Origin of the sequence: Pedobacter kyungheensis (assembly GCF_000812965.1) — a bacterium.
In the GTDB taxonomy this organism is placed as follows: domain Bacteria; phylum Bacteroidota; class Bacteroidia; order Sphingobacteriales; family Sphingobacteriaceae; genus Pedobacter; species Pedobacter kyungheensis.
Genome location: NZ_JSYN01000009.1, coordinates 1 through 57,671 on the forward strand (window position 1 = coordinate 1; position 57,671 = coordinate 57,671).

Sequence of the window (57,671 nt, forward strand, 5' to 3'; positions counted from 1 at the left end):
TCGTCATTGCGAGAAGGCTTTTTCAGCCGACGAAGCCTGCCTGCAGCAGACAGGCAATCTTATAGCGTTATGTCTTGCATCGCCGTACCCCCAAATGAATAAAATCCATCCGCAATAACTTCATTGCAACATTTAGCGGTATCTTCGTAGGCAATTTAAATCAAAGCGAATTATGGGGCAAACCTTATTACAACTGCAAAACGGCGAACTTCAGGGGGCGGTATCATTAAAACTATCCGAAAACCTAAGCCATTTTCCTTTAGAAATATTCGACCTTGCCGATACGCTGGAAGTGCTCGATCTTTCTTTTAACAGGTTATCTGCCCTGCCGCCCGATTTTGGCCGCTTAAAGAAATTGCGCATTTTCTTTTGCTCAGAAAATCACTTTAAAGTATTGCCTGAAGTACTGGCCGATTGCCCGCTGCTGGATATTGTAGGTTTTAAATCGAATCAGATCGAAACTGTGCCGGCAAAAGCTTTGAACCCTAACCTACGCTGGTTGATTTTAACCAACAATAACATTGCCACCTTGCCCGATGAGATAGGCCAGTGCCCACGCATGGAGAAACTGATGCTGGCCGGCAACCGGTTGGCAGAATTACCCGAAACGCTTAGCCAGTGTAAAAACCTGGGTTTATTGCGTATTGCGGCAAATAAGCTGCACGAGTTACCTCAATGGATTACGACTATGCCAAAACTGGCCTGGATTGCCTTTTCTGGTAATAACTTTAGCAAAACTCCGGCGGTTGAAAAGCTCTCGGCCATCAACTGGCACGATCTGGAAATCAGTCATGTACTGGGCGAAGGTGCATCAGGAGTAATTTCTAAAGCCAACCATAGCATTAACGATGAAATTCAGGAAGTAGCGGTTAAGATTTTTAAAGGCGATGTAACCAGCGATGGCTTGCCTGAAGATGAAATGATGGCCTACATTGCTGCAGGCTTTCACCCGGGGTTGGTTAACCTGATCGGGCAAATTGCGCTGCACCCGGATGATAAAAAAGGTCTGGTGATGGAGCTTATTCCACATCATTTTTATAACCTGGGTAATCCGCCAAGTTTGGAAAGTTGTACACGCGATGTGTTTCCGGCAGAACGAATACTTACAGAACAGCAGATTTTAGGCATTGCCCGGATTATTGCCTCACTGGCCGCGCAATTGCACAGCGCAGGCATTATGCATGGCGATTTATACGCCCACAATACTTTAATTGATGATGAAGGGAGTGCCTTATTTGGCGATTTTGGCGCGGCCAGCTTTTATAATCAGCTTCATACCGAACTGGTTTTTGTTTTAGAGCGGATTGAGGTGCTGGCTTTTGGCTACCTGCTTGATGATTTGCTTAAGCTTTATCGCCAACCCATTAGCGGAAAAACTTTGCAAACTATAGAAATGCTGAGAGACAACTGTTTGGTAGCAGACCCACAAAAACGCCCAAGCTTTAAGGATCTGGTGAATGCGCTAACTGATATTTAACTCAACAGCCCCTGCCGGGTTGTATCGACAGAGGCTGTGAATAAGTATTTACCAGGTTAATTTTATAAGGCTGAAGCTAGTTTTGTTGTTTTTTTGCCCAATCCAATCTCCGCTGGTCTGGCGTTTGGGTAACTTTAAAGTTTTCGAAAACGGCATTAAAACCTTTACCATCCGGACAGGCGCCTACCAGGCCAACCATTACCGGGCAATTATCTTTAAAATAGCAGGTGCGGATCATGGTGTATTTCTTATCATCAAGCGAATAGAAAATTTCTACTGCATCGAGTTTTCTAACCGCTTTCATCCAGATTGATGGCGGTGCTTTTTCGAGTTCAACCACGCTCCAGTCGCTGGTTTTATGGGTTACTACTGCGCTTACATTTTGTTTGCCGTTTACAAATTCTACACCTGCTTTGATCCAGTTCTCTTCGTCAATGCGGAGCATAATGCCCATCTGGTCGAAGGTAGTAACGTAATTGCCGGTTATCTTTACCTTGGCTTCAAACTCACCACCGTAAGTGGCATAATAAAAAGGAGCATCATCAACTGTAAAACCATAATGTGAAATGCGCCAATAATCGGTTTTGGCAGGTACAAAAAAGCTAAAAGTATTTTTGTCTTTAATTTCCCATTGTTCGGGTTCGTTAAACCAGTTCATTTTGGATAAACTCTGGGCATTTACTTTTGCGGTAGTTAACAGCCCCATTACAGCTAAAACGGTCAGTAATTTAAGTTTCATTTGTGTGTTGATTTAGGTTTTGTGTGTTTGTGTGCTGCAAAATAATGCAATGCCAGTTTGCTTTAAAAGGACATACATCACTATTTTATTGTGATGATTGTCACACCGAGGCCCGATTGGAAGATCGGGCTCTGCCATAAATCTTGAATAAATATTACATTTGGGCGGGTATTAAAAATATGGAAGCAAATTTTTTCAGGGCGCACATTGAGCAGATTGTTAGTTTAACCGACGAGGAATTTAAACAAGCCGAATCTTTCTTTACAAAGCGGAAATATAAAAAACACCAGTACATCATACAGGCTGGCGATACGGCTCATCAGGAGCATTTTGTGTTAAAGGGAATTGTTAAATCTTCCTATACCGACGATGAAGGCAAAGAATATATTTTGCAACTGGCCATGGAGGAATGGTGGTTCTCAGATCCGAATGCTTTTAATACCGGAACACCCGCAACTTTAAATGTAGATTGCATTGAAGATACCGAGACGCTTTCCATTACTTTCGAGAACAAAGAAAAGCTTTGTGCATCATCGCGCAAGATGGAGTACTTTTTCAGGAAAAAATATACAACAGGAAATATGGCTTTACAAAAACGGGTATTGGCCCTGTTGAGTAATAACGCGGGTGAGCGCTATAAACAGTGGAGTAACCAATACCCATCTTTACAAAAGCGGATTTCGAAAAGTCTGATCGCTTCTTATCTCGGCGTAACCAGAGAAACATTGAGCCGTTTAACGCTTTAGCGAGTGCCTTATACTGAAATTAACTTGTTTTATCTTCTGTTAGTAAAATTAACCATCCACTGAATACCGAACCGATCTTTAAAACTGCCGAAATAATCGCCCCAGAACATATCGGCCATAGGCATTTCAATCGTTCCTCCTGCCGAAAGGCCATTGAACAGGCGGTCGGCATCTTCACGGCTTTCGGCCTGTAAATTAATGTACATATTGTTTCCTTCGTTAAGTACATGACCTGCAGAGGGTACACAATCTGAGGCCATTAAAATGGTGTGCTCATTAATTGGAAGTGCTACATGCATTACACGGTTTTTTTCTGCTTCAGAGAGTTTGTCGCTTTCTGGTGCGTCGCCCATTCTTGCAAAAAAGGTAAACTCACCACCAAAAACAGATTTGTAGTGATTAAAAGCTTCTTCGGCCTTGCCATCGAAGTTTAAATAAGGGTGCATTGTTGCCATAATGTTTTTCGTTTTGTTTACACTAAATTACGGACTTAAGCAGGGTTAAAATGGGGGCGGTTGAGACAAAATTAAGGGTGTTTTTTGACCTTTTGACAATGTCCAAATGCAGGGAGATGAATAACTCCGGTTACAGGCTTTGTTCATTTTGGCGAACATTTGCGCATAAATTATTATTTTTCGGATGAACAAAACTGAACGGGAATAGCTCAGTTATCTTTATGATATTTGTAATGAGGGTTTTAAACAATAATTTTAAATAACTTCTCAATCGTCCCGAAAATATTTAAATGAACACGCTCCCCGGAGCGTGTTTTTTTTAAAATAAAAAAGTCTTCCATTGCTGAAAGACTCCTGTTGTTTTAATCTAAATCGTCCCGTTGATTTAATCTTAACGGTATAAATATAGTTATCAACATGTTACGAACAAATTAAAAGGTAAAAATACCCTAAAGGGTGTAAGGGTTTTTACTACACGGAAGTTTGCGAGTCGGTAACTAAATTGTAGCTTGTTGTTACTTAATGTTATGGGTTTGCTTCTAAAGCCCATCTGTAATTAGGGATGGTGGCCAGCAACAAGCTTGATGCACTTACTACAAAAACAGAGTAATTAAACGGCGCTCTGTAATTTGCGAAAAATAGCATAGAGAGTGCAAACATCAGGGTAAGCAGAAAGCTTCCTATTGCAGCAAGCCTTATTTTGTAGCCGATAATAAGCAAAACACCAAAAATCAATTCGCCGGCAGTGGCAATTATAGCCATAATATTGGCCAATGGCCTGCTCAGGTAAGGCATTAATGAATTGGTGTAATCTAAAAATATGCTCCAGTTGCCCCAGCCAACTGTTGGGTTTCCCGGCGCTCCTAACCAACCAAAGCGATCCATAACAGGTAATATAAAACCTATACCCAGGGCAAGGCGAAGAAATAATTGCGGAAAATGTGTGCTGTTTTTCATTTTGAGTGATAATTGTTTAAACAGCAAATTAATACCTGCCACTCACATTTTTCTTAAACTAGATTAAGAAATGAGCGTTTATTTCTTGTCGCCGGCTGAACTTCCGCCCGGACGATCGGACAGGTGTTTTAGCACCTCTCTGGTTGTGGGCTTAAGATAAGTATGCCGGGTAGTTATTGGCGTTCAGCATCCTGTACTTGAAGAGACCCTGAAACGAATCCGATAGCTATCGGATCAGGGTGACGATTTCGGCGTTAAAAACACTCCACTTCCCAAAATCGTTCCCAGTTTTTACCGGCTTCAAGTCTGATTATGCCTTCTTTTCGTTCCAGATCCTGATCGTGGTTTACGCCATCGGCTACGCCGCACCAGGGCTCCAGACAAACAAAAGGTGCATCGAGGGCTGCCCAAATACCAAAGAAAGGGAAGTCTTCGAAATGAAAATGTAAGCCCGAGTCGTTTTTAGTATTTAATAAACTGATGCAATTGCTTTGTAAGTTTTTAAACACCAGTGCATCATTGTAAAACAACTCGTGTTTAAGGTTTAGCTTATGTGCATTCAATTCGATGGTTTCAGTTTCATCAGCCACCAGGCCATCTTCCAGTTTCCAGAAGGTTAACTTTTGGTCGGCATTAAAAGCGAGGTAGTAATCTTCGTAAGTGGTGTCAGGCGTATTGGGAACTGCAAAGGCCGGATGCGCCCCGATAGAAAAGAGCAGCTCATCAGCACCAGTATTAATTACCTCATAAGTTAGGTTCAATTTACTGTCTCTTAAAGTATATTTCAGCTTCAGTTCAAAATAAAACGGATAAACTTTTAAGGTTTCGGCATTTTGGGTTAAAGTAAAAACAGCTTCCGTTTCCGTAGCACGTTCAATGTCAAAAACATAATCGCGGGCAAAACCATGACGTGGCAATTCATAATTTTTACCTTTATAATTAAAACTGTTGTTTTTCAAAGAACCTACAATCGGAAACAATACCGGACTGTGCTTGCCCCAATATTTTGAATCCCCATTCCAAAGGTATTCGATATTGGTTCCTTTATTGTATAAGCCTTGTAATTCAGCGCCCTTGGCCGATAAGTCAACTTTTAAGTATGCGTTCTCCAGAGTTATCATTTGAATCTAAATTAATAAATAAGCTGTGTTTTGAAAATATCTTTTTTTTAATTTTGAATGTTAAGCAATGCGTTTAACCTGGTTCTGCTCAACATTAAAACTACAGTGCTATGCCGGTAGATTTAACAAAATTATCGAACCCAAAGGTAAAAGCCGCAATAATGGCTTTGCAAAAAGGAGATGAAAAAATCTGGTTTCCTTTGTTCGCCCCTGAAGTTGCTTTTTACGATGATGGCAACCAGATGAAATTCAACAATTTCTTTAAAAAAGCACTGGGTCATGAGCGTTTTACCCGAATAGATAAAGTTGAAAATAACGGGCTACACGTATACGGGCATTTTCACTCCGATCAATGGGGCGATTTTACTACTTGTTTTAAGTTCGAAATAAATAAGGAAGGCAAAATCAGTAGCCTGGCTATCGGACAAGCTGTTTATTAGTTTGTAATTTGGAGTTGAGGGTTTGGAGTCTGCTTAAACTCCAGAACCCCACTCAATATTATTCTTTTTCTTCCCAGATACAAGCAATATTAATAATGGTTTGTACCGCTTTTTCCATGTCCTGCACACTTACCCATTCCTGTTTGCTGTGAAAAGCATGCTCGCCGGCAAAAATATTGGGGCATGGTAAACCCATGTACGAAAGGCGTGAACCATCGGTGCCTCCGCGGATACTTTGTTGTTTGGCCACTACCCCAGCCCTTTCAATGGCCTCGATGCCATACTGCACAATTTTAGGATGTTGATCTAAAATCTGCTTCATATTGCGGTATTGAGCCTTAATTTCGAGTTTATAGCTCGATTTGGGATATTTTGCCAATACCTTTCTAATGGTTTCTTCTAAAAAGGCCCCGTGTTGTGCCAGTTTTTCATCTGTAAAATCGCGGATGATAAATTGTGCTTCAGCTTCTTCAACCTGACCACTGATACTTACCGGATGAATGAAGCCTTCTTTTTGATGGGTGGCCTCAGGTGTAAGGGTATCTTTGGGCAGGCTATCTAAAATTTCGGCCAGGATTTTTATGGCGCTTTCCATTTTGCCTTTTGCAAAGCCCGGATGCGTACTTACGCCATAAATGGTAAGGGTAGCACCATCAGCTGAGAAAGTTTCATCTTCAATTGATCCGAGGGTTTCGCCATCAATGGTATAGCCAAAATCTGCGCCTAATTTTTTCAGGTCAACCTTATCAACACCACGGCCTATTTCCTCATCAGGCGTAAAAAGAACCTTAATGGTGCCATGCTTTACTTCCGGGTTTTTCATCAAAAAAGCAGCAGCTTCCATAATTTCTGCCAGCCCGGCTTTGTTGTCGGCGCCCAATAAAGTGGTTCCGCTGGCGGTAATAATATCGTTGCCAATCTGGTGTTTTAAGTCTTTATGATCAGACATTCTGATCACAATTTTGTTATCATCGGGCAACACTAAATCCTGCCCTTGATAATTGTCATGAATAATCGGTTTCACGTTTTCTCCGCTGCAATCGGGCGAAGTATCCATGTGCGAGCAGAAGAAAATAACAGGTAATACTTTATCTGTATTTGATGGGATGGTTCCGTAAACATAGCCGTTTTCATCCATTTCTGCATCAGAAATGCCAATTTCGAGCAATTCCTTAACCAGTTCATGCCCTAAATTTTTTTGTTTAAGGGTAGATGGACAGGTCGGTGAAGCCGGATCTGACTGCGTATCTATTTTGGCATATTTGATAAATCTTTGTGCTAAAGATTTGTTAAAGTTGTCGTAATTACTCATAAATCAAAGGTAAAAGTTATAGATATTCAATAATCATATTATTTTTGTAAAAAAACAATATGATTTCGAACCTCTTGAAAGTTACTTGCTTAACCGTTCTTCTTGTTTTTGTCGGAAGTTTTTCTTTTGCCCAATCCAATTATTTCAAGTTTTCATATGGTTTAGGTGCCGGTATCAATAAATCGTATACAGATGTGTACAAAGGAAGCTTTGGTTACACTACTTACGGCGTGCTCGATTTTCATGTTACTCCTTTTGTAACGTTGGGTTTAGAGGCCCAATATGGCCGCGTACAGGGTGGCGATATCGTAACTGATCCGCATAATCGCCAGTTTATTAATCAATACACTGCAATTTCGGCTAATGCCAAGTTAATGTTAGGTGAGATCGTAGATTACGATAAAAGTGAATTTTTGTACAATATCAGGGGACTGTATTTTGGTACTGGTATTGGCGTAATTAACAACAAAATGACCGATATTGTAAGGTACAAGCCAAGCTGGGCCGCTTATGATCCGGGCTATGGGCCTTTCCCTGGTAAGGATAAAAGCTTAAACCTGCTGGTGCCCATTAATTTTGGTTTTAATTATTATATCGAAGATGGTTATGGTTACATGCGTTATGTAATCAATATCAATGCGCAGAGTAACTTTACTTTCGGCGAAGGTTTGGATGGTTATAACGACTCCAGTGCTAAGTTCAAAAACTATTCTCCTGATGTGTATAATGCCTATACCATCGGATTCAGATACTTTTTCGGAAAGATTAAATCTTATCGCAAAACGCTTTAACAACAGCTTCTTCTGGCTTGCAGGCCTGCTGAGGTTAGGTTTATATCACTCACATCAATTTATACTATGAAAAAATACTTTGTGCTTTGCTTTTTATTTTTGGGGATAAAAGTGCAGGCACAAAAAACGCCATTCGAGCTTAGCGGAAAGAAAGAAACCACAACCTATACCGCTGCTATTGCTTATTATCAAAACCTGGTTAAGGGCTGTCCGGAGGCTAAACTGCTGAGTTACGGAAGTACTGATTTTGGCAAACCGCTGCACCTGTTGGTTTTGTCGAAAGATAAGGTTTTCGATCCGGCGGCAATCCGGAAAAGCAATAAACGGATCCTGCTCATTAATAATGGTATTCATCCGGGAGAACCCGAAGGTATTGATGCCTCGATGATGCTGGCGCGCGACCTGATTAAAGGCAACAAAATACCAAAGAATGTGGTGATTGCCATCATTCCGCTGTATAATATCGATGGAAGTTTTAACCGTACAGGCACCTCAAGGGCCAACCAAAACGGGCCGGTTGCTTACGGGTTTAGGGGTAACAGTAAAAATCTCGATCTGAACAGGGATTTCATTAAAACAGACTCTAAAAATTCGGCTGCTTTTCAATTGATTTTCAACACCTGGCAGCCCGAAATCTTTGTAGATACGCATACGAGTAACGGAGCCGATTATCAATATGTGATGACACTTATTCCTACCCAGAAGGATAAGCTGAACGGCATCCTGTCTGATTATTTAACCCAAACGCTGGTGCCGGACTTATATAAGCGTATGGAACAGCAAGGTTACCCGATGATTCCTTATGTTAACTCGATTGGCGAAACACCCGAAAGTGGGATTACGGGTTTTATCGAATCGCCACGCTATTCAACGGGTTATACTACGCTGCACAATACCATTGGCTTTATGCCCGAAACACACATGTTAAAATCGTACGATTTACGCGTTGATGCCACCTATAAACTTTTGCAGGCTTACGTAGATATCGTAGCACGCGATGCCAGTGTTATTGGCGAGAATAAGCAAAAAGCAGATGCTTTTGTAGCAGCGCAGCAGGAGTTTCCGCTGGATTGGAAACTGAATAAAAGCGAAGTAAATGAATTGCAGTTTAAGGGATTTGAAGCCGGACAAAAGCCCAGCGAGGTAAGTGGAGCAGACCGTTTGTATTACGACAGAAGTAAACCTTATACCAAAACAATTAAAGAGTGGAATAAATTTGAGCCGGCTATTACCGTACAAAAACCCATTGCTTACATCATTCCAAAAGCATGGGATAGGGTAATTAACCTGCTGAAATTAAATGGTGTAAAACTGAGGGAAATAAAGGCCGACCAGAAAATAGCGGTAGAAAGTTATTATATTGGTGATTTTAAAACGGGTACCAGGCCTTACGAAGGGCATTACCTGCATTCGGCAGTAAAACTGAACCCTGTAAAACAAAACCTGCAGTATTATGCCGGAGATTTTGTGGTGTACGTAAACCAGCCCTGCAACCGTTATATTGTAGAAACTCTGGAGCCACAGGCTACTGATTCTTATTTTAACTGGAATTTTTTCGATTCGATTCTGGATATGAAAGAACATTATTCGGCTTATGTTTTTGAAGATACAGCCGCAGAATTATTGAAGAAAAATCCGGATTTAAAGGCTAAGCTGGAGGCTAAAAAGGCTTCGGATGGCGATTTTGCGAAGAATGGGCCTGCACAACTTGACTTTGTGTATAAAAATTCTGATTATTACGAAAAAACACATAACAGATATCCGGTAGCACGTTTGCTTACCGATGTCCAACTAGATTTAAAATAACCCAGATGGAGTATTTCAATATGGCACCAGTTGCCTCGTTAATTTTTGTTTTTACCATTATTACGAGCCTTTATGCCTTTTACGATCATAGCATTTACGGTAAGTTTATGTTGCACCCTTACAGCGTATCCAAGGGGCATAAGGTGTGGACGGTAATTACCAGTGGCCTTATCCATGCCGATTGGATGCACCTGTTTTTTAACATGTTTACTTTTGTGGCCTTTGCATTTACTTTAGAACAGTTGTTGGGCAGCTTTAAATTTGGGTTATTGTACTTTCTGGCTTTAATTTTAAGTGATTTGCCCACCATTTTTAAACATAAAGATCATTTTAACTACAACAGCTTGGGCGCTTCGGGAGCGATAAGTGCGGTTTTATTCAGTTTTATTTTGTTTAGCCCAACATCGAAGATTTCAATTATGTTTATTCCAATTGGGATTCCGGCATGGATTTTTGGCATCATTTACCTGATTTATTGTGCTTATGCATCCAGAAACTCGCGCGATGGCATTAACCACGATGCGCACTTTTTCGGGGCTTTAACCGGCTTAATTTTTACCATTATTTTTGTTCCCGGGATATTGCAGAATTTCTTTACCCTGCTAACCGGATCGAGGTAAGGAGGTGTAAAATGTAAGATGGAATTGCGGAATCAATTTAACCACAGAGGACATTGAGTTTGCACAGAGGGAAACGAGTTTGATTCTGCGCTTATCTGTTTAATCTGCGGGAGAATGAAAAATGCAGGATGTAAAATGGAATATGTGAGATGGAATTGCGAAAACAATTTAACCACAGATACCATTGAGTTTACACAGAGAAAATGAGTTTGATGCCGTGCTCAATATAATTATACTTCCTGCTCTATGTACTTCGTGCTTTTTCTTTGTGAGCTTTGTGGTAAAAAAATAGGCAGGTAGTTTAACTTATGGAATGAGGTTCTTCCTTCGTTCAGAATGACAACCCACTTTGCTCTGCGTGCTCTGTGCTTTTTCTTTGTGTACTTTGCGGTTAAAAAATAGACAGATAATTTAACTTGTAGAATGAGATTCTTCCCTTCGTTCAGAATGACAATCCACTTCGCTCTGCGTACTTCGTGCTTTTTCTTTGTGTGCTTTGCGGTAAAAAACTAAGTGATCTACCCCGCATTCGGCAAACACGGGTTTTCGAAGAAGCTCATCGGCTGCTCGGGGTTTTTAATAATTTCGAACACCACATAACCCCATGGTTTCCAGAAGTTTTCTAACACTTGCGCATATACTTTATGCTGCCAAACATCAAACAATGGTTTACTCATGTTGCCACGTAAAGGCATGGCTTCAATGTAAGTGGTGCCATCAACGGGCATAAAAGTATATTCGGGCAAACGGTTAAACAGATAGGCCGAATAATAAAAACGGGCTGTTACCTCTTCAAACTGCTCTGCAGTTAAGCTTTTTCCGGCAATCTGGTCTACAATTTCCTGATGGTAGCGTTTATTGGTTCCGTTGTCCTGCAGGCAGGCAATAATCCCGAAATCTTTCAGCTTTAACGAAAAAGTAAGCGTATTAATCTCATCGCGGAAACTGAAAGGGGTTTCTTCGTTTTCGAGTTTAACGACCGTGATAGACCAAGGTGTAAAATCTTCAAACTCGAGACTGGTGTACAAATTCTGCATCATGAAATTCAGGTTGGCGAATTTCATCATTAACGATTGCGACATGTTTAAGCCATCGGCAGTCATTTCCTTGCGCAGTGCAGCATGCATTTCGATGTACACAAAGCCATATAAAAACTTGCCGATCCAGTTAAATAAATCCAGTTCGGGCAGGGCCGAAACAGCAGCATAACCTTTGGCAAAGGCCGCTTCTATTTTATCTTCCAGCGGATTTAAAAACTGCTCGTTTACTTCGCTGTTTACCGGAATAACCAGGCTATTGTACGACCGGATACTCTCGTCTAAAAACTGGATTTGTTCCTCGCCGCTTAAGCCCGCCTGCGCCAATAACCATTTCGGGATTAATGGTACCTGGAGAACAGGCGTATTAAAGGTTTTGCCACTTAAAAAGCAGACTTTATATAAAAAATCGAAGTTTTGGAAAGGATTGTATAAGCCGGTATTCATTGCTGCAATATTAGCCATTATATTTTTAGTGCCTTGTACCGAACTTTTATTTTAACGCTGCGATTACCATTGCAAACGGTTAAAAGCACGTTGCTGCCCTTATTTCAGCTTTTTGGCCAGATCTAATTTCAGCTCTTTTATTCCTTTTACTACTAAACCAGCCACCTGTTTGGCGCCTTCAGGGCTTAAATGGGTATTATCTTTCTTGCCGTTGGGATAGTTTACATTGCCCGAATCAACATGGTTAAATAGTTTGATTGATGGCTCTTCGCCCAAACGGTTTAACAAACTTTCGGTTTTAGCCAGCATATCAATTAAAGGTACCTGCAACGAATCGGCTACCTGACGGGTAATGCGCGGATAATCGCCATGCGAATCGATTAAAACACCATTTTTAAAGCTTCTTCTCGAAATGGGTGTAAGCAATACAGGCAAAGCTTTTTTACTCCTCGTTTCTTTAACGTAATTAATCAGGTTGGTTTTAAAATCAGCCAGTGAAACACCAACTGTGGGTTTATCTACTTTTTCGTCGTTGTGACCAAATTCAATAAAAACATAATCGCCAGGGTTCAGCTGCGCCAGAATAGGATCCCAGCGTTTTTCTGCACGGAAAGATTTGGTGCTTCTGCCGTTTAGTGCGCGGTTATCAACCGTAACATCTGCCTTAAAAAAAGCTTGTAAGGCCATGCCCCAGCCTGTTTCGGGGTAGGTTTTGGGATCTTTGTTAGCCGCTGTAGAATCGCCGATAATGTACAGCGTAGTTTTCTTTTGAATCAGTGTAAAGGATAGGGTAACCGTTAATACGGCAAGTGCAAATGCCAGGTAAAATTTATTTTTCATGGTTCATTAATTGGTGTTGGGGTTCCAGTTGTCTTTCCCGCTGAGGATGTTTTTAAGGGTATAATTTTTTGCGGCTTTATCGCTCAGCTGCTTTGTCCAGCTTAAGCGGCTTTGGGGCGATGCTCCCGCACCGGTATTTTTATATTCGGCATAAAATACCGTTTGCTCTTTATCCGGGAACATCTTGTCGCCTTTCCAGGGGTTCCAGCCTACGGGTAAGATATGCTTGCCTAAATCGCAGTACATCAAAACCGTTTTGGCATAGGGGCGCCATGGACGGCCAAGATAAGCTTTGCTTACAGCCGGATCGGCAATGAGCTTGCAATGCATAAAAACAAAGCCAAAAGGCTGATTGGCAGAAGTAGAGGCAGCCGTGACGTAAGAATCGGTTAAGCTTTTAATGGTGCATTGATCAAAAACAACGGTTGCTTTGCCAAAGATAAAATCGGTAGTGCCTTCAATATAGCAGTTCTGGTAATACTGGCGGCTATTTTCGATAGCGGCGTATAAGGTATCCTGATTGCCTAGAAACCTGCAGTTTTTAGCCACAAAACGGTCTCCCTCAACATGTAGTGCAACGGCTTGCCCCACACGACCAGCGGCATTGATGATACTTAGATTCTCTAGCCGGATATCGTTGCCCTGTACCAATACGGTAAACGAGGTATAGGTGCTAAATTTATCGAGACCAAAAGCATCTTTACCTCCGGGATAGGTTTTGCCTGAATAATCATCGTTGGTGATGATGGTATTTTCGGCGCTTTCGCCAATAATGGCAATTTTGATTTTCCAGGATGGAATAATCAGTTTTTCTTTATAGATGCCATTTTTGACATAAATTTTAACCTCCTTTTCACCTAAATCGCGCACCGAGTTAACAGCTTCCTGTATGGTTTTGTAATTTCCGCTGCCATCTTTCGAAACGGTAAGTGTGGCGGGATATTTAGGGTCTTGCGCGTAAATCTGAAGAGATAAGCCGATGCAAAAAAGTAAGGTAAGAGCAAAATGGATAAGGATAAATTTCTTCATTTGATCGGTAAACTGCTTTGCTATAAATTTCAATAAAAAAGGGCGGATGTAAACCTGCCCTTAAAAAATAATTAATATGTCCAGCGTGGATCGCCTATTGGTCCGCCCGTACTTCCGGCAGTTCTTAAAACGGAGCCTGCAGGCAATGTAAAATCGGTAGTGGTGGCTGTCCAGCCTATGTTGATACTTTGGTTGCTGGCAAGGGTAGCTGTACCAAAAGTTAAAGCGATACCACCCGTTAGCGCACTCGATAGATTGAAATAATTGCTGTTCGAAATTTTCAGGGTACTGCCTGCTCCTGTGCCTCTGATGGCGGCAGCGTTAACCGTTCCTGATTTTGGTGTATTGGCCAAAATACTGTTTACGATGGTGAAATTAATCGGATTTGCACTTGCATCTAACAGCGCATATTTGGCATTGCCACCAAAACCATTAAAGGTAGAATTGCTAATGGCTACTGTTGGGATCACATCGCCGGTGTAAGTAGTACTTGCTGTTACCAAACCCGGACCTGCATTGTAAAATGTCGATTTCGATACCGTTAATGTATTGAACTGCATTTTGTTTACGTGGAAAGTGTAATAGGCCGATGAGCCATTGGCGCCCATATCGTAAACAATAGAGTTGTTAACCGTGATAGCCGTTATTTTAAAATCCCGCGCCGCTGTTCCCCTGTCGCCACGTAAAAACGAAGTAGTAGAGCCGTGTACAATACAATTATCAACGGTTACATTGGTAAAGGTTGCTGCTGCCCCATTTGAAGCCTGCGAGCCGATAAAGTTGATGAAGTACAATGAGGCACCTGCTGTTCCATCAAATTCGATGCCCGAAAAAGTTACCCCTGCTCCTGTACCTTCGATATCAAATTCTTTAAAATTTATTTTGGTATCCTTAGGCTCACCCGAGGTAGATTTAAGGGTAATGGTTTTTTGGGTAATGAATGTCGAAGCAGCCGATAGGTTGTAGGTGCCCGGGTTTAACCCGATTACTGCGCCATTTGCAGCATTACTAATTGCTGCGGCCAGATCATCTCCAGGGTTTAATTTCACGGTATAAACCGTAGGTGCCAGTGTGGTAAAGGTAACCAGGCCTTTGCTCTTGGTGCCTGCAAAAAGTTCGGCAGTATATTTGGTGCCTGCAGTTAAACCGGTAATGGCTTTAAAACCATCAACAGTAGCCTCACTGTTGCTCAATGGAACAGTTACAGCAGCACCTGTAGCAGGGGTTAATACTATAGAAGTCAAACCTGCAGTTTTAGCGAAATACAATTTTGCCGAGGTTTCTTTAATTTCATTATCCCTGATAGCCGAAAACAATTGGATACCGGTTAACTGAAAGGCACTGCTGCGCACGTATTTCGATTCGGGCTGACTCTCAGTTGCAGTGGCCTTAACCCTGGCATAATATTTTGTTCTTACCGCCAGGTTATCGTCGGTTACGGTTACTCCTGCTGTGTCGGTTGTGGTGGTATAGTTTACCGTCGCGAATAGCGAATCGGTCGAGAAATCAACGCTGTATTTCAGAGTTTTACCTGTCGACATAAGCGGTAAGGTCCAGGTTAATTTGGCCGAAGTTTCGCCTGAGGTAATTTTAACATCGCTCGGTTTAAATATCCTCGCCGGTTCTGCAGGCACATCGTCTTCCTTTTTACAAGAAGCAATCGCCAAAGCCATCAGCGATAACATCATCAGTTTAAATCCCAGTTGATCTATAATTTTTTTCATAATACTCTTATTAATAACCAAAGTTTTGAACCATGTTTGGGTTTTCAATTAACGTCGTTTTCGGGTAAGGGAAAAGCTCCTTTTTGTTGGCTTCGAAGTAGTAGGCAATACCTGTTGAAGTGCTGGTAATCGAGTTTTCTTCAGTTACCGCTTTGCGCCAGTTTTTGGTGGTATAGCCGGTTGGTGCAGAAGAAGTATTTAAACCCGGAGAAACAAATACATTATTCGGAACACCTCCATAAAGATCGAGCGTAGCCACTTCGTTTACACTGGTTCCAAGTAAATAATTGCCTTCTTTGGCATAAATGTAATTGGGTACGCTGGCATAATCGCCTGTGCCGGCAATTAAAGCGCGGATTTTGGTGCGTGTTTCATCAAATTTGCTGGCCAGTAAATTCCACCGAATTAGGTCGTACTTGCGGATACCTTCGCCACCAAATTCCAATAAACGCTCTTTAACAATGGCATTAAAGAAACCGGTTTTATCTGTTGGTGTTGCCGGAATCTGGCTTTCAAAACCTGCATAAGCTCTTTTTTGCACTTCCTGCAAAGCATTAATTGCTGCGGCAGATGGTGCGCCATTAATTTCGTTATCAGCCTCGGCATACATCAGCAATACATCTGAAAAGCGTAAAATAGGCCAGTTGATCGAAAAATTCTGTGCTGCTGATGAGCCGTTGAAGGCAGTCCACGATTTACGGAATTTACCATCCGTCATATTAAACAAAGTATTGATGATTTTTTTAGAAGTTGCCGTAATTTCGAAAACACCAATGGTTACATCTCTGCGGCAATCTTTCGTTACATCAAATTCATAAAAGTAGGTTGGGATGGCATTCATGCCACCTCCACCCGACCCGAAAGTAGAGGCTGAGTTAAAACGGATGCCATTGTAATAGCCCAGTTTGCTATCGGTAGCAGCATTACCACCAAAGGCAGCCACTTCAAACATCAATTCATGCGCATCATCGTTGCGGGTAGTGGTATGCAGGCTTTTAAACACATTTTCATAAACAGGATTGATGTTATGCTCTGAACGGTGGTTCATCAGGTCGAGACACTCGTCCATTGCAATTTTATAATAGGTTAAGTAATCGGCACTGCGCTCCATGGTATGGCTGGCTGATCTTAACGAATAACCACCTCTTGCCAATGCAATACGGGCCCTTAAACCTTTAATGGCGCCTTTGGTAAAACGGAAGCTACCGTATTCTGTGATGCCACTTCTCCAGGGTACCAGATCTTCGGCCATTCTTAAATCGGCAATAATCTGGTCGTAGGTTTTATTGCGGTCTACATTTGGGCCGTAGAGGGTTTCAGCATCTGCCGATGGCACAAATGATGCCGGTACATCGCCCCAGTTGCGGATCAACTCATAAAGAAATTGTGCCCTTAAAGCCAATGCTTCGCCATAGTAGCGTTGCATAGTTGCTTTTTCTGCATCAGAGCCGTTGGCATAAAGCTTTGAGGCCGGAATAAATTTGATGCAGATATTGGCACGCTCTACGCCGGCATACAACTGTAAAAATGGGTTAATCAAGTCGGTATTGTCTGAACTTGCCCCGTACATGCTAATTCCCCTCCTGTCAGAAGAACTGTAACTTCCTGAGGTTTTAAAATCGTCGGCGGTAAGGCCAAATAAGGTCGAAATCCGGCTGCCGTAGCCATTATCGCCACATAAACGGTTGTACACCGCTATAATCGCAGCATTGGTGTTTGCAGTACTTTCGAAAACCACATCAGGCGATGAAGTGGAAGGCGATTGTACATCTAAATATTTTTTACAGGAAGTGGTTATACTCAATGCTCCAACAGCAATTACCATTAAAGCCGATTTTATCAATTTATTTTTCATTTTCTTTAATGTTGAGGTTAAAATACCATGTTAATACCAGCCAGGATGTATCTGCTGCGCGGATAAGCGGCATAATCGATACCTGGTGTAAGCGGATTTGAACGGCGGGTATTGGCTTCCGGATCGTAACCGGTATAACCCGTTATGGTGTACAAATTGTTAACCGTTCCGTATACCCTTAGCTTTGAAATAAAGCCTGTTTTTTTAATTAAGCTTTGTGGTAAGCTATAACCAAGGGTTACATTGCTGATTCTTAAAAAAGAGCCACTTTCAACTGCGTAAGAGGTTAAAGCATAGTTTCCTCCCGTTGGTGTCCATAAGGTTGTATTGGCATTCATGGCTGTTAACAAAGTCGGATCAGTTACCTTTACGCCATTGGCATCAAAATTCTGCCACCTGTCGTTCATCACTGCCAGTAAATTGTTGTCTTTAACGTTGTATTGCGAGGTAAATTCTAACTTGTTGGCATTGTACACCTTATTGCCGTAGCTAAAGTTTACAAATACTGTTAAATCGAAGTTTTTATAGGCAAACTGATTGTTAAAACCTCCTGTAAATTTCGGTTGAGCAGTACCCAGCACGGTTCTGTCATCGTCGCCAATCATCATGCTTGATGATGAAGAGAGTTTTTTCACTTTCATATCGCCAGGCTGCGGATCGCGGTTACCCAATAATACCCTGCTGTTGGCTACGGTTGGTTTAAGGGTATAGGTATAAGCGCCTGTTGTGGTATTTTGCACATAGGTAAAATCATCAACAGTATAACGTCCGTCTGATACGAAACCGTAAAACTGGCCAACGGGCTGACCTACCTCTACTTTAAAATCGCCCAGACTGTTTACCCAGCCCGATTGCGTGATGTAAGAACTTACACCATTTTGCAGTTCAACAATTTTATTCCGGTTGAATGAAATGTTGAAGCTGGTATTGTAGCTAAAATTTTTGGTTTTAACAGCCTGATAGTTTAACTGCAACTCAAAACCTGTATTCTGGGTTTTACCCACGTTTTGCTGCTGGGTAGAATAGCCCGTAGTTTGTGGAACGTTGGCATTTAATAGCAGGTTTTTGGTGCGGTTATCGTAATAATCTAAATTAAGGGACAATTTATTTTTGAATAGATCGATATCGATACCCAGGTTTTTAGAAATGTTGGTTTCCCAGGTAATGTTTGGGTTCGACAGGATATTGCCCGTTGCTGTACCTGAAATTAAACCTGTTGAAACCGATGCGTCAGTTTCGGCATAACCACCTGTAGTAGAACTCAGGTAAAACAAGGTTCTGAATAAATCCTGGCCAATGCGGTTGTTCCCGGCAGCACCATAACTCATTCTCACTTTAAAGTTATCCAGCCAGTTCAGGTTAAGGTCTTTGATGAATTTTTCTTCAGTTACCCTCCAGGCTACCTGTGCAGAAGGGAAATAGCCCCATTGTTTTCCTGCCGCAAATAGCGATGAAGCATCGGTTCTGAAATTTACTGTAGCCAGATATTTGTTTTTAAAACCGTAAGAAGCCCTGCCGAATATCGAAAACTGTCTGGTGCCCGAAATTAAAGAGGTAGGACGGTCTTGAATGGTATTTGCTGGTGCCGAACTAACAAAGGCATCTTCTGCCGAAATATCGATAGGTAAAAACTTAAGTACGGTACTTCTCGAATCGACATCAACCATGTTGATTTCCTGCCCCACCAATAAATCGAGGCTATGATCTTTACCTAAATTGGGTTTGTAATTGATAGTATTGGTATTGATGAACGATTTTTGGGCAACCGTATCAAGTTGAATAGCAGGTAAACCGGCATTGTTACGCGCCACATTACTTACCGGACCATTAAAAACATTTACGTGCCTGTTGGTTCTGTTGTATCCTACGGTACTTTTAATGGTCAGGTTTTTAAGGATTGAATACTGCACATAACCACTGCTGATTAAATCATTGCGGTAATCGTATTTCAGCTCCTGATTGGCTAAGGTAATTGGATTGGTTAATCCGGTTGTTAAATAATCGGCATCGAATAAGTCGCCTGAATCAGAACCACCAGAATAAGGTTGGTAGCGCACCGAATTTCTTAAACGGTTGGTACCCTGCGATCCGGTAGAGGTTGTACCTACCCCATCAACACGCTGACGGCTGTAACGGGCATTAAGGCCAACCCTTAATTTATCCGAAAATTTATGGTCTAAACGCACCGAAGCAAAAGTTCTTCTGTAGCCCGAGTTTAGCATAATGCCATCCTCTTTGGTATTGTTTACCGAAACATTGTAAGTGGTTTTCGATGTTCCGCCTGCAAGGTTTAACACTTCGGTATTGCTCCAGGCCTGGCGACCGAAAACTTTATCCTGCCAGTCGATATTCGGGATGTTTTTGTAAATATCCAGATCTTCGAAAGTACCATATTTCTTGGTAAAGGTATCTTTCACATCCTGACTGGTATTGTTATTATAAAGTTCGTACTGGTATTTCACAAACTCGTAAGGGTTCATTACATCCAGTTCGTTTACAATCTGTCTGGCGCCTGCGTAGGCATCAAAAGAAACAATTGGCCTACCTTTTTTGCCGCTTTTGGTTGTAATAATCACAACTCCGTTGGCACCTCTGCTTCCATAAATAGAAGTTGAGGCCACATCTTTTAACACATCGATAGACTGGATTTCGTTTGGCGATAAGATCGATAAGGCATTTTCTACCTGAATCCCGTCAACTATATAGAGCGGGGAGTTATCGCCCGTAAGTGAGCTTCCGCCACGTACTTTTATCACAATTTCAGCACCCGGGCTACCCTCGGTAGTGGTAACCGATACCCCTGCCAGTTTACCGGCCAGGGCCTGAGCGGCTGTACTTACCGGGAATTGCTCAATATCTTTGCCGGTAACCGACGAAACCGAACCGGTTAAAGCTTCTTTACGTACTGAGCCATAACCAATATTTACCGTAACCTCTTGTAAGGTGTTGGCATCTTCTTCCAGGGTGACGTCCATTTTACTTTGATCGCCTACCGTAACACTTTTGGTTTTATAACCCACATAAGTAAAAATTAAGGTAGCTCCTTTGCCTGGGATGGTAATTTTGTAGGTACCGTTGGCATCTGTGCTGGCTCCGGTTTTCGAATCTTTAACAGATACGCTAACACCAATCAGGGGTTGCCCGTCAGATTTATCTTTCACGGTTCCCGTTAGTTGCCGGTTTTGTGCCTGAGCTCCAGATAATCCAAAAAACGAGAGAAATGCAAAAACGAGTAAAACTCTGCTCATAGTTATGTAATTATTTAAAAATATTTGGTTTTTTAAGTGATGCAATCGCTTGCATGTAGAATATAATTCTAGTTTCGGGATGTTGTACTTTGTTTATATTTGGTTACGTTGATGTAACAATTTTACAAACTAAAAACCGTTTGAAACCGAATTTAACTAAAAATCTGTGCAAACGTTCCCAAAAACGTCTTTCCGACGTTTATTAAAAATGGGATCAAAATGCCCGTAAAAGATATTTTTCGTAACTTGTACGCAAGTACATACCATGAGATTTGAAACATCTACCATAAAAGATATTGCTAAAGCTTTGGGGCTGTCTACATCAACAGTATCCAGGGCTTTAAGAGACCGTTACGAAATTAGTGAGGAAACTAAAAAACTGGTACTGGCCTATGCGGAGAAGGTAAATTACCGGGCCAATCCCATTGCCAGAAGCTTGAAAGAGCGCCGCAGTTATTCGATAGGCATTATTGTAAGCGAAATTGCCAACAATTTTTTTTCGCAGGTAATAAATGGTATTGAATCTATTGCTTACGATAAAGATTACCACGTAATTATTTCGCAGAGCCACGAATCTTATAAGCAGGAAAAGCTCAACGTAGAGCATTTGGCATCGCGTTCGATTGACGGGCTTTTAATCGCACTTTCTTCAGAAACTCAGGATATTGATTACCTGCGGGATTTATATAGCAAGGGCTTACCCATTGTTTTTTTTGATCGGGTACCTGAAGATTTTGAAACCCATAAAGTAATCGCCAATAACTTTAAGGGCTCTTTTGATGCGACTGAACACCTTATTTTATCGGGCAAAAGAACCATAGCACATTTAACCAACTCCGAAAACTTATCAATTACCAAAGAGCGGTTGGGAGGTTATAAAGCCGCACTGACAAAATATCACATCGAATTTAAGCCTGAACTCGTTAAGTATTGCCAGCATGGAGGCATGCACAGTGCCGAGCTTGAGCAGGCTGTTAAAGAACTTTTGCCACTTAAACCTGACGGGATTTTTATTTCGAGCGACCGCTTAACCACGGGTTGCATTATGGCGCTTAAAAAAACAAATCCGGAAGTGGCCCATAATATTGCCATTTCGGGCTTTACCAATTCAAACCTGGTTGAGCTGTTTTCGCCTTCATTAACTTCAGTAAAACAACCCGCTTTCGAAATGGGCCAGGTAGCCACCGAATTGCTGATTTCGATGATTGAAGCCAAAAGGCCGGTAACCGAATTCGAAACCAAGGTGCTCGATACTGAATTGGTAAAAATGCCAAAGCAGGTAGGAAATAAGTTTTTATAGGTACTTGTTGGTACGCTGGTTTGTAGCTTTTGCTATTCCAAACGCTAACCGCTCAACTCCAAACTAATTGCTACCTTTGCAGCATGGTAGAAATCACATTAAAAAAGGGCAAAGAAAAAGCAGCAATACAAAGACATCCGTGGGTATTTTCTGGTGCGCTGGAAAAAGTTAAAGGAAAACCAGAAGATGGCGATGTAGTAAAAGTATTTGCCTTTGACCGTGAATTTCTGGCCTATGGTTATTACAACAGCAACTCGCGTGTTGCTGTTCGTTTGCTGGAGTGGGATGAAACACAAACCATAGACTTTAACTGGTACCAAAACCGCTTAAAACAAGCTATTGCCTCACGTCAGTTTATTTTGGGCGAGCAGACCAACACCTGCCGACTGGTTTTTAGCGAAGCAGATTTCCTGCCCGGTTTAATTGTTGATCAATATGCCGACTTTCTTTCGCTGCAGATTTTAAGTTCGGGTATTGAAAAGGTAAAGAACGACATTGTAGAGATTCTCAGAACAGTGTTGCAGCCTAAAGGTATTTTTGATAAAAGTGATGCTACAGCCCGTACACACGAAGGTTTACCTGTAGAAAATGGTTTGCTTTGGGGCGAAAATCCACCTGAATTTTTAGCGGTTAAAGAAAATGGAATTACCTACCATATCAATATTGCCGAAGGGCAAAAATCGGGGTTTTACTGCGATCAGCGCGATAACCGCAGTATTTTAGCCAGCTACACCAAAGGCAAAAAAGTTTTAGATTGTTTTAGCTACAGCGGTGGTTTTAGCTTAAACAGTTTGGCGAATGGCGCTGCAACCGTTACTAGTGTAGATAGCTCTGGTTTGGCTGTAGAAACCCTAAAACAAAACGTAGCACTGAACCAATTTGATGGCGATAAAGTTACAGCCATCCAGTCGGATGTGAATAAACAGTTAAGAGCTTTTAAAGAAGCAGGCGAACTGTTCGATGTTATTGTACTCGACCCACCAAAATATGCACCTTCGCGTTCTGCCTTAGATCGTGCAGCCAGGGCTTACAAAGATTTAAACCGTTTAGGCATGTTATTGTTAGAAAAAGGAGGTCTTTTGGCTACTTTCTCTTGTTCTGGTGCTGTAGATATCGAAACATTTAAACAGATTATTGCCTGGGCAGCACTCGATGCAGGTAAAGAAGTGCAGATTATTAAACAATTCTGCCAGCCTGAAGATCACCCGGTTAGGATTTCATTCCCGGAGGGTGAATACCTGAAAGGTTTACTGCTACGGGTCCTTTAATTTTCTTTAATCTTATTTTTTAGCACAGATTCTCAGATTAACAGGAATGTTTTTCCGTGCTTTCCGTGTCTCCGTGGCAAAAATATAGCTTGGTGTCGTAAAATACGACAGGTTATTTTCGCACGCGTTGGAAACGCGCGCGAGTTAAAATATTTTTCTGTGGCTTCCGTGCTTCCGTGGCAAAATATAGCCTGGCCTCGTAAAATACGACAGGCTATTTTCGCACGCGTTGGAAGCGCGCGCGAGCGGGAGTGCTTTGTGGTAAAAATAACATTTACACCTCTTCCGAGTTCTCCGGCAATTTATCATATTCGCCTTTCCAGGCATAAAAACCGAAAATCATCAGCCCTAAGCTTATGGGCAGGAAAATAAACAAGATAATTCCCCATTGCAAAATGGTGTTTGTGCGTTCAATATCGGTATGGGTTAAACCTACTTTTTCTATGGCTTGTAAAAACAAAAATGTCATAGCTAATGGTCCTAAAACCATCCAGATTAAGCCTAAAAATTTCTTTAGTGTATTCATTTTCTTAAATGCTAATCGTTAATGTTTTCGTCTCTTTTGTTCGATAAATAAATGGCGCCGATAATCAGGCTTAATGTAGCAATGCCAATAGGGTACCAAAGTCCTGATAGCGGTGTCGATCCCGAAAAACTGGCTATTAGCGTGGCAATAAAAGGAACCAGTCCTCCAAAAACACCATTGCCAATATGGTACGGTAGCGACATTGAAGTATACCTGATCTTGGTAGGGAAAAGCTCAACCAAAAATGCGGCTATCGGTCCGTAAACCATGGTTACCAGTAAAATCTGGAAAAAAATCAGTCCAACGAACTTCCAGAATACGGGTTTGGCCAATACTTTATCTTTAATGATTTCTTTTGCAGGTAAAATGCCGTTGCTCACCGAAATGGTATCTGTTTGTACCCGGTTAAATGAGGCCCCCCTTTTAAGCATTACTTTGGTTACGGTGGTTCTTAAACAATCAGTTGAATTTGGAATCAATACAGCACTTGCCGGGGCAGCTGTTGAAGATAAAATATCGCTTTGTTCAATTTTGGTATAATCGGTATCATCCAGAAAAATCTGATAAATGGGGCGGTAGAAAATAATACCCAGCAACATACCCGTAAGCATAATCCACTTTCGGCCCACTTTATCACTCCAGGCGCCAAATACCACAAAGAACGGAGTGGCAAAGGCAATTCCCCAAAGTAAGATGTACCTCGAATCATTAAAATCGAGCTTACAGGTGTTCTCTAAAAACGATTGCGCATAAAATTGTCCGGTATACCAGATTACGCCCTGGCCCATAGTTGCCCCAAACAGCGCTAAGAGCACCATTTTAAAGTTAGCTTTATGACTAAAGCTCTCTTTTAGCGGATTCTTGGAAACATTTCCTTCTGCCTTTAGTTTCGAAAACAGAGGCGATTCGTGCATTTTCATGCGGATGTAAATGGATACTACCACCAGTACAATGGATAGCAGAAAAGGAATCCGCCAGCCCCAATTACCAAAAGTTTCGGCGCCTAAAATGTTTTTGGTAATTACAATAATGCCCAATGAAAGGAATAAACCCAGTGTAGCTGTCGTTTGTATCCAGCTGGTAAAAAAGCCACGTTTATTTTCAGGTGCATGTTCGGCCACATAGGTTGCTGCACCTCCATATTCTCCACCGAGGGCCAAACCTTGTATCAGCCTCAATATCAGTACTAAAATTGGAGCTGCATAACCAATACTTTTATATGAAGGAATAAGCCCTATGAAAAAAGTAGAGCCACCCATTAAAACCAGGGTTAACAGAAAGGTGTATTTACGGCCAATTAAGTCGCCTAAACGGCCAAAAACCAGGGCACCAAATGGGCGCACTATAAAACCGGCGGCAAATATGGCAAGGGTATTAATCAGGGCCGATGCACCTGCATCTTCGGGAAATAACTGGTGACCGATAATCACGGCAAGGCTGCCAAAAATGTAAAAATCGTACCATTCAATCAGTGTGCCCAGTGATGATGCACCAATAACTTTAAAAATGTTGTTCTTAGGTAAAGCGTCGCTCATAAAAATTCGGGAATATTTGGTTTCCCAATATAAACATTTGAGTCACAATCGGCAACCTGTACTGTCTGCCATTAAATTTAGCGCCAAATGAAACATTTTGCCTTTAGTTTTGTATTTTCATTTTCCATTTAGAATATATGCTTTTAGTACAGAATATCAGGTTAAGCAGAATTTTGAGAAATACGTGGCATGTCGATCTGATTATGATCGCCTCCTGCACCGCGGCTTATTTCGTGCGCGAATATTTAATCGCCCATCATTTTTCTATTCCCTCCATTATCCCAACTGTTTTGGGTACGGCCATTGCCTTTTTTATAGGTTTTAACAACAACCAGGCATACGATAGGTGGTGGGAAGCGCGGAAAGTGTGGGGTGCCCTGGTTAACGATTCTCGTTCTTTTGCAAGGGCGTTAATTAATTATGCTGACGATGACCGAGAAAGTGTGAAACGGATGGTTTGCAGGCACATTGCTTTTTTATATGCTTTAAAAGCCAATTTGAGGGGTACAGTTGATGAAATTTATACCAAATATTTGGAAGAAGCTGATCTGAAAGAAATGGAGAAGCACAACAATAAGCATAATGCATTGCTCAATATTCAGTCGCGCGATTTGCAGAAACTTTCTAAATCGGGTGTGGTTGATGGTTTCAGGTTTATCGAAATTAATGAGATGCTAACCCGCTTTTCTGATTCGATGGGCATGAGCGAGCGCATTAAAAACACTATTTTTCCTACAACTTACAGCTACCTTACCAAAGTGTTTATCTGGTTGTTTGTGGTAACTTTCACGCTGGTAATTAGTCAGGATGCCGGTCCTGCTGCTATATTTTTAGGCTGGTTAATCGGTTTTGTGTTTGTATCTACACAAATTAATGGGATGAGCCTGGTTAATCCTTTCGAAAACAATTCGGCTGGTGTACCGCTTAACCAGATTACCAGAACGATTGAAATTAACCTGTTGCAGATGCTGGAAGAAGAAGAAATTCCGGAACCCGTAAAGCCTATAAATGATGAGTATGTGCTTTAGGATTTAGTAGTTTTTTTGCCTGTAAACACAAAAATTAAGGATAAAATCCAAAATACGACTAAAATAATAATTGTATTTAAAATCGCCTTTGGATAACCGATTTCTACCACATTAATAAAAGGGTAAGGATATTGCCCGATTAAATAACCTCTGATTACAATAAAAATAACATACAATAACGGATAAATAAGCCAAACTGTGGTTTGTTTGTAGCTGAGCCTGGCTTTATCAACAAAAGCAATCCAATAAATTAAAAAGAGCAAGGGGTTAATTACATGCAACAATTCGTTACTCAGGCTATGCCATCCCTTTGGCTGGTCTAAACCGCGTAAAGCTACATTATATACTAAAGCCACTAAAAATATATAAACTGCAACAGCTGTTTGGCTTGCGGGTTTCGAAAAAAAGCGAACTAAGGCGGTTTGTTTTAATAATAATTGTGCGGCCAGGCAGATGGCTACGATGAGGTTGGTTAAAACGGTAAAAAAAGACAAAAGTATTTTCAGCGTTGGCCACACTGCCCCGTTATAGTGCCTTAAACTTAAACTGAATTGCAGTGAAAGCGAAAACCAAACAATTAACGTAATGACGGTAAGGTATACATTTTTGCTGTTAACAGATTTCATCGTTTGAGTTTTAACAAAGGTTATGCGCCGGGATTAATTTACCTTACAACTAAGATAAGCATATCTGTTTTATTTACCATTTATTAGGTATAGGCTATTTGCTGTTAGCCTTTTCTACAGCTGCTTTCAGTTTATCTACAAATAAAATCGATTTGGCTTTAAAAGCCGTATCTGTTAAAGAAATATTTGCTGTAGCGTAAATGATCTTTCTATCCGCCCCTACAAGAATGTTAGAAGGAAAGCCGTGGTTGATGTTGAGCTTGCTGATTTCTGCCTTGCTCATCGATACGATTTCATACTCGTAACCATTTCGTTTTTGAAAATGTTTGGCACGAGTGGGCGTATCGTGGGTAATGCCGATAAAGCGCACGCCTTTTTGTCTGTACGCCTTTGCCAGCTTATTCAATTCGGGCATTTCGGCCAAACAGGGCGGACAGTTTTCAAACCAGAAATTAATCACTACGACCTGGTTTTTTAAATTGGCCCGGGTGAAGGATTTTTTGTTGATGGTTAATCCTTTGAAATCAGGTAAACCTTTACCGGTTAAATCTTCGAAAAAAGTTTCCTGAGTAGCCCATTTCACAACAGGTGTTTCCTGTGCGCGAGCCAAACCCGATATCAAAAGCAAAGTAAAAAGGTAAATCCTCATAGAAGGGCTAAAATAGAAAAAGTCCCGCCAAAATTTGCCGGGACTTTAAGGGATTGGTTATTTTATCTTTTTATTGAGGTAATCTATTGCGGTACTCAGCGTAGTATCCTTATTGGCCATAAAATCTTTTACCGTTGGGTTTACTTCTATGTCGGGTTTTACACCATAACCCACAAATTCACGTCCATCTGGGTAAGTATCCTTTTTGGTGCATACTCTGGCACTTCCACCACCCGGAAGATCAAAAAGATAGGGCTGTCCGGTACTTCCAAAAGAGTTTCTGCCAATTTTGGTCATGTGCTTTTGGTTGTCGGCATAAATTAAAAAATCTTCTGCTGCTGAAGCAGTATTATGGCCAATTAATAAGGCTGTAGGTACAACAATCCGTTTTTCTGAAAGCTTATTCTTTAACGGCGCATAATCAAAATGATAAAAATAATTATCCTGAAAGGTAAGCAGGGCTTTTTTGCTCCACTCATTATTAACCGTATCCTTTGGTTTAGTATAATATCCCCAGGCTTTAAAAGCCGAACTGAGTTGGCGGGTAGCATTGCGAGAACCATAAAGTAAGCTGTCGTTGGTTAAATATTTCAAAATATAACTTCCAATACCAGTGCTCCCGCCTCCGTTATTCCTCAAATCAATAATTATGGCTTTGGCTTTATAAAGTTCTGGCAATTTGGCGGTAAAAAGCGAATCTATTTTCTCATCCCCGAAAGAGTTAAGCGCAACGTAGGCTACATTATTGGGGTACCACTTAAAGTCGAGCAAAGCCGATTCTGCAGGAAATGCCGGGAAAACTTCCTTTTCTTCAGTCCGTTTGTGTGTTAAGTTCAGGGTTAAAATTTGTCCCTTTGGTTTTTTAATTTTGATTTCAAACTGGCTGCCCTCAACGCCCTGAAGCAATTTACTGATGCTCCAATCTTTTAAAACATAATCTGTAGAAGAAGAAATGTACGGCGAAACGTGTTCTGCAATGTATTGCGCAGTAGTTTGACCATTTACAGCTATTACTTCGCTCCCAACCGGAATTTCGTCTTTCTTGCTCAGGTTAACCCGGGTAATAATGGCTTTGTCTTCTACATTTTCGATAAAGAAACGATAATCGCCAAACATGGTGTTCATGGGTTCAAAATCTTTTCCGGCAGGCATATAAATGTTGGTGTGCCCATCTTTCAGCATGGCACAAAACCGCTGCATTTCCAGGTAATATTCGTAATCCGTTTTCGTTTCGGGTATAGTGGTAATTAAGGCTTTATAAGTGCTATCCCATTTAACACGATCAACTTTATTTAGGTAAACAAAATTGTAATTTACTTCTTGCCAAAATTTTGAAAGGCCATAAATCTTATCCGCTTTGGTTAATTTGTTTGATTGGGCAAGTACAGTTAAAGGCAATAGAAGGAGTAAAAGAATTTTCTTCATAGTTTGTTTAGTTTAATTTGGATATTTTTTGACTTTCAATTTTTATACCAGTTGAAAAAAGCCTGTTTGCGTTAAACTATGAGCCCTTATGAGCGTTGCAGTGTTCATTATCGAACATTTAATATCCGTTACCGGACAGTAATAAACAAAAAAATCCTGCCGATAACAGACAGGACTATTTTTGTTTAGTTTGGTAAATACTTATTTGAAAGTGATCGATCCGTACTCTGATTTAACGTTTACAGTAGCACTGCCGCCTGAGCCGATTTTGCCCGCATATTTTTTGGTTTCATCATCGTCGCTAACTTTACTGGCCGATACATTTGAGCCATATTTAAAGCCGGCATAGGAAGTAGAAAGATTAAAGTTTGCGTTATATCTGTCGTTAAAGCCAAGTGCAGTACTCACATATTCGCCGGTAAAGGTAAAGTTGCGGCAGGCCGGAGTAATATCGGCTACGCTAAGCTTGTTATACTCCATGTCGATTAATGCATCGCCATTTAATGCGCCCAGGCTTACGTTGGTGTATTCGGTTTTAAGGTTTAGTTTACCTACACTGGCCAGGTTTAAGCTGCCATAGCCTTGTTTAATTACGGTATTTCCTTTTACGCTGTTAATGTCAACCTTAGCGTACTCCGTATTGAGCAATAAGTTGCCGCCAATGTTGCCAACGGTTAAGCCCCCTCCGTATTCTACTTTAATATCGGCCGATTTGCGAATGGTATTTACGTTTACCGCCACGTATTCGGCAGCTAGCTCTAAAGTACCTACGCTACCAATACTTACCGGGCCATTATAGCTATGTTTCACAACAGCGGCGTTGATATCCTGCACGGTACATTTACCATACTGTACATTAATATAGTTATTGGTGTTGCTTAAATTTCCGGCGGTTAAGCTGCCATACTGAACTTTTAAAGAAGTTGGGCCAGCGAAATCGTCCATGTTTACATTCCCGTACTGTTGCATTAGCGTAAGCGGGTTAACTGCGGGCATGTAAATAATATAGGAAATTTTAAGCTCACGACGTTTGGTCACCCCGTTTTTGGTTATCCTGCCCATAAAGTTATTGCCACCGCGGTCGGCAAAATTGGTTTTTATCGATACCACATCGCCTGTTTTATTGGCTTCAATGCTTACTCCATCAATCAGCTTTTGGGCATCACTATCAGAATTGCTGTAAGCTTTAATGTCGATATCAACCTTTACTTCTTTTTTATCCCATGTTTTAATTACGATCGATCCGTATTGGTTGTTGAGATTAACCTTATCGTTATTATCTACACTAAAACTCTTGCTAAAAGATTTTGTGCGTTCTGCATCGCTCCCGTTTTGTGTCTGGATATTGCTTACCATAGCCAGCGTAGTAGATTTTTCGATATTTTCTACAATCGCCTTTTCTGACGGGCTGTTAACTGTTACCTCCTGGGCACTGGCTTTTACGGCTATTAAAGCCATAAAGGCTAAAAGTATTTTTATTGTTTTCATGTTTGTTAATTGTTAAAACATTAAAGGCTTAAACCTGCCGGCTGGTGTAAGCAATTCAATGCGGTGAGCGTTTCCTCCCAAATTCTTTTCCCGAAAGCGAGTAATTTCAATTTTTTGTTTTAGGTTTTTTACCACCTTAGAACACCTAAGCTTTAGTCTTTGGTCTTTCAGCTTTTGGTCTTAATTCCGACTTCTGCTTTTTTTACCACCTTAGACATCTTAGAACACCTAAGCTTTAGTCTTTGGTCTTTCAGCTTTTGGTCTTAATTCCGACTTCTGCTTTTTTTACCACCTTAGACATCTTAGAACACCTAAGCTTTAGTCTTTGGTCTTTCAGCTTTGGTCTTTAATTTCCGACTTCTGCTTTTTTTACCACCTTAGACACCTTAGAACATCTAAGCTTTAGTCTTTTAGCTTTGGTCTTTCCGCTTTTTTAAATCTGATTAACCCTTTTGTAATCGTCAACCTGGTTTATAATTAATAGTTGCTGTTTTAAAAGTTGTAACTGTATTTCGCGGTTTTTTACCATAGCCTTTACCACAAAAGTTTGGTTGGGCGAAGTAGGTAGTTCCGATTTTAATCTTTCGTAATCTTCATCCAGTTTTCTTAAATCGGCAGTAAACTTTTTATACAACTCGGGGTTGGCCGAGGCAAAAATGGCTAAACTGTCTCTCTTTTCGGTAATTAAGCCTGCAAAATGAACCTCTTTTTTGGCATACGAAGCGCTAACATCAGCGATTTCTAGATCGTTGTTTTGTACTCTTGCGGTGTACAGCCAGGCCAAACCAATTACCACTACTATAGCGGCTGCGGCGCTCATCCATAAATACAGCTTTACTGGCTTTTTTTTCTTTTTGTTGTCTAATTCCTTTTCAATTTTGGCCCAAAGCGCTGCCGATGGTTCCATTACATCGAAGGCTTTGCGGTTTTCTTTTACAAAGGTTTCTAATCTGCCATTATTCATCTCTCATCCCTTTCTGTTCTAAAATAATCTTTAACTTCTTTTTGGCACGCATATACTGTGTGCGACTTGTATTTTCACTTATTTTTAAAATGTGTGCAATTTCTTCGTGGTCATACCCTTCCAGCAGGTACAAACTCAACACTACCCTGTAGCCATCCGGCAATTCGGTAATGGCTTTTCTAATTTCTTCGGCCTGTAACTGTACCTCATAGTCATCAAAGCTCACTTCGTCGGGTACCTCCGTTATTTCGTCGGTACTTACAAATTCCATTTTACGCTTGCGCAGATAATTGATTGATTTGTTGATCACAATCTGTTTCAGCCAAAGCCCAAAAGTGGTTTCCTGCCTGAAATCAACAATCCTGGTAAAAGCGTCTAAAAAGGCTTCCTGTAAAACATCTTCAGCCTCTTCCTCATAATTTAAAATGCGCAGTGCCACGTTATACATCGCCTTCGCATACAGTTTGTACAATTCAAACTGTGCAGCGCGGCTTCCCTGCATGCATTCTTTTACTAGTTCGAGGTTTTTATCGATGTATACGGCTTCCAAAATTTTGAATATTCTGATTATAAGACAGTAGAGATTTTAAAACGTTGCATCAAGGTATAAAAAAGTTTAAAAATATGTTAAATCTGTTTTAAGTCTGAGCTAGATTTATGGTCGTAACAATGATCGGCTATCTCCTGAATGCTGCTTTTTTTGTTAGAAAATGAATGCTCCGGCACTTTTGGCCATTTCAGCCCCGCTTTTCTTCCGGCCCGTTTGAAGGAAACTGGCCTCCATTCAATCGGGTTTATTTAACCCGGGCAGCTGCAAAAACCGGAAATTTAGTCAAGACTTTGGGTGTTTTAACACAGGTTTGGGTTAAATAAACCTGACAGGAGCGGGCATCCCGTTCAGGCATATATCGGTATTCATCGGGATAAAGCGGATGGCAGGGCTGCATTGGCCATAGGTACTGACGATCGTTTTCAAAAAATATTAGAAAATGGTGCATTTGGTTGTTTTGGCACAGGTAAGGATAAAAAACAGCTTGCCATGTATTTGTGGAAAAATGCTTGCCTGTTCATCATTAATTTGAAAACCCTGCAACAAAGCCTTAACTTCATGCCATGGAAACCGATTTAATCATTTCAGCAATAAACGAGATACACAAAACCGCCGATCAGGCTTTAATCAACAAAAATGCAGATGCTTATGTTGCCATTCTCGATCATAATTTTGTTTTTACGCCAGCCGGAGGAGTTACCCTGAATAAGCGCGATTATTCTATCGATTTAAGAAAATATTTTAAAAGCATTAAAAGCTTCGAAACCAGTTTCTACCGCATCAAATCAAGTTTCGAAGATGATGTTTTTACCGAAAAAATTGCCCGTAAATCAGTTATCATCCGACCTAATTTGTTGCTCTTTTCTAAAAAACAAACCATCCAAACTGAAGAAATGGTGCATTGGAAAAAGATTAGCGGCGAGTGGAAGGTAATTGCAATCGAAATTGTGTTGGAAGAGAAATATTAAAATTACCCCTAATTTCCTGGTGCACCTGGTGTCTTTGTGGTTAAAAACAATAAATCTAAGGGTACAAAATTTCCTTAAATCTTCTACTCGAAACTTTAAAACAAAATCGGTATTTTTGCCGCTCATTTTAGATTACTATATATGTTAAGAACAGTAACTTGTGGTGCATTAAACCTGAATAATTTAGGCGAAAGTGTAGCCCTATGTGGTTGGGTACAGAAATCGAGAGATTTAGGCGGTATGACTTTTATCGATATCCGCGATCGTTATGGTATTACCCAGTTGGTTTTTAACATGGACGATAATCGTGAGCTTTGCGAGAAAGCGCGTACGCTTGGTCGCGAGTTCGTAATTAAAGCCATTGGTACCGTTGTAGAGCGGAGCAACAAAAACCCTAAAATGCCTACTGGCGATGTGGAGATCAAAATCACGGCATTAGAAATTTTAAACGCGGCTAAATTGCCACCGTTTTTGATTGATGATGAAACTGATGGTGGCGATGAGCTGCGCATGAAATACCGTTACCTGGATTTACGTCGTAACCCGGTGCGTAATAACCTGGTATTGCGCCATAAAATGGCACAATCGGTACGCCGTTACTTAGATGCTTTAGATTTTATCGAGGTAGAAACCCCGGTTTTAATTAAATCTACACCAGAAGGTGCGCGAGATTTCGTTGTGCCTAGCCGCATGAACGAAGGCGAATTTTATGCTTTACCTCAATCGCCGCAAACCTTTAAGCAATTGCTGATGGTTTCTGGTTTCGACCGTTATTTCCAGATTGTAAAATGTTTCAGGGATGAAGATTTACGCGCCGATCGCCAGCCTGAGTTTACGCAGATTGACTGCGAAATGTCGTTCATTGAACAAGAAGACATATTAAATACTTTCGAAGGATTAATCCGTACTTTATTTAAAGAAGTACGCAATTACGATTTACCTGAAGTGCCGCGCATGCAGTATGCAGATGCCATGCGTTTATACGGATCTGATAAACCGGATACCCGCTTTGACATGCAGTTTGTAGAACTGAATGATTTGGTTAAAGGTAAAGGTTTCCCGGTTTTTGATAACGCCGAACTGGTAGTGGGTATCAATGCCAAAGGGGCAGCAAGCTATACGCGCAAGCAGTTAGATGAGTTAACAGATTTCATCAAACGCCCGCAAATTGGTGCAACGGGATTAATTTATGCCCGCCACAATGATGATGGAACCATCAAATCATCAGTTGATAAGTTCTTTAACGAAGAAGACCTTAAACAGTGGAGCGAAGCCTTTGCAACTGAAAAAGGCGATTTATTGTTAATTCTAGCAGGCTCTACCGATAAAGTACGCAAGCAGTTAAACGAACTTCGTTTAGAAATGGGTAACCGTTTAGGTTTACGCGATAAAAATACTTTCTCTGCCCTTTGGGTGTTGGATTTTCCACTTTTGGAGTGGGATGAAGAAACTGAACGTTACCATGCTATGCACCATCCGTTCACTTCGCCAAAACCAGAAGATATTGCCTTGCTAGATACTAAACCAGGCGAAGTACGTGCCAATGCCTACGATATGGTAATTAACGGTACCGAAGTTGGTGGTGGCTCTATCCGGATCCACGACCGCGAATTACAGGCTTTAATGTTTAAACATTTAGGCTTCAGCGCCGAAGAAGCTCAAAAACAATTTGGTTTCTTAATGGATGCTTTTGAGTTTGGTGCACCTCCGCATGGTGGTATTGCTTTCGGATTTGACCGTTTAACTTCAATTTTTGCAGGCTTGGATTCCATCCGCGATGTAATTGCTTTCCCTAAAAATAATTCGGGTAGAGATGTAATGATCGACAGTCCGAGTACTATTGATGAGAAGCAACTGAAAGAGCTGAAAATTAAAACAGATTTATAACAAGATTCGTCATAAATTCAGGGTGACGATTATAGCAAAAAGCCTCAGGATTTTAAATCTTGAGGCTTTTCTGTTAAAGTTCTGTGCACTTTGTATACTAATGAACCATTGAACTAATACGTTTCACTATCCGGCGGGATGCCGTAATCAACAAACTTCTTATCTTTTTTCTCTTTCTTTTTACCGAACCAGCCTTTTACCGAATTAAAAATGGCCGAAAGGTGCTCAGCATCAAGCGATTTGCCGAGTTTGCCCGATACTAAACCAACAGCGGCTTTGGTTAAAAAACCTGCGCCTCTGAAAATGGTTTTGTTCATAATCATCGGTAAAAGCAAAGACATGGCTGTACTGCTGATATTCAGTTTCTCATCGGCTTTAAACAAATTGCTGGGCGTAGCATATCTTTTAATCAGCGCACCTAAGGTAAACTGATGAAAGTATGCTTTAGCATCTGTTTTAAGCATGTTTTGTTTCAGGGTATACTCTACTTTCAGCTCCAGCTTTTTAGCCTGCAAATCTTCGAGGTTTCTGATGGTTTTATAGCTTCTCATCGCCGTCCTCCTTATCTGCCAGTTTATCAAAATACTTTCTAATGGCAATGTTTATAATTGCTTTTTCGATGTATTTATCTTTGGTAAAATATACAACTACTGCAATTAAAATGTAAAGCAGCGATACACAGCCAAAACCGGCTGCATAGTTGTTTAAAACATCGCCCAGGTAAAGCCCAAGTGTAACAGAACCGAATAAAAAGGCCAATACAAAGCATACGATAACGGTCGTGCTCGTTACCAGATCTGCAAAAACCTTCGATATTTTTTCCAGAAGATATAGCCTGGTGTATTCTACCCGGGCTTCCAAAAAGCCTTTGGCATCATCCACCAGATCTTCAATACTTTTTTCTTTATTTTCCTGCATAATTCAGATGAGATTTAACTGGGGCAAATGCCCGGGCTATGCCTGTTGTTATTGCTTAAGCGTGCTCTACGTCGTCGCTGTATTCTTCTTCTACACTTCTTAATTTGGTTTTGATAGAGCTTACCACTTTATCTTTCAGGCTCGCCAGATTGTTAATTTCATCAGCAGCTTTATCTTTAATAGAATCGCCCAGGTCTTTTAACGACTGGCTTAGTTTATCGCGGGTTTCTTCGCCTTTATCTGGTGCAAATAAAATGCCTAATGCAGCACCTGCAGCCAATCCTGCTAAAAGCGCAACTACAACTTTTGAGTTATCATTCATAATTAATCTATTTTAAGGGTTAACAATTAAGTTCAATATAAAACTACTACATTATTTTATTGTTAAGCTATATTTATAACTCCATATGCTCATTATTTGTTTTAATTCTTTCCAATCTCTCTGAAGCAAGCGTACTGGTTTCGTAAATTTTAACGAGCAATATAAAATATGACAGCAGCAAAGGGCCGAAAACCAGACCCAATATACCGAATAAAGGGATACCAATAATTACGCCAATTACTGTAATTATGGGATGAATATTGCCAATTTTTTTTGCGATAATAAACCTCAGTACGTTATCGATGTTGATAATGACCACAAAGCCAAAAACAAGCATTGCCCATCCTGCAAAATTATTTCCGTTTGCAATCTGTAATATGGCTGCGGGTACAAATATAACCGGAGGCCCTAAAACCGGCACAAATGATATAAAGGTGGTTATTATGCCCCAAAACAAGGGGTCTTTGTAACCTAAAACCAGAAATGAAAGGCTTACCAGCGAGCCTTGAACGAGGCAAATTAAGCCCTGGCCCAAAACGTTGGCATAGGTGGTATTTCTCATTTCATCGCCAAAGCGGAGGGCATTTTGTTCTCTGAAGGGTGCATATTTAATTAACGAAAACTCAAATTTTTTCCGCTCAATAAGCATAAAGTAGAGTAAAAAGTACATTACCAGCAGGCTTAAAATAATATTTACTGCACTGGAAATCAACGACGGAAATAATTGTGTGGCCCAGTTACCCAGTCGGTTCATCCCTTCCTGAATCAGATCCTGGTTAATTTTTACAGGTATGAGATGCTGTAGTTTAACCAGCAGGTTTTTAAAAAAGATTTCGTTGTTTCTCAGCTCAGAAATTTTGCTGATAACCATACTGCTTAAAGCATAAAAAGGCAGTACAATTAAAATGATGCTAATGGCAATGAGTAGTATAGCAACCAGCCTTCTGTTCCACCCTTTCTGCTCGGCCAGGTGAATGTATGCGGGCCGCATAATAGTGTAAAGTACCAGCGTGCTTAATATGGCACTAAAAATACTTTGTAACGAATAGGCAATTAATATCCCAAGGGCAATAATAATAACAAGGTTAATATTGTTCCGTTGCTTATAAGAGAATACTGACATAATTTAAATGCTTGGTATTCTTTAAATGCGAAATTGGCAGGTTTTGTTTTACCTGATTTTAATTTAGTTCGTTAAGATTAATACCCGTTATTTTGTTGTAAAGTGTTTTTCTGTCGATATTCAGAATCTTTGCAGCCTTGCTCTTGTTAAAGTTGACCTGTTTTAAAACGGTTAAAATGGTTGTAAGCTCGGCATCTAGCCTTGCGTTTCGCAAAGTTGCTTTTTTCGAACCTGGTTTAGATTTTGCCTGCTGTGCAGGTGTGTTTTTTGCTTCTTTAGCCGCGATGAGCTGCTGAGGCAGGACCGCTAAAGGAATAATGCTTCCGTCTGTGAGCAGGCTTACTCTCCTGATAACATTTTTAAGTTCGCGGATATTACCCGGCCAGCTATAGTTCATGAAACAGGTTTTTACTTCTTCAGAAAATCCTTTAAGATTTTTGTTAAGCTCCCTGTTTGTAATGGTTAAAAAATGTTTGGCGAAGGTTAGGATATCTTTGCCACGGTTTTTTAATGAAGGTACATGTATTGCGAATTCGTTAAACCGGTGGTATAAATCCTCTCTGAACGTTCCTTTCTGAATATTCTGGATCAGGTTTTCATTGGTTGCCACAATCAACCTGATGTTTAAATCGATTTCTTTAGTGCTGCCAATGCGTTTTAATTTTCGCTCCTGAACAGCCCTGAGCAAAATGGCCTGTATTTCGTAAGATAAGTTGCCAATTTCATCCAGAAACAGGGTGCCGCCATTGGCTTCTTCAAAGTGACCAATTTTGGTAGCCAGGGCACCTGTAAATGATCCTTTTTCGTGCCCGAAGAATTCGCTTGCCGCCAGCTCTGTTGATAAAGCTCCGCAATCCATTACTACAAAGGGTTTATCTTTGCGCGGACTGTTTAAATGAATGGCCTTGGCTACGCATTCTTTTCCGGTGCCGCTTTTACCGGTTAAAATAATCGAATAATCTGTCGGGGCAATAAGTTTTATTTGTTTAACCAATGCCCTGGAAGCTTCGCTTTTGCCATCAACATATTCGGGATGGTTTAAGAAATTGTCGCCAGAACGATCCTTGTTTTTTTGAGGAGTGGCGTTTTTGTGTTCGGAAATTGATTGCTGAGCCGCCAATGCCTTATTAATGGTGATTAATATTTCGTCGGGGTATAAGGGTTTTGCAATATAATCGTAAGCACCCAATTTAATTAACTCAACAGCAAGTCGGATATCAGAATAACCGGTAATAATGATTACGCTTGTGCCCGGATAATTTTCTTTTATTTTGATTAAAATTTCTTTTCCGTCAGTATCATCCAGCCGGTAATCACACAATACCAAATCGAAGGCCTGCTCGTTTAAAACAGACAAAGCCGCAGTACCGGACGTAGTGCTGGCAACTTCAAAACCGTTTTTGGTTAAAAATGTTGAAAGCAATAGTCCAATATTTATCTCATCATCAATTATAAGTATTCTCTTTTTCATTAATAGCACCTTTTTATGCTAAAATGAACTTCAGCAAATTAATTCTTAATTATCGGAGCGGTTCAGATTAACAATTTAGATCGCACATAATTACTTAAAAAAATTGAATTGGAAAAACTTTTGCAACATTTTTGTTATATTCAGATCGAATTAATACTACAGTGGGCTATTTGCCCTTAAAAATGGCCTTTCTTTTTTCTACAAATGCAGCTACTCCCTCTTTAAAGTCGGCTGTTTCAAAGCATTTTCCAAAAGCCTCGATCTCTGTTGCATAGCCGTTGTGGTTGTTTACGGCTGCAATAACCGATTTAATGGCGGCCGAAACTGCAAGTGGTGCGCGTTGCTTTACTAAGTTTAATATTTCTTCGGCTTTTGAAATTAGATCGGCCTGTGGCACAACGTGATTTACCAGTCCAAAAGCTAAAGCATCGGCAGCGGTAATCATATTGGCTGTCGTAATCATTTCTATAGCCTTGCCCTTTCCAACCAGTTGTGTAAGGCGCTGTGTGCCTCCATATCCCGGTATCAATCCTAAAGTAACTTCTGGCAATCCTAACCTGGCATTATCTGCGGCAATACGCATGTGACAGGCCATAGCCAGTTCTAAACCTCCGCCCAGTGCAAAGCCATTAATGGCTGCTATAAAAGGTTTGGTGGCATTTTCAATAGCATCGAATACCTGCTCCTGACCGCGTTTTGCCAGTTCTTTGCCCTGTTTGCCATTGTAATCGGCAAACTCTTTGATGTCGGCACCTGCTACAAATGCCTTTTCGCCAGCACCGGTAATAATCACCCCCCTCACTTCATCGGTTTTATTGGCAAAGGCAACCACATCGGCCAGCTCGGCCAACGTATCTTTATTTAAGGCATTTAGTGCTTTTTCGCGGTTAATGGTAAGGTATAAAATGTGCTCTTTTACTTCTGATATTAAATTCTGGTATGCCATAGCTTAAAAATTTCTGTTTTCTGTAACCCAATCCTGAATATATGCTACAATGCTGGCCATTGTAGTACCCGGTGGAAATAATGAACCAACGCCCATTTCCGCCAGTTTTAAACGGTCCGCTTCCGGAATAATGCCTCCACCTGTTAACAATACATCATCTAATTGTTTTGCTTTCATCAGCTGGATAATTTTTGGAAAGACGGTCATGTGTGCACCCGAGAGGATCGAAATACCAATGGCATCAACATCTTCCTGCAAGGCCGTATTCACTACCATTTCGGGCGTTTGGCGTAAGCCGGTGTAAATTACCTCCATACCGGCATCGCGCAATGATGTGGCAATTACTTTAGCTCCCCTGTCGTGGCCATCTAATCCAACTTTAGCCACTAAAACACGTATTGGCCGGTTTAATGCTTTGCTCATAATGAATATTAAGTTAAGGTAAATGTATTGATTTTATTAACTAATAGAGAAACAGGCGTTAAAGATTATAGTTGATGTTAATCTCTATTGCGATTAACAGGAGATTGCATCAGCATTTATCAGCTATTAATGAAATTCTATTAAACACAATATTAACTGTGTGCTAATAAACCGTTAATCATTGTATAAATACGCTCAATCTTTTTACATTTGCATTCCTAATTTACAGGTTTTTATGAGTGAAGAGAAGTCATTGAACTTTATTGAAGAAATTGTTGAGAACGACTTAAATAGTGGTAAGTATGAAACCCTGGTTACGCGTTTCCCGCCCGAACCAAATGGTTATTTACACATCGGCCACGCGAAAGCGATATGCTTAAATTTCGGACTAACACAAAAATACGGCGGGTACACCAACCTGCGTTTTGATGATACCAATCCGGTTACGGAAAAAACAGAATACGTAAACAGCCAGCAGGAAGACATTAAATGGCTGGGTTTTAACTGGAAAAACGAACTATATGCATCAGATTATTTTGATGAATTATATGGTTTTGCGGTAAAGCTAATAGAAAAAGGCCTTGCCTATGTGGATGAAAGCACCGCAGATGAAATTGCTGCTTTAAAAGGTACACCAACTGAGCCCGGACAAGATAGTCCATACCGCAACCGCAGTGTGGAAGAAAACCTGTCTGTTTTTACAAAAATGAAAGATGGCGAGTTTGCTGACGGTACTTATATTTTAAGGGCAAAAATTGATATGGCCAGCCCGAATATGTTAATGCGAGACCCGATTATTTACCGCATTAAACATGCCGAGCACCACCGTACCGGTAATAAATGGTGCATTTACCCGATGTACGATTTTGCACATGGCCAGAGTGATAGTATTGAAAATATTACCCATTCGATTTGTACACTGGAGTATGTTTCGCACCGCGAATTGTACGATTGGTTTATCGAAAAATTAGAAATTTTCCCTTCTAAACAATATGAGTTTGCACGCCTAAACCTTACCTCAACGGTAATGAGTAAGCGTAAGCTGCTGCAATTGGTAAACGAAAAACTGGTGAGTGGCTGGGATGATCCGCGCATGCCTACTATTTCGGGTTTACGCAGGAGAGGTTTTACACCAAAGAGTATCCGTGAGTTTTGCGAACGTATTGGTATTGCCAAACGCGAAAATCTGATTGAGCTAAGCTTACTGGAGTTCTGTATCCGCGAAGATCTGAATAAGAGCGCTAACCGCGTTATGGCTGTTTTAGATCCGATTAAACTGGTTATTACCAATTATCCGGAAGGGCAATCAGAAGATTTAATTGGCGAAAACAACCCTGAAGCAGAAGATGGAGGCGGTACACGCGTAATTCCTTTCAGCAATGAACTTTGGATTGAGCGCGAAGATTTTATGGAAGTACCGGCTAAAAAATGGTTCCGCCTGGCGCCGGGTGCTATGGTACGCTTAAAATTCGCTTACATTGTAAAATGTGAGGATTTTGTGAAAGATGAAAACGGAAATGTAACCGAAATCCGTTGTACTTATATTCCCGAATCTAAAAGCGGAAACGATACCAGCGGCATAAACGTGAAAGGTACCATACATTGGGTAAGTGCACAACATGCCAAAACGGCTGAGATCCGTTTGTATGAGCGTTTGTTTACTTCAGAAACACCAGATGCAGAAGAAGGCGACTTTAAAGATTATTTAAATCCTGAAAGCTTAACGGTATTGCCAAATGTTTACATCGAGCCGGCTTTGGCCGATGCTGATTTAGAAAGCCGCTATCAGTTTATCCGTAAAGGTTATTTCTGTCTGGATAAAGATTCGACTGCTGATAAATTGGTTTTCAACAGAACGGTAACGCTAAAAGATACGTTTAAGAAACCGAATTAATCGTTTTTTAACCACAGATAGGCACGGATGAACACAGGTTTATCCGTGCTTTTTTTGTTTTAAACCGTTAATATTACTGCTTTTATTTAACCGCAAAGCACACAGAGATAATCGCAAAGAGCACAAAGTATTCGCGCCCAAACCTCCGACCTCCGTCTCCCGACTTTCTGACTTATTTTCGCCAACCGCTCTACACCAGTCGCTTAATACTTCGTATACACATTGTACAACACCAGAATATCAACCGGGGTTAGTGTTGGTGTAATATCGCTTTGGATAAAATGAATTTTGAATGCTGTAATTGCAGCAGGCAGATTGCTGGTATCGTAACCGATATATTTTAAAGCCATTTCGGTGTTAAAATCGGCAGGAGGGTTTTTCAGCACATCATCATACCAGTAGCCAAAACCTTTATCTGCCAGTTTTTTCCAGGGGAAATTTTTAGGGTCGTTTTTACGTTTTGGGGCAATATCGGCATGGCCAATAAAATTGGCTGTTGGGATATTGTAGGTTTTCTTTAATGTAGCCAATAGTTTAAGCAGGCTATTAATTTGCGCATCAGGCCAGGGGTCGGTTAAGCCGTTGTTATCCAGTTCAATACCGATAGATGACGAGTTGAGGTCGGTATCTTTCCCCCATTTGCTTATACCGGCATGGTTGGCGCGTAAATAGTCGTTTACCATGTGCACCACTTTGCCATCGCGACTAACTACATAATGTGCGCTGGTACCGGCTTTGGTAGAAAAAAAAGTTTTAACCGTTTGTGCCAAACTATCCTGCGCGGTATGGTGTATCACTACAAAATTGGGTTTACGTATCCCAAAATTTACAGAACCAATCCATTGCTGGTTTGTTGCATTTAGAGAATCATACAGTTGCCCGGTTGGAGGTACAGTACCTATAATTTCTGCAAAACCTTTGGCTTTATCCTTGTAGATTTTCTCGGTGGCGGCATACTTACTGGTGGTACACGAAGCCAGCACCATTGTTAGTGAAAAAGCAGTTAATAAAGCGGTTTTGTATAAATCAGAAAGCAGCATGGGCATATTGATTAAAAGAATGAAGTTACAAAGTTAGGCTAAACTTCGTCCAATGCATCAAACTTTATACAAAGCTTTTAAAAATTATTAATTTAGCGCCGATATACTTTAATATGAAGAATTTATACAAATCAACAATACTTTTGCCGGCAATGGCTGTTTCTTTGGCGATGTTAGCTGCTTGCGGTGGCGACTCTAAACCTGCTGACGATAAAAACGGAGCAGTTCAGAAAGACAGCCTGATTAGTTATGTGGCCGATCGTTTGCCAATTTACGAAAAGGTAAAACTTACCACTAATATTAACCAGTTAAGTGTTAACGACCGTAAAATTTTACCTCTTTTGATCCAGGCGGCAGAAATTATGGATGAGTTGTACTGGAAACAGGTGTATCCGCAACGCGACAGCCTTTTGGCTACCATTAAAGATGAAAAAACGCGCGATTTTGTAAACATCAATTATGGTCCATGGGACAGGCTCAATAACGATAAGCCTTTTGTTCAGGGAGTAGGAGCAAAACCTGAAGGTGCAACATTTTATCCTTACGGCATTACCAAAGATGCGGTAGAAAAATCTGATCTGGCCGATAAATTTGGTGCCTATTCTGTAATCAGGAAAGATAGCACAGGCAAATTATCAACAGTACCTTACCATATTTTATTTGCTGCAGAGCTACAAAAAGCAAGTTCGTTACTAAAACAGGCCGCTTTAATTGCAGAAGATGCCGGTTTAAAGAAATATTTAAATTTAAGGGCTGATGCATTGGTAACCGATAATTTTACAGCGAGTGATTATGCCTGGCTGGATATGAAAACCAATGGTTTGGATATCATTATTGGCCCGATTGAAAATTACGAAGATAAACTTTTTAATGCCCGCACCAGTTACGAGGCTTATGTTTTAATTAAGGATAAAGAATGGAGCAAACGTTTGGCCAAGTACGTAAAAATGCTGCCCGAACTGCAGAAAAACTTACCGGTTGACGCTAAATATAAAGCCGAAACACCAGGAACCGATTCAGAATTGAATGCTTATGATGTAGTATACTACGCAGGTGATTGTAATGCGGGATCGAAAACAATTGCGGTTAACCTGCCTAACGATGAAAAAATACAACAGGAAAAAGGTACCCGCCGCTCGCAGCTAAAAAATGCGATGCAGGCCAAATTCGATAAAATTCTGGTTCCCATTTCGAAAGAACTGATTGATGCCGAACAACAGCAATACATTAAGTTCGATGCCTTTTTTGCCAACGTAATGTTTCATGAAGTAGCCCATGGCTTAGGCATTAAGAAAACCATTACAGGAAAAGGTTTTGTGCGTGCTGCTTTAAAAGAACAGTACAGCTGGCTTGAAGAAGGTAAAGCCGATATTTTAGGATTGTATATGGTAACAGGCTTGCTTAAAAAGGGCGAATTACAGGGCGATATAAAAGATTATTATACCACATTTATGGCCGGTATTTTACGTTCTGTTCGCTTTGGCGTTTCAGAAGCACACGGAAAAGCCAATATGCAATGCTTCAATTACTTTCAGGAGAAAGGCGCTTTTGAGCGTACGCCAAAAGGTACCTACAAAGTAAACTTCGATAAATTTGCATCGGCCATGAACGAGCTAAGTGCTTTCATCATTACGCTTCAGGGCAATGGCGATAAAGCTGCCGTAGAAAAAGCACAAAAAGAGAAAGCCATTATCCACCCTGAATTGCAAACAGACCTTGATCGTTTAACCAAAAAGAATATCCCTGTTGATGTAATTTTTGAACAAGGTGTTGATGTGTTGGGTGTAAAATAGTACTTCCTGATTCAGGAATTTAAAGCCACAGGGCAGCAGGTATTTAACTTGTTGAGCTGTGGCTTTTTCTTTTCAGAAATAACTACTGTAAACAGATCGTTGGCTTACGGGTTAATTGTTTAAACTGGTTAATCGGTTAATTGACTAATTTTCTGCCACTGACCTGGAACAATGAAAGCTCAGCTCCAAACTAATACGCCCAAATTTTTAAATTTCCTGTAACCTTTTCAAAAAACGGTCGTCTTACCCATAACAAGATCATGGAAACCTTTCGTTTCCGAACTAAACTTTAAAATAACAGCAATAAATGGAAAACGCCTATTACAGGTGTTATGGAAATTTTTTTGCCCGAATTTTTTAGCACATTAAACCAAACCGATGAAAAATTTATACAAAATAGCGCTTATAATAACCCTTTTTTTTGCAACTACGCAGGTTTTTGCCCAAAATACGCCCAAACCCAACATTAGTGGGGTAATTTTAGATGAGCATGATAAACCAGCCGATTATGTAACTGTAGTTCTTTTCAAAGCGACCGATTCAAGTATTGTAAAAACTGCTTTTACCGATCCAAATGGCTCGTTTGGATTTATTGTAGCAGGCAAAGGAACCTACTTTTACAAAGCCAGTAACATGGGCTATAAAACCCTTAAAAGCAAAATCATTACGGTAACTGAAGACAACCAGAAAATAGATTTTGGCACAGCTAAACTGGTGGCTACTGCACAGAACTTAAAAGACGTAAATGTGGCTGTTACCAAACCACTGATTGAAAGAAAGATGGATAAAATTGTGATGAATGTTTCTAACAGTTCAATCATGACGGGTTCATCAGCCTTAGAGGTTTTACAGAAAGCACCGGGCGTAACAGTTGATCAGAACGATAAAATTTCGATGATGGGCAAACAAGGCGTGCTGATTCAGCTGGATGGAAAACAAACCTACATGAGCAGTGCTGATGTGGCCAACCTTTTGCGGAATATGCAGAGCTCTGATATAGAAAGTATTGAGCTGATTACCAATCCATCATCAAAATATGATGCTTCAGGTAATTCGGGTATTATTAACATCAAAACTAAAAAAAATAAAAACGGCGGAACAAACGGCAGCGTAAATGGCTCGCTAGGTTACGGCAAAAACCTGAGGGGAAATGCGGGTATAAACTTAAATCACCGCACACAAAAGCTTAATCTTTTTGGAAATTATAATTACGGTAAGTTTGAGCGCGATAACCTGATCGCTATAGACAGGATTTCGAACGGAACACCTGATACCTACTTTATGCAGGTTGGCGAGAGCAACAGAAAACAATACAACAACAACTTCAAAGCAGGTTTAGATTATTTTATCGATAAAAAAAATACCATTGGGGTTTTGGTAAATGGTTATTTTAATCATGGTACCGAAGCTGCTGTTAACAATACTTTAATTGGTCCATCTTTTCAAAAAATCGATTCTACATTGATTTCGAATAGCCTGCAAACCAACAAATACAATAACATTTCCTATAATTTAAACTATAAATCGGTTTTGGATACTGCAGGATCAGAAATTTCGGCCGATGTAGATTATTCGCGCTACAACGGCAACGATGGTTCTGATTATGCCAACGACTATCTTTTTGCCAATGGCAGCCGCATTCGTCCGATTAATTACATCCGCAACAATACACCTTCTATTATTGATATTAAAGCTTTTAAAGTAGATTATAACGTGTCGTTAAGTAAAACGGTTAAGCTCGAAGCGGGAGTTAAAAGCAGCTGGGTAAAAACCGATAACGATTTGCAGGCCGAAGAATTTGTAAATAACAACTGGCAAAATGATGTGCGTCGCAGTAATCAGTTTGTTTACGATGAAAATGTTAATGCGGCTTATACCAATGTGAACAAGCAATTTAAAAATACCAGTGTACAAATTGGTTTAAGGATGGAGCAGACCAATTCGAAGGGAAACTTAATTACAACTAATACTGTGGTTAAACGGAGTTACTGGGATTTCTTCCCGACTTTGTTTGTGCAACAAAATCTTTCCAAAAATAACCAGTTGGGTTTCTCGTACAGCAGAAGGATCGATCGCCCGAGTTATGATGCTTTAAATCCGTTTATTTATTATTTAGATCAGTATACCTATAATAAAGGTAACCCCTTTCTGAACCCACAATACACGCATAATTTTGAGCTGAGTTATACCCTTTTGCAAAAATATATGCTTACGCTGGGTTACAGTAGGGTTAATGACGTAATTGCGGAAGTGATTTTGCCAGATGAAGCACAAAAAGCGCTATATCAAACTAATGCCAACATCGCTACCAATATCAGTTACAGCGCTAACTTAAATGTACCTGTTCAAATTACCAAATGGTGGCAAACCAATAACAACTTAAATGTTTTTTACCTGAGCTTTGAATCGCCAAATTTAGCAGGTAGGGCATTGAAAACCGGAAAAACATCTTTCCAGTTTAAATCGCAACAAACCTTTACCATCGTAAATGGCTTTACAGCCGAGCTGAACGGGAATTACGAATCGCCGCTTGATTATGGTACCCTTAGTTTAAAGGCCCGCTATTCTATCGATGCAGGTTTGAGCAAAACACTGTTTAACAAAAAAGCAAGTTTAAAGCTGGCGTTGTCGGATGTGTTTAATATGTCTGAAAATAATTTATCAAGCGCGTACCCTGGCTTAACCTACACCGTACATCAAAAAAATGAAACCCGTGTTGGCCGGATCAGTTTTACTTATCGTTTTGGTAAAAACGAAATCAAACCTGCCCGTCGCCGTTCTACAGGTACTGAATCGGAGCAGGGAAGGATGAAAAATTAACACATCTGTTTTGAAAAAAGGATAGTATTGGGGGTTTAACATTTTTTAGAATCATGTATCCCAAAAATAAACGCCGCTCATTTTCGTGGGCGGCGTTTATTTTTATATCGAATATAAGGTTATTTTTTCCTTTACCAGTCTGAGCTAGCTCCACCTCCTGAAAACCCACCACTTGAAGATGAACTGCTGCTTCCAGATGAGCTGTTTCCATCAGAAGAGCTGTCGCGTGATGATCCCCAATCGCCAAAGTTGCTCGCAGGTTCTGCCTGCTCTCGTGGCGGCTCATTTTGTACGCTATGGCTAGATCTATTCCTGTTTAAAAGGCTATTGGCGAAATAACCAGTAGCTGCACCTGCAAAAAAGGATCCAAGACCGCTTCTGCGACGACCGTTGTAGTCATTGTTAAAACCACCATTGTAACCGTTGTTGTAGCCTCCAAATCCATTATTGGCAAAGGTTTGGCTGCTTGGTCTTGATCTGAATATGCGAACGATTAATAGCACTACTAATACAAATACAATAACAAAAAAGCCAAGTACAAAAAGTGTTATATCAACTCTGTCGCTCGTATTGCTTACGGCCTTGTTGTCCTGTTTATCAACAGCGGCAAGGGATTGTACTGCTGGTGGTTCACCATAACCTGCACTATCAAGTTTAAAAGAGATATCAGATACCAATGCAAACAGGCCCTTTCCGTAATCTTTTGCACGAAAGTGCGCTTTGGTTTTAGTCAGTACATCCTGACTGGTTTCGGTAGTAAAAATGGGCTCAAGATTACGGGCTACTTCGAGCCGTTGCTTGCGCTGCTTTACCGCGGCAACATAAACCAAGCCGTCCTCTTTATTGCCAACTTTCCATCTGCGTGCAATTAGTAACGAATATTCTTCAATATCGTATTCCTTTGGTATTGTGTTTACAATAACAAGGGCAAGTTGTACACCTGATTTTTTTTCGATTTGATTAATCGTATCGTTTAGCTTTTTAATTTCCGATTTGGAAAGGACTTTCGCAAAATCATTTACGTAGGTGTCTTTTAACGGTTTTGGTATTTGTGAAAATGTAGTAACCGTTACGAAGAGTAATAGGAGCGATAATATATATTTCATGGTTTAAATTATAAAGCCAAATTAATAATTATTTTTTCTTAAAGCTATATGTTAATGAACCTGGGAATAAAGAACGCCCTCCAGGAAAATGACGGGCGTATAAAATATTTAGCTATGATTATTGCTATGCAAAAAATAATTAGAATTTATATTCCATTACATAATCATCCATAAAGTAACCCTCACCAATATCGAGTTTTACTGATTCTTTGATGGTAAAACCACCTTTCAGATAAAAATCCTTGGCTTTATTGTGTTTGTTTACATTGAGTTGTAAAGCTGTTCCACCAATATCTTTTATCTGGTTAAAAACCTCGTTAATGAGAATTTTACCTACCCCTTTGCCATGGGCTGAGGGCAGAACGTATAATTTATGTAATTTGTAAATGCGTGCTTCGTGATCGATAATAGAATAGCCTGCAAAGCCATATTGGTTTTCATTTTCTTCGGCAATTAGGAAAATATGGCCTTCCATCAATTGTTTTAACAGCTCGCCCTGGTTATACATTTTCTCCAGCATATAATCGATCTGCGCCTGACCAATGATATCCAGATAAGTTGATGGCCAGGTTGCCGCGGCAATATCCCTGATGATTTCTATGTCCTGTTCTTTTGCTTTTCTAAGGGTAATCATATCGGTTCGCTGATAAAAATAGGTTGTCCGGAAAAGGTAAATTCTACAAAGCCATCGTTTACCACCTCGAAAATTTCTTCCTCGGTTTGCATCAGGTTGGTTACTTCAAGATAGCGGTTACCATGAATCAGAAATTCGCTGCCTGCTGGTTTCCATACCGAAAAACCCGACCTAATGGGATAATGTTTGGCCCGCTCGGTAAATACAACCAGGTTAATTTTGTCCTCAAATCCGGCAAATTTTTCAAGGTCGAATTTTTTGGCAATCACATTTACAGCCGGATATTTTTCTTCAAATAAGAAATTAACGGCTACCATTAAAGCATCAACAGGGCCCTGAATGGTTTTGGTGTCTTCCTGAACGTCCTGATTGGTTCCGTTTACTAGCACATCTACTTTCAGACCAAGCGAAATAATCTTATCGTAGTTTTCGCCATTAACCAAAAGCGTTGGGCTCCACTCTAAAAGTTGCCCTAAAAACTCCTCGCTAAAATTACCCAGCTCGTCGATATATAAAGCGGGCTCCTGTTTTTCTTTTACTATGTGATGTGATGACATGTTGCGAATATAGAAAATTTAGTATCGAGTCGGAATATCAAATTGTGAGTATCGGGAATCAGGTAGCAAGATGTAGTTTACCTGTTATAAGGATATTCGCTTACCCAATGAAAACCTCTGTTAATCAGTCTAAAATCTTTGAGGTCTTTTCGCTTAAAACTTATGGAAATGGAATCTTTATCTTTCAGGCCAGAAACAATCAATTTATCTTTTCCAACAAGATGATAAGTTAAAATATATTGAGCTGATTCTTTATCTAGTGACCCCAATGTGATTTCCCGCTTTTTTGTATTAAATACTGTTGAAAAATTAAGGGTACTATCATTAATTGTTTTTACGCGTGCATAACCTGAATAGCTAATCACCATTTGTTTCCATCGCCTACTGTCACTAGCTAAAGGTGGCAGCTCCTCCCCTTTAAAACGCATACTTTCTACGTTGTAAATGCCATATAATAATGGTTTGGGTGCATCGCTGCCATAAGTTTTTCTTTGCTGGTTAAACGTGTATAGTAAAGTACCAATAGCAGCTGTTATGTACAGGTATTTTATACCATAAGCCAAAAAGTAAAGCCACCGCTTTTTAAAGACTGGCTTATACATTTTATCCAATTGCTCACTTTCATACCGGATAAAGAAGCGGTAGAATTTCAAGAAATGAGGAGCCAAAATAAAAAGGCTCATCACAACAAGCGCAGTAGAGAGTAATTTTACAGGCACATCGAAAAAGTAATTCATAGCCATTACGTGGGCGGTGGCTGCAAGAGATAGAAAGGCACCCACTATTACTGTTCTGCGGAATAAGAGTAGTACGCCGGAAACTTCTATAATGCCCATAAAAATATTGTATCCTTTTGAGAATCCAAGGAAGGTCCATGCCAGGCCCATAGGAGATGCTTCGCCAAAAGGTTGGAGCAAACGATCAAGCGTTGGATCAGGGAACTGAAGCTTGATCACCTTGATTAAGCCATACAGCACTAAGGTAAAGGCCAGGTAAAACCTTACCAGCACCACAAGCCAGTAATACGCAGTATTATAACTTTTACGTTTGCGGTCTAAAGCAGACCAGATGATACAGCCAGCTAGCGAAACGAGAACTATCAGAAGCAATAGTACCCAATTGTAAGAGGTATCGCCGCTGCCGCTTGGGCCAGTGTTGGGTGTATAGTTATAATGAATGATATTTTTAGAAAACCATGGAACGAAATCGCGTAAAAAGTGATTAGGCAATTGCAGCAGCCCCGACAGGAATGTGAAAACTCCGTTATTATTCAGGGAAATAAACAGTGGGAGCAAAATAAAGAAAAATCTGAAAGAGATTTTTTTAAAAATCCCCCATTGGGCATTGTTTTGAAGAGCGTTTTCTGACATGTGGTTTGGTTTATCCCAAAGCTAAAAATAGCTAACAGGCTTTAAAATCTAAAATTTTAATAAACAGCACTTTCTTTTACCAAAGTGTAAAAATCCTGATAAGCTTCAATAAAATCATCAGAAAAATTAATCGCGCCAGAAACGGCGATACCATAAATACCCGTTTGCATTAAAGCTTCTATATCATAAATTTTAATACCCCCAACTGCTAAAAGGGGTAATTGAATGTTGGCTGCCTTGAGTTCTTGCACGGCTTTGTAATAACCTTCAACTCCTATCAAGGGTAAATGGTTTGGCTTGGTTTCGGTTGTAGCAAAAGGGCCAAAGCCGGCATAATCTGCACCCTGATTGGCTAAACGGATTAAATTTTCAACGGTATTGGCCGATCCGCCCAGGGTAACATCATTGCCCAGTTGCTTGCGGATAGCTGTAAAGTCGGCATTCATGTCTTCAATATGAAAACCCTGAATATCGGCTTTGCCATTTAGATGGATATGATCGGTAACAATTAGTGTTGTGCCCCAGTCATCGCAAATTTCGGCGATGGCGTTAATATCGGCTAAAAGGGCTGCATCATCTTTGCTCAGGCAACGGTATTGAATCCATTTCGCCCCTGCTTCGCAAGCCAGTTGTACCTGTTCAATATGCGTTAAGTTGGGGATATCGTGGGTAATGTACTGGAGCTTTTCAATGTATTTCATGGTGAGTTTTGTTCCCGATTAGGGTTTTTATAATTTAAAATGCCAATATAAACAAAATCGCCATTGAGCGTTTGTCCTCAATGGCGATTTTAAGCTTTATGCTTTGGTCTTTTTGTTTTAGTCTTTAAGCTTCCTTAAAACTTCACGTTCAGGCTTAATAAAAAGTTGGTTCCTGCCTGTGGGTAAAAGAAATTTTCGGTAATCCTGCTGCCACCTAACTGGTAGCCGTAGGTATAGCCATTGTTTTCGTAACGCTTATCGAAAATATTATTCACCAATAAGCCCAGATTGATGTTTTTAACTCCTGCAAATTTAAAATCGTAACCTAAACGGGCATTGCTTACCCAATAACCATTTATGGTACGGTCGTTATTTTGGGTGTTATCTAAATATTGCTTGCTTACATATTTACTTTGCAGAGCTACGGCAAAACCACTAACCGGTTTGTAAACCAGTTCGCCAAAAAGTACGGCACGTGGCGAGTAAGAGATATCAGTAAGCTGGTAATTGCTTACCACCTGACCACCGTTGTCATAATCGTCGTAATACTCGGTGAAGTTTTTGATTTTGTTACGGCTTAAAGCAGCATTGGCATTTAATATAAACTGCTTGCTAATGGTATAAGCACCATCCAACTCAATGCCCAAACGGTAACTCCTGTCTACATTTTGACGGAAATTTCCACCCACATCATTTATTTTACCAGTAACCACCAGCTGGTTTTTATAGAACATGCCGTAAGCATTAGCCCCGATGTTTAATTTTTCGTTCTTAAAACGGTAACCCAATTCTAAATCGTTCAGCCTTTCTGGCTTAGGAGTTGCGCCCGCTGCTGCATCGGTATAATCATCACGGTTAGGTTCTTTATTGGCTACGCTGAATGAAGCGTATACATTACTTTCAGTATTGATAAAGTAAGTTGCGCCAAACTTAGGATTAAAGAAATTTAAAGTTTTGTTTATCGCCAGTGTATTCAGTTTGTTTTCAGTTCCGGCAATATCATAATACACACGGCGGTATTGTAAATCGGCAAATAAACTTAGCGATTCAACCGGGCTGTAGTTCACCTTACCGTAGGTATTAAAATCGGTTTTAAAGCCATCGTTATCATAATAATGCCTGTCTATGTCGCCATTTGAAGCATATTGTGCCCAGATAATCTGTCCGAAGTGCGCGCCTTTGTATTCATTATAAGCACCACCTAAAGTGAAATTTAAATTTTTCTGCGGCACATAGTTAAAGGCATAGGTAACACCATAAAAATCGTTATCCAACCAACGACGGCGAATAAGATCTGTTTTGGTAATGGGTGTTCCACCAGGAATAACTACCGGATTTAAACCATAATCGGCCAGTTTATTCTGAACGCGGTATTCTTCATAGTAGCCCGAACCCTGTGTATAGTGCAAAGCTCCGTTAAAAGAGAACTGATCAGAAAACTGACGCGCATAAATTAATTGGTAATGGTTTTGAACATAATTATCGGTCTGGTTATTATATAAGAAACTGTTATATCTGCGTCCGGAATTTAACAGGTTAGCAGCATCTTCAGCGCTAAGTTCGTTCCGGGCGATGTAGGCATTCATGCCGGCAACATCATTTTCTAAACGCGATTGCGGAATACCATTCCACGATTGATAAGTTTTTTCGTTACCCGAGAAAACATTTACACGCAATAAATCTTTGTTGCCATGGTAAGCACCAGAAAGGAAATAAGATTTAAGTAAAGATGAGCCACGGTCTACATAGCCATCAGAGCTGATTCTCGATAAACGGCCATCGAAACTGAAACGGTTGTTAATTAAACCTGTTCCAACTTTTATGGTATTTTTCCAGGTATCAAAACTGCCGTAGGTGCTGTTTACTTCTGCATAGGGTTCTGTTTCGCTGGCGGTAGTCTGGATGTTTAAGCTTGCACCAAAAGCACCGGCTCCGTTGGTTGAGGTACCTACACCGCGCTGAATCTGCACATTATCTACTGATGAAGCAAAATCGGGCATATTCACATAAAAAGTTCCCTGGCTTTCGCTATCGTTAATTGGAATGCCGTTAACCGTTACGTTAATGCGGCTATTGTCGCTGCCTCGTATGCGGATGCCCGTATAACCCACACCAGCACCAGCATCAGAATTAACTACCACGCCGGGCGTATTCTGTAAAATAAAAGGTAAATCCTGACCAAAGTTGTTTTGCTGGATTTCTTCTTTACTGATGTTCTTGTAGGTTGTTGCCGATTTTTCATTGGCCCGTGTTGCCCGTACAATTACCTCATCGGCCAGAAAATTTTGTGCCGTTAAAGCGAAATCTATTGTACTGTTTTGCGAAAGCGTTACTGCTTTTTCTTCAGTTCTGTAGCCCACGTAACTCACAACAAATGTATATTTTCCATTTTCAAGGTTAGATAAGGTGAAATTTCCACCTGCATCACTCAATACAACTGTTTTTTTGTTTTTTATTTTAATGGTGGCGCCTGGCAGGGCATTGTGGTTTTGATCGGTTACTTTACCGGTAACGACAAGCTGTGCCGATGCAAAGAAAGGCAGCATTGCAACAAGTGCTGCAAAAAATAAATTTTTCAATTTTTTTGTTTTTAGTTAAACCAACCGGAAAAAGGGGTTTCCCCGATTTTTAGTTAAACTTCCATAACTCCAATCCCTACGCCGGCATTACCCGGATCAGGTGCTTTTAAGGTTTAGGGTTTTAAGGTTTAGGGCTTAAGGTCTTTGCATCATGCACAACCTTTTACCTTTCACCTTTTACCCTCTGCCTCAAAATGGGTATGTTCTCAGCCTGTTTTTGTGTTTATTTAAACAAGGCACCCCTAATGATGAGGCAAATGTAGGGAATATTTGGCAATTCTCACTTAAACAGTGGTGTTGTGGCACCGAATTTAAAGAAATGACGCCTTAGTCGTCTAGTTTATAGAATTTATTGCTTTTTTGTTGGAAAATTTACGGTTCTGTGGGGATGGCATCTTTAGTCCTGCTATCACTGCAAGTCCTCGCTCGTACCTCGCTGCGGGCTTTACGTTCTATCACCCGCCTGCAACGGGCAGGGGTTTAGGTGGCCAGGTTGGTGCAGGTTTAACAGATGATCAACAGCCGTTCCTACAGAACGAAAACGCCAATTTTACAATTGGCTACCCAGGAGGCGTTCCTACGGAACGTACTTGCAGATCTTTCTTGGGGAACGATTATTAGGTTACGATTTGCCTAAAAAATCATCAATTGCTTTTTTGGCATTGGCTACCCTTTCATCACCCTGTCCGCTAATTACGATGTAATTTGCATCAAGCGCCTGCAGTTCTTTGTGCCAGATTTCCATAAAGTATTCGCGTTGGTTGGGGAAATCGCGTAAGGGGTCGTCTTGCCAGGGCAAATCGATATCCATTAACAGGTATAAATCGTAAGGTCTTTTGGGCAAAGTATCGAGCACCTCCTGTGGAGTCTTGCCCAGCACTTCGTCGCTCCATATCTTAACGGTTACAAAAGTGGTATCGCAGATAATAAAATCGCTTTCCGTTACAGAAAGGATGGCATCTTCAAGCGCCACCTGACCATAAAACATGTTGGCTTCATCCTGCAGGGTATAATCGGTAACCAGGTTTTCGCAGTAATAACGCGCGTACTCGGGCACCCACGAAACTTTGTAATGTTTGGCCAATAATTGCGATAGGGTTGATTTACCTGTACTCTCGGGGCCAACTATGGCGATTTTTTTTATGTTCTTGTTCACGTAATGGTATGCTGACAAGGTTCAAATGTAAAGGAAAATGCCCTAAAAGAAAAAATCCGGTTGAGGAGGGCTCCTCTAACCGGATAATAAACCAAACAAACTATTTATGAAGAAATCCTCATGGCGGGTAACTAATCCGCGGAGGAAGCTTTAGATCATTGTCTAAAGTATATACAAAACGTATATCTGTTCTGCTTATTACAACATTATTGCCAATAATGGGAACATCACAACTTCGTGACTTAATTCTGACGTGTGGGGCCATATTCTTAGTGTTATTTTAACACTTATTAACATTCAGATTACAATTGTATATTGTGGCATTACTCTTGTGTATAATTATTAGTACGTTTTGAATTTTGGCTGTTCATTATTTAAAACTATTTGTACTAAATGGTGTTACTTATTTTAGACAGTTAGACATTAAAAACTAAAACGATGAAAAAGTTATGTGCAATATTGGCGCTGCTCATTGTATTTGCCCTTGGGGCAATTGCCTATACCAACATTAAGTTAGGCGGAATTATTGGTAAAATCAGTCCTGCAGATGCTGCTGCCTCTGTTTCGTTAGTAGCTGGAACAGATACTTTAAAAGCGCAGTTAAACCAGGGTGTTTTTACTTTTACCAATCTTAAAGAAGGTGTTTATACCGTTTGGATACGGGCCAACGCGCCTTACAAAGATGCCACTATTGAGAAGGTGGCAGTTAAAGATAGTGCTACTACAGATTTAGGCGAAATTAAATTACTGCAATAAGTGTTTTAGCGAAAGAAAAAGGTTAAAAAGAGGCATAATTAAGGCCTCTTTTTTATTTTAAAAAAAACGGCTTAAAGTCGTGCTAAAGATGTATCTTTGCATCCCGACAGAACAGTTGGGATTTTTCTTCGCACTAGCACTAAATCTCGTTGCTTTCTAAGGTTCTTAGATGAACCAACACTTTAGAATTTTAATTATTGTTTAAGCTTTATCATGCCTAAAGACACTTCCATTCGCTCAGTACTAATTATCGGATCTGGACCAATTGTTATTGGCCAAGCCTGTGAATTTGATTACTCGGGTTCTCAAGCGGCCCTATCTTTAAAAGAAGAAGGGATTACCGTATCAATTATCAACTCAAATCCGGCTACTATTATGACGGATAAAGTTATCGGCGACCATGTTTATCTGCGTCCGTTAACTGTTGATTCGATCGAAGCGATTTTGCAGGAGCACATTGCTGATGCAAGTTTACCTAAAATTGATGCCGTACTACCAACAATGGGTGGCCAAACAGCACTAAACCTTTGTAAAGAAGCAGAAGAGCGCGGTGTTTGGGAAAAATACGGGGTTAGAGTTGTAGGGGTTGATGTTGATGCAATCGAGAAAACAGAAAACCGCGAAGCTTTCCGCCAGTTAATGGTTGATATCGGTGTAGGGGTTGCCCAATCGAAAATTGCCAACTCATTCTTAGAAGGTAAAGAAGCCGCACAGGAAATCGGATTCCCACTGGTAATTCGTCCATCTTACACTTTAGGTGGTTCTGGTGGTGGTTTCGTGCACAGAAAAGAAGAATTCGATGCAGCGCTTAAACGCGGTTTAGAAGCTTCGCCAACACACGAAGTTTTAGTAGAGAAAGCCGTTTTAGGTTGGAAAGAGTATGAGTTAGAGTTGTTAAGAGATAGCAACGATAACGTAATCATTATCTGCTCGATCGAAAACTTCGACCCAATGGGTATCCACACCGGAGACTCGATTACGGTTGCACCGGCCATGACTTTATCTGACCGTTGTTACCAGGAAATGCGTAACCAGGCAATTAAAATGATGCGCGCCATCGGTAACTTTGCCGGCGGTTGTAACGTTCAGTTCTCGGTTAACCCGGCTGATGATGAAATCATCGCGATCGAAATTAACCCACGTGTATCACGTTCATCAGCATTGGCAAGTAAAGCAACGGGTTACCCGATTGCAAAAATTGCAG

General features: G+C 40.5%; 51 protein-coding genes (1 of these 51 running past the window's edge). 16 read left to right on the forward strand and 35 right to left on the reverse strand.

Annotation, left to right across the window (positions count from 1 at the left end; genetic code table 11):
• Positions 1-172: 172 nt before the first annotated feature.
• On the forward strand, positions 173-1,477 hold the full coding sequence (locus tag OC25_RS09075) for a leucine-rich repeat-containing protein kinase family protein (protein ID WP_039474655.1): 1,305 nt from the start codon (positions 173-175) through the stop codon (positions 1,475-1,477).
• Positions 1,478-1,553: 76 nt separating this feature from the next.
• Here the strand turns inward: OC25_RS09075 and OC25_RS09080 are convergent, their stop codons facing one another.
• Positions 1,554-2,216, reverse strand: coding sequence for a DUF1349 domain-containing protein (locus OC25_RS09080; RefSeq protein ID WP_039474659.1), 663 nt, complete (start codon positions 2,214-2,216; stop codon positions 1,554-1,556).
• Positions 2,217-2,395: 179 nt separating this feature from the next.
• On the opposite strand from OC25_RS09080, the gene OC25_RS09085 reads away from it, so the two are divergent.
• The gene (locus OC25_RS09085; protein ID WP_039474663.1) at positions 2,396-2,962 is read left to right on the forward strand and encodes a Crp/Fnr family transcriptional regulator; all 567 of its coding nucleotides are present in this window, start codon (positions 2,396-2,398) and stop codon (positions 2,960-2,962) included.
• Positions 2,963-2,991: 29 nt separating this feature from the next.
• Here OC25_RS09085 and OC25_RS09090 read toward each other — a convergent pair whose 3' ends face one another.
• The 3 genes from OC25_RS09090 to OC25_RS09100 all read right to left on the reverse strand — a co-directional run bounded on the left by OC25_RS09090 (position 2,992) and on the right by OC25_RS09100 (position 5,495).
• A complete protein-coding gene (locus OC25_RS09090; protein ID WP_039474666.1) occupies positions 2,992-3,417 on the reverse strand; it encodes a VOC family protein in 426 nt (141 codons plus the stop codon).
• A 525-nt stretch (positions 3,418-3,942) separates the two neighbouring features.
• A complete protein-coding gene (locus tag OC25_RS09095) occupies positions 3,943-4,374 on the reverse strand; it encodes a DoxX family protein (protein WP_039474669.1) in 432 nt (143 codons plus the stop codon).
• 254 nt (positions 4,375-4,628) lie between these two features.
• On the reverse strand, positions 4,629-5,495 hold the full coding sequence (locus OC25_RS09100) for an aldose 1-epimerase family protein (RefSeq protein ID WP_039474674.1): 867 nt from the start codon (positions 5,493-5,495) through the stop codon (positions 4,629-4,631).
• A 110-nt stretch (positions 5,496-5,605) separates the two neighbouring features.
• Between OC25_RS09100 and OC25_RS09105 the strand changes: the two genes are divergently transcribed.
• Positions 5,606-5,935, forward strand: a complete 330-nt coding sequence (locus OC25_RS09105) for a hypothetical protein (protein WP_039474678.1) — start codon at positions 5,606-5,608, stop codon at positions 5,933-5,935.
• A 58-nt stretch (positions 5,936-5,993) separates the two neighbouring features.
• Here OC25_RS09105 and pepT read toward each other — a convergent pair whose 3' ends face one another.
• Complete coding sequence (gene pepT / locus OC25_RS09110; RefSeq protein WP_039474681.1) at positions 5,994-7,247, reverse strand: peptidase T; 1,254 nt, start codon at positions 7,245-7,247, stop codon at positions 5,994-5,996.
• Between the two features lie 59 nt (positions 7,248-7,306).
• On the opposite strand from pepT, the gene OC25_RS09115 reads away from it, so the two are divergent.
• From OC25_RS09115 to OC25_RS09125, 3 genes are all read left to right on the forward strand, one after another.
• Positions 7,307-8,038 carry a hypothetical protein gene (locus OC25_RS09115; RefSeq protein WP_245221946.1) on the forward strand — a complete coding sequence of 244 codons (732 nt, stop codon included), beginning with the start codon at positions 7,307-7,309 and terminating at the stop codon, positions 8,036-8,038.
• A gap of 66 nt (positions 8,039-8,104) precedes the next feature.
• A complete protein-coding gene (locus OC25_RS09120; RefSeq protein ID WP_039474684.1) occupies positions 8,105-9,844 on the forward strand; it encodes a M14 family metallopeptidase in 1,740 nt (579 codons plus the stop codon).
• A gap of 5 nt (positions 9,845-9,849) precedes the next feature.
• Positions 9,850-10,464, forward strand: coding sequence for a rhomboid family intramembrane serine protease (locus tag OC25_RS09125; protein WP_039474687.1), 615 nt, complete (start codon positions 9,850-9,852; stop codon positions 10,462-10,464).
• Positions 10,465-10,982: 518 nt separating this feature from the next.
• Here the strand turns inward: OC25_RS09125 and OC25_RS09130 are convergent.
• The 6 genes from OC25_RS09130 to OC25_RS09155 form a co-directional block, all read right to left on the reverse strand.
• Entirely contained in the window at positions 10,983-11,966 is a 984-nt protein-coding gene (locus tag OC25_RS09130; RefSeq protein ID WP_082018563.1) for a hypothetical protein, read from the reverse strand.
• A gap of 81 nt (positions 11,967-12,047) precedes the next feature.
• Positions 12,048-12,788, reverse strand: a complete 741-nt coding sequence (locus tag OC25_RS09135) for a rhamnogalacturonan acetylesterase (protein WP_039474694.1) — start codon at positions 12,786-12,788, stop codon at positions 12,048-12,050.
• A 6-nt stretch (positions 12,789-12,794) separates the two neighbouring features.
• Entirely contained in the window at positions 12,795-13,817 is a 1,023-nt protein-coding gene (locus OC25_RS09140; protein ID WP_039474935.1) for a pectinesterase family protein, read from the reverse strand.
• A gap of 71 nt (positions 13,818-13,888) precedes the next feature.
• Positions 13,889-15,541, reverse strand: coding sequence for a fibronectin type III domain-containing protein (locus OC25_RS09145; RefSeq protein ID WP_156131439.1), 1,653 nt, complete (start codon positions 15,539-15,541; stop codon positions 13,889-13,891).
• 10 nt (positions 15,542-15,551) lie between these two features.
• Entirely contained in the window at positions 15,552-17,396 is a 1,845-nt protein-coding gene (locus OC25_RS09150) for a RagB/SusD family nutrient uptake outer membrane protein (protein WP_039474699.1), read from the reverse strand.
• A 17-nt stretch (positions 17,397-17,413) separates the two neighbouring features.
• Entirely contained in the window at positions 17,414-20,644 is a 3,231-nt protein-coding gene (locus OC25_RS09155) for a SusC/RagA family TonB-linked outer membrane protein (protein WP_039474700.1), read from the reverse strand.
• 265 nt (positions 20,645-20,909) lie between these two features.
• On the opposite strand from OC25_RS09155, the gene OC25_RS09160 reads away from it, so the two are divergent.
• Complete coding sequence (locus OC25_RS09160) at positions 20,910-21,944, forward strand: LacI family DNA-binding transcriptional regulator (protein ID WP_039474701.1); 1,035 nt, start codon at positions 20,910-20,912, stop codon at positions 21,942-21,944.
• 83 nt (positions 21,945-22,027) lie between these two features.
• Complete coding sequence (locus OC25_RS09165; RefSeq protein WP_039474702.1) at positions 22,028-23,212, forward strand: class I SAM-dependent rRNA methyltransferase; 1,185 nt, start codon at positions 22,028-22,030, stop codon at positions 23,210-23,212.
• 274 nt (positions 23,213-23,486) lie between these two features.
• On the opposite strand, the gene OC25_RS09170 is transcribed toward OC25_RS09165, so the two are convergent.
• Positions 23,487-23,738 carry a DUF6814 family protein gene (locus tag OC25_RS09170; protein ID WP_039474703.1) on the reverse strand — a complete coding sequence of 84 codons (252 nt, stop codon included), beginning with the start codon at positions 23,736-23,738 and terminating at the stop codon, positions 23,487-23,489.
• An 11-nt stretch (positions 23,739-23,749) separates the two neighbouring features.
• The gene (locus OC25_RS09175) at positions 23,750-25,273 is read right to left on the reverse strand and encodes an MFS transporter (RefSeq protein ID WP_039474705.1); all 1,524 of its coding nucleotides are present in this window, start codon (positions 25,271-25,273) and stop codon (positions 23,750-23,752) included.
• Between the two features lie 173 nt (positions 25,274-25,446).
• Here OC25_RS09175 and OC25_RS09180 point away from each other — a divergent pair, with 173 nt between their 5' ends.
• Positions 25,447-26,301, forward strand: a complete 855-nt coding sequence (locus OC25_RS09180; protein ID WP_245221948.1) for a bestrophin family protein — start codon at positions 25,447-25,449, stop codon at positions 26,299-26,301.
• Here the strand turns inward: OC25_RS09180 and OC25_RS09185 are convergent.
• The 7 genes from OC25_RS09185 to OC25_RS27875 form a co-directional block, all read right to left on the reverse strand.
• Entirely contained in the window at positions 26,298-26,927 is a 630-nt protein-coding gene (locus tag OC25_RS09185; protein WP_039474709.1) for a Pr6Pr family membrane protein, read from the reverse strand. The two genes, OC25_RS09180 and OC25_RS09185, sit on opposite strands and share 4 nt — an antisense overlap.
• A gap of 94 nt (positions 26,928-27,021) precedes the next feature.
• Positions 27,022-27,576, reverse strand: coding sequence for a peroxiredoxin family protein (locus OC25_RS26845; RefSeq protein WP_052266090.1), 555 nt, complete (start codon positions 27,574-27,576; stop codon positions 27,022-27,024).
• Between the two features lie 57 nt (positions 27,577-27,633).
• Entirely contained in the window at positions 27,634-29,001 is a 1,368-nt protein-coding gene (locus tag OC25_RS09195) for a S41 family peptidase (RefSeq protein WP_039474711.1), read from the reverse strand.
• A 201-nt stretch (positions 29,002-29,202) separates the two neighbouring features.
• Complete coding sequence (locus OC25_RS09200) at positions 29,203-30,489, reverse strand: hypothetical protein (RefSeq protein WP_245221949.1); 1,287 nt, start codon at positions 30,487-30,489, stop codon at positions 29,203-29,205.
• A 433-nt stretch (positions 30,490-30,922) separates the two neighbouring features.
• Positions 30,923-31,453: an anti-sigma factor gene (locus tag OC25_RS09205; RefSeq protein ID WP_039474713.1), complete on the reverse strand. Its 531-nt coding sequence runs from the start codon at positions 31,451-31,453 to the stop codon at positions 30,923-30,925.
• On the reverse strand, positions 31,446-32,003 hold the full coding sequence (locus OC25_RS09210; protein ID WP_039474715.1) for an RNA polymerase sigma factor: 558 nt from the start codon (positions 32,001-32,003) through the stop codon (positions 31,446-31,448). Before OC25_RS09210 ends, OC25_RS09205 begins: the two co-directional genes overlap by 8 nt.
• Positions 32,004-32,247: 244 nt before the next feature.
• Entirely contained in the window at positions 32,248-32,451 is a 204-nt protein-coding gene (locus OC25_RS27875; protein WP_156131440.1) for a hypothetical protein, read from the reverse strand.
• A 115-nt stretch (positions 32,452-32,566) separates the two neighbouring features.
• Here OC25_RS27875 and OC25_RS09220 point away from each other — a divergent pair, with 115 nt between their 5' ends.
• Both OC25_RS09220 and aspS read left to right on the forward strand, forming a co-directional pair.
• Complete coding sequence (locus tag OC25_RS09220) at positions 32,567-32,971, forward strand: nuclear transport factor 2 family protein (RefSeq protein ID WP_039474720.1); 405 nt, start codon at positions 32,567-32,569, stop codon at positions 32,969-32,971.
• A gap of 141 nt (positions 32,972-33,112) precedes the next feature.
• Positions 33,113-34,858: an aspartate--tRNA ligase gene (gene aspS, locus OC25_RS09225; protein WP_039474723.1), complete on the forward strand. Its 1,746-nt coding sequence runs from the start codon at positions 33,113-33,115 to the stop codon at positions 34,856-34,858.
• Between the two features lie 113 nt (positions 34,859-34,971).
• On the opposite strand, the gene OC25_RS09230 is transcribed toward aspS, so the two are convergent.
• From OC25_RS09230 to OC25_RS09260, 7 genes are all read right to left on the reverse strand, one after another.
• Positions 34,972-35,409, reverse strand: coding sequence for a hypothetical protein (locus OC25_RS09230; protein ID WP_039474726.1), 438 nt, complete (start codon positions 35,407-35,409; stop codon positions 34,972-34,974).
• Positions 35,396-35,776 carry a hypothetical protein gene (locus tag OC25_RS09235; protein ID WP_039474729.1) on the reverse strand — a complete coding sequence of 127 codons (381 nt, stop codon included), beginning with the start codon at positions 35,774-35,776 and terminating at the stop codon, positions 35,396-35,398. Before OC25_RS09235 ends, OC25_RS09230 begins: the two co-directional genes overlap by 14 nt.
• Positions 35,777-35,831: 55 nt before the next feature.
• A complete protein-coding gene (locus OC25_RS09240; RefSeq protein WP_039474732.1) occupies positions 35,832-36,098 on the reverse strand; it encodes a YtxH domain-containing protein in 267 nt (88 codons plus the stop codon).
• Positions 36,099-36,171: 73 nt separating this feature from the next.
• The gene (locus OC25_RS09245) at positions 36,172-37,221 is read right to left on the reverse strand and encodes an AI-2E family transporter (protein WP_039474735.1); all 1,050 of its coding nucleotides are present in this window, start codon (positions 37,219-37,221) and stop codon (positions 36,172-36,174) included.
• Between the two features lie 58 nt (positions 37,222-37,279).
• Complete coding sequence (locus OC25_RS09250) at positions 37,280-38,692, reverse strand: sigma-54-dependent transcriptional regulator (protein ID WP_039474738.1); 1,413 nt, start codon at positions 38,690-38,692, stop codon at positions 37,280-37,282.
• 166 nt (positions 38,693-38,858) lie between these two features.
• Positions 38,859-39,638 (reverse strand): enoyl-CoA hydratase/isomerase family protein, encoded by a 780-nt coding sequence (locus tag OC25_RS09255; RefSeq protein WP_039474740.1) that lies wholly within the window; start codon positions 39,636-39,638, stop codon positions 38,859-38,861.
• A gap of 3 nt (positions 39,639-39,641) precedes the next feature.
• Positions 39,642-40,061 carry a cobalamin B12-binding domain-containing protein gene (locus tag OC25_RS09260; RefSeq protein WP_039474743.1) on the reverse strand — a complete coding sequence of 140 codons (420 nt, stop codon included), beginning with the start codon at positions 40,059-40,061 and terminating at the stop codon, positions 39,642-39,644.
• Between the two features lie 235 nt (positions 40,062-40,296).
• Between OC25_RS09260 and OC25_RS09265 the strand changes: the two genes are divergently transcribed.
• Positions 40,297-41,955 carry a glutamine--tRNA ligase/YqeY domain fusion protein gene (locus OC25_RS09265; protein ID WP_039474747.1) on the forward strand — a complete coding sequence of 553 codons (1,659 nt, stop codon included), beginning with the start codon at positions 40,297-40,299 and terminating at the stop codon, positions 41,953-41,955.
• Positions 41,956-42,158: 203 nt separating this feature from the next.
• Here OC25_RS09265 and OC25_RS09270 read toward each other — a convergent pair whose 3' ends face one another.
• The gene (locus tag OC25_RS09270) at positions 42,159-42,995 is read right to left on the reverse strand and encodes an N-acetylmuramoyl-L-alanine amidase (protein ID WP_039474947.1); all 837 of its coding nucleotides are present in this window, start codon (positions 42,993-42,995) and stop codon (positions 42,159-42,161) included.
• 113 nt (positions 42,996-43,108) lie between these two features.
• Here OC25_RS09270 and OC25_RS09275 point away from each other — a divergent pair, with 113 nt between their 5' ends.
• Both OC25_RS09275 and OC25_RS09280 read left to right on the forward strand, forming a co-directional pair.
• Entirely contained in the window at positions 43,109-44,788 is a 1,680-nt protein-coding gene (locus OC25_RS09275) for a dipeptidyl-peptidase 3 family protein (protein ID WP_039474749.1), read from the forward strand.
• 378 nt (positions 44,789-45,166) lie between these two features.
• A complete protein-coding gene (locus OC25_RS09280) occupies positions 45,167-47,608 on the forward strand; it encodes a TonB-dependent receptor domain-containing protein (RefSeq protein WP_039474752.1) in 2,442 nt (813 codons plus the stop codon).
• A gap of 131 nt (positions 47,609-47,739) precedes the next feature.
• On the opposite strand, the gene OC25_RS09285 is transcribed toward OC25_RS09280, so the two are convergent.
• The 7 genes from OC25_RS09285 to OC25_RS09325 form a co-directional block, all read right to left on the reverse strand.
• The gene (locus OC25_RS09285) at positions 47,740-48,714 is read right to left on the reverse strand and encodes a TPM domain-containing protein (protein ID WP_039474756.1); all 975 of its coding nucleotides are present in this window, start codon (positions 48,712-48,714) and stop codon (positions 47,740-47,742) included.
• Between the two features lie 139 nt (positions 48,715-48,853).
• The gene (locus OC25_RS09290) at positions 48,854-49,348 is read right to left on the reverse strand and encodes a GNAT family N-acetyltransferase (RefSeq protein WP_039474759.1); all 495 of its coding nucleotides are present in this window, start codon (positions 49,346-49,348) and stop codon (positions 48,854-48,856) included.
• Positions 49,345-49,905: a hypothetical protein gene (locus tag OC25_RS09295; RefSeq protein ID WP_039474764.1), complete on the reverse strand. Its 561-nt coding sequence runs from the start codon at positions 49,903-49,905 to the stop codon at positions 49,345-49,347. Before OC25_RS09295 ends, OC25_RS09290 begins: the two co-directional genes overlap by 4 nt.
• Before the next feature lie 77 nt (positions 49,906-49,982).
• Complete coding sequence (locus OC25_RS09300) at positions 49,983-51,275, reverse strand: hypothetical protein (RefSeq protein WP_039474768.1); 1,293 nt, start codon at positions 51,273-51,275, stop codon at positions 49,983-49,985.
• A 56-nt stretch (positions 51,276-51,331) separates the two neighbouring features.
• Positions 51,332-51,976 carry a thiamine phosphate synthase gene (locus tag OC25_RS09305; protein WP_039474771.1) on the reverse strand — a complete coding sequence of 215 codons (645 nt, stop codon included), beginning with the start codon at positions 51,974-51,976 and terminating at the stop codon, positions 51,332-51,334.
• A 134-nt stretch (positions 51,977-52,110) separates the two neighbouring features.
• Positions 52,111-54,555, reverse strand: coding sequence for a TonB-dependent receptor (locus tag OC25_RS09310; RefSeq protein WP_039474774.1), 2,445 nt, complete (start codon positions 54,553-54,555; stop codon positions 52,111-52,113).
• 622 nt (positions 54,556-55,177) lie between these two features.
• Complete coding sequence (locus OC25_RS09325; protein WP_039474782.1) at positions 55,178-55,711, reverse strand: AAA family ATPase; 534 nt, start codon at positions 55,709-55,711, stop codon at positions 55,178-55,180.
• A gap of 438 nt (positions 55,712-56,149) precedes the next feature.
• Between OC25_RS09325 and OC25_RS09330 the strand changes: the two genes are divergently transcribed.
• Both OC25_RS09330 and carB read left to right on the forward strand, forming a co-directional pair.
• Positions 56,150-56,467, forward strand: coding sequence for a carboxypeptidase regulatory-like domain-containing protein (locus tag OC25_RS09330; protein WP_039474787.1), 318 nt, complete (start codon positions 56,150-56,152; stop codon positions 56,465-56,467).
• A gap of 213 nt (positions 56,468-56,680) precedes the next feature.
• Positions 56,681-57,671 carry the beginning of a carbamoyl-phosphate synthase large subunit gene (gene carB, locus OC25_RS09335; RefSeq protein WP_039474789.1) on the forward strand. The gene runs 1,847 nt beyond the window's last position, so 991 of the gene's 2,838 nt are visible here — the first part of the coding sequence; the start codon lies at positions 56,681-56,683; its stop codon lies off the right edge, out of view.

Coding starts and splice junctions, on each gene's coding strand:
- OC25_RS09150 (WP_039474699.1), bottom strand. CDS start 17,396: ATGAAAAATAAATTGATAAAATCGGCTTTAATGGTAATTGCTGTTGGA.
- OC25_RS09085 (WP_039474663.1), top strand. CDS start 2,396: ATGGAAGCAAATTTTTTCAGGGCGCACATTGAGCAGATTGTTAGTTTA.
- aspS (WP_039474723.1), top strand. CDS start 33,113: ATGTTAAGAACAGTAACTTGTGGTGCATTAAACCTGAATAATTTAGGC.
- OC25_RS09145 (WP_156131439.1), bottom strand. CDS start 15,541: ATGAAAAAAATTATAGATCAACTGGGATTTAAACTGATGATGTTATCG.
- OC25_RS09220 (WP_039474720.1), top strand. CDS start 32,567: ATGGAAACCGATTTAATCATTTCAGCAATAAACGAGATACACAAAACC.
- OC25_RS09195 (WP_039474711.1), bottom strand. CDS start 29,001: ATGAAGAAAATTCTTTTACTCCTTCTATTGCCTTTAACTGTACTTGCC.
- OC25_RS09285 (WP_039474756.1), bottom strand. CDS start 48,714: ATGAAATATATATTATCGCTCCTATTACTCTTCGTAACGGTTACTACA.
- OC25_RS09295 (WP_039474764.1), bottom strand. CDS start 49,905: ATGTCATCACATCACATAGTAAAAGAAAAACAGGAGCCCGCTTTATAT.
- OC25_RS09305 (WP_039474771.1), bottom strand. CDS start 51,976: ATGAAATACATTGAAAAGCTCCAGTACATTACCCACGATATCCCCAAC.
- OC25_RS09105 (WP_039474678.1), top strand. CDS start 5,606: ATGCCGGTAGATTTAACAAAATTATCGAACCCAAAGGTAAAAGCCGCA.
- OC25_RS09260 (WP_039474743.1), bottom strand. CDS start 40,061: ATGAGCAAAGCATTAAACCGGCCAATACGTGTTTTAGTGGCTAAAGTT.
- OC25_RS09155 (WP_039474700.1), bottom strand. CDS start 20,644: ATGAGCAGAGTTTTACTCGTTTTTGCATTTCTCTCGTTTTTTGGATTA.
- OC25_RS09235 (WP_039474729.1), bottom strand. CDS start 35,776: ATGCAGGAAAATAAAGAAAAAAGTATTGAAGATCTGGTGGATGATGCC.
- OC25_RS09205 (WP_039474713.1), bottom strand. CDS start 31,453: ATGAATAATGGCAGATTAGAAACCTTTGTAAAAGAAAACCGCAAAGCC.
- OC25_RS09175 (WP_039474705.1), bottom strand. CDS start 25,273: ATGAGCGACGCTTTACCTAAGAACAACATTTTTAAAGTTATTGGTGCA.
- OC25_RS09290 (WP_039474759.1), bottom strand. CDS start 49,348: ATGATTACCCTTAGAAAAGCAAAAGAACAGGACATAGAAATCATCAGG.
- OC25_RS09330 (WP_039474787.1), top strand. CDS start 56,150: ATGAAAAAGTTATGTGCAATATTGGCGCTGCTCATTGTATTTGCCCTT.
- OC25_RS09170 (WP_039474703.1), bottom strand. CDS start 23,738: ATGAATACACTAAAGAAATTTTTAGGCTTAATCTGGATGGTTTTAGGA.
- OC25_RS09140 (WP_039474935.1), bottom strand. CDS start 13,817: ATGAAGAAATTTATCCTTATCCATTTTGCTCTTACCTTACTTTTTTGC.
- OC25_RS09245 (WP_039474735.1), bottom strand. CDS start 37,221: ATGTCAGTATTCTCTTATAAGCAACGGAACAATATTAACCTTGTTATT.
- OC25_RS09250 (WP_039474738.1), bottom strand. CDS start 38,692: ATGAAAAAGAGAATACTTATAATTGATGATGAGATAAATATTGGACTA.
- OC25_RS09080 (WP_039474659.1), bottom strand. CDS start 2,216: ATGAAACTTAAATTACTGACCGTTTTAGCTGTAATGGGGCTGTTAACT.
- OC25_RS09270 (WP_039474947.1), bottom strand. CDS start 42,995: ATGCTGCTTTCTGATTTATACAAAACCGCTTTATTAACTGCTTTTTCA.
- OC25_RS09090 (WP_039474666.1), bottom strand. CDS start 3,417: ATGGCAACAATGCACCCTTATTTAAACTTCGATGGCAAGGCCGAAGAA.
- OC25_RS09300 (WP_039474768.1), bottom strand. CDS start 51,275: ATGTCAGAAAACGCTCTTCAAAACAATGCCCAATGGGGGATTTTTAAA.
- OC25_RS09120 (WP_039474684.1), top strand. CDS start 8,105: ATGAAAAAATACTTTGTGCTTTGCTTTTTATTTTTGGGGATAAAAGTG.
- OC25_RS09095 (WP_039474669.1), bottom strand. CDS start 4,374: ATGAAAAACAGCACACATTTTCCGCAATTATTTCTTCGCCTTGCCCTG.
- OC25_RS09255 (WP_039474740.1), bottom strand. CDS start 39,638: ATGGCATACCAGAATTTAATATCAGAAGTAAAAGAGCACATTTTATAC.
- OC25_RS09165 (WP_039474702.1), top strand. CDS start 22,028: ATGGTAGAAATCACATTAAAAAAGGGCAAAGAAAAAGCAGCAATACAA.
- OC25_RS09185 (WP_039474709.1), bottom strand. CDS start 26,927: ATGAAATCTGTTAACAGCAAAAATGTATACCTTACCGTCATTACGTTA.
- OC25_RS09230 (WP_039474726.1), bottom strand. CDS start 35,409: ATGAGAAGCTATAAAACCATCAGAAACCTCGAAGATTTGCAGGCTAAA.
- OC25_RS09135 (WP_039474694.1), bottom strand. CDS start 12,788: ATGAAAAATAAATTTTACCTGGCATTTGCACTTGCCGTATTAACGGTT.
- OC25_RS09240 (WP_039474732.1), bottom strand. CDS start 36,098: ATGAATGATAACTCAAAAGTTGTAGTTGCGCTTTTAGCAGGATTGGCT.
- OC25_RS09265 (WP_039474747.1), top strand. CDS start 40,297: ATGAGTGAAGAGAAGTCATTGAACTTTATTGAAGAAATTGTTGAGAAC.
- OC25_RS09275 (WP_039474749.1), top strand. CDS start 43,109: ATGAAGAATTTATACAAATCAACAATACTTTTGCCGGCAATGGCTGTT.
- OC25_RS09115 (WP_245221946.1), top strand. CDS start 7,307: ATGATTTCGAACCTCTTGAAAGTTACTTGCTTAACCGTTCTTCTTGTT.
- OC25_RS09280 (WP_039474752.1), top strand. CDS start 45,167: ATGAAAAATTTATACAAAATAGCGCTTATAATAACCCTTTTTTTTGCA.
- OC25_RS09130 (WP_082018563.1), bottom strand. CDS start 11,966: ATGGCTAATATTGCAGCAATGAATACCGGCTTATACAATCCTTTCCAA.
- pepT (WP_039474681.1), bottom strand. CDS start 7,247: ATGAGTAATTACGACAACTTTAACAAATCTTTAGCACAAAGATTTATC.
- OC25_RS09160 (WP_039474701.1), top strand. CDS start 20,910: ATGAGATTTGAAACATCTACCATAAAAGATATTGCTAAAGCTTTGGGG.
- OC25_RS09100 (WP_039474674.1), bottom strand. CDS start 5,495: ATGATAACTCTGGAGAACGCATACTTAAAAGTTGACTTATCGGCCAAG.
- OC25_RS09075 (WP_039474655.1), top strand. CDS start 173: ATGGGGCAAACCTTATTACAACTGCAAAACGGCGAACTTCAGGGGGCG.
- OC25_RS27875 (WP_156131440.1), bottom strand. CDS start 32,451: ATGCACCATTTTCTAATATTTTTTGAAAACGATCGTCAGTACCTATGG.
- OC25_RS26845 (WP_052266090.1), bottom strand. CDS start 27,576: ATGAGGATTTACCTTTTTACTTTGCTTTTGATATCGGGTTTGGCTCGC.
- OC25_RS09200 (WP_245221949.1), bottom strand. CDS start 30,489: ATGAAAACAATAAAAATACTTTTAGCCTTTATGGCTTTAATAGCCGTA.
- OC25_RS09125 (WP_039474687.1), top strand. CDS start 9,850: ATGGAGTATTTCAATATGGCACCAGTTGCCTCGTTAATTTTTGTTTTT.